The organism is Arenibacter palladensis (assembly GCF_900129275.1).
Classification (GTDB): Bacteria; Bacteroidota; Bacteroidia; order Flavobacteriales; family Flavobacteriaceae; genus Arenibacter; species Arenibacter palladensis.
On the sequence record NZ_FQUX01000003.1, the window covers coordinates 403,701 to 461,371 of the forward strand.

Consider the following 57,671-nt stretch of genomic DNA (forward strand, 5'->3'; position numbering starts at 1 on the left):
TATGATATACTCACTAAAGGAGGCCTAATATTGTACCCTACGGATACCGTTTGGGGAATTGGCTGTGATGCCACAAATGCAGCAGCCGTAGAAAAAATTTATAAACTAAAGCAAAGATCCAATTCCAAGACAATGATCTGTTTGGTGGCCAATGATTTCATGCTGGAACAGCATGTTGAGAAAGTACCGGAACTGGCTTATGACATTATAGATCTTGCCACCAAGCCCACCACCATTGTCTATGAATCCCCTAAAGGGGTGGCAGCAAATTTAATCGCCAATGACAATACTTTGGCCATTAGGGTAGCTAAAGATCAATTTTGCCAGTATCTAATTAAGAAATTTAAGAAACCTATCGTATCTACCTCTGCAAATATAGCAGGACAACCAACACCCACCGGATTTAAAGAAATAGCTGATGAGATTTTAAAAGGTGTGGACTATGTAGTAAATTTGGACCGCGATAAAATTAACAGCACCCCATCTTCCATTATTATGCTCGGTAATGATGGTACCGTAAAAGTGATCCGAGAATAAGAATGACGAATAGAAACCACGAAGAGGCCTTAAATAACCCAATATTTTCTACCATTTCAGATGCCGCCAAGGAACTTTCATTGGATTCATATGTCATTGGAGGATTTGTAAGGGATTATTTGCTGCAAAAGGGAACCCCAAAAGATATTGACATCGTTGCTATTGGCAGTGGAATAGAATTGGCCAAATTAGTCGCCAAGAAATTACCAGGAAGTTCGGAGGTAAGTATTTTTAAAAATTTTGGAACCGCAATGATCAAATTTCAGGATACTGAAATTGAATTTGTAGGGGCAAGAAAAGAAAGTTACCATAGGGACAGTAGAAAACCCGTTGTTGAAAACGGGAGTTTGGAAGATGATCAAAAAAGGCGAGATTTTACCATCAATGCCCTGGCCATTTCACTCAATGCCAAAGACTATGGGCAACTTTTAGACCCCTTTGACGGCATTGGGGATTTAAAAAGACAATTGATCAGAACTCCATTGGACCCTGATATTACTTATTCCGACGATCCTTTGCGCATGATGCGCGCCATAAGGTTTGCCACACAGTTAAACTTTATCATTCATCCTGAATCGTTACAGGCCATTGTAGACAACAAGGAAAGAATAAAAATCATTTCCAATGAACGCATCGTGGACGAATTGCATAAAATATTGGCCAGTAACAAACCTTCCATTGGATTCTCCTTGCTGCACGAAACTGGTCTTTTACCATTTATAATGCCGGAACTAGTGGCCTTGGAAGGCATTGAGGAAATAGAAGGGCAAAGACACAAGGACAATTTTTGGCATACCCTGGAAGTAGTTGATAATATTTCCGAAAATACGGATAATGTCTGGCTGCGCTGGGCTGCCCTTTTGCATGATATTGGCAAGGCCCCTACCAAAAAATTCGATAAAAAAATTGGGTGGACCTTCCATGCACACGAATTTGTAGGATCTAAAATGGTCTACAAACTTTTTAAGCGTCTTAGGTTGCCCTTGAACGAAAAAATGAAATTCGTTCAGAAAATGGTGCTTATGAGTTCCAGGCCCATAGTCCTTTCCGAAGATTTCGTAACCGACTCTGCCGTTCGAAGGCTCATTTTTGATGCTGGCGAGCATGTAGAAGATTTAATGACCCTATGTGAGGCCGATATAACCACCAAGAACCCTAAAAAACAAAAAAGGTATAGGAACAATTTTAAAATTGTCCGTCAAAAAATAGAGGAAGTCGAAGAACGGGACCATATAAGAAATTTTCAACCGCCCATTAGTGGGGAAGAAATTATGAAAACTTTCAACCTAAAACCATCCAAGGAAATAGGGATGATCAAGGAAGCCATTAAGGAAGCTATTCTGGAAGGTGATATTCCCAACGAATACCATGCCGCCTACACCCTAATGTTACAAAAAGGAAAGGAAATGGGGCTCAAATCGGAATAAACATACTCTGCTTTTGGTACGGGAACAAGAGTCCTATTCCCCTAAGTATACAGATATAAACGTCAGGACAAGTACTAGATTCCCCAACCAAGTGTCGGGGTATTCCACTAGAGATCCCGAAAATAATGGGGGTTCGTTCTAGCATTGTAAATTAATGACCCTACAGCTTTTGGAATACGGGTCCAACTAATAAATTACCCTTAACCTTAGCTCTTTTTTTAAGAAAAGAGTGGTAATTTTGCAGGACTCTTTTCAAACATCCAAATGCAAAAAAAATTTACAAAAATCGCCAAGATCAGTCTAGTTTTGGTTTACTTGGTAATTGTGGCCGGTGCAGTGGTAAGAATGACAGGTAGCGGCATGGGATGCCCGGATTGGCCCAAATGTTTCGGTTATTATATACCCCCTACAGATATTGCGGAATTGCAATGGCAGCCTGAAAGGGAATTCAAAAAGGGTCAGGTTATCATAGTAGATGAAGCCTTATGGGTAGCAAAAGAAAACTTTAGTACCACCTCTGCCTATGATGTCAACAATTGGGCTCCTTACACCAAACATGACTACGCTATTTTTAACCCTTTCCATACATGGACCGAATTCATCAATAGGCTATTCGGCGCATTGGCCGGACTGGGAACCCTTATAATGGCCATAGCCTCTTTTGCTTATTGGAAAAAACAAAAATCTATCACCATACTTTCATGGGTCGTAGTATTCGCTATGGGTTTCCAAGCATGGTTAGGCGCTACCGTTGTTTATTCTGTTTTGGCTCCGGCCAAAATAACTATCCACATGGTCATGGCCCTATTTATCGTAGCTCTTATCCTATATTTGATTGAAGCCACGAACAATACCAGCAAATCTTTAAAACCCGATAAAATAACTAGAAACCTTATCATCTTTGTTCTTTTTACCACCTTGGTTCAAGTGGTGTTGGGCACCCAAGTAAGACAATTTGTAGATGTACAAACCGACCTTTATGGTGAAGATGCCCCCAACCTATGGCTCAGTAATGCAACCTTATCATTTTACATCCACCGTTCTTTTTCTATAATCGTGGTCCTTTTGAACTTGGCCCTTGCCATAAGAATCTATAAATTAAACCTTGGTTACTCAAAAATTAATTGGGTATTGGCGATTTTACTTCTGGAGGTAATTTCCGGGATGGCCATGTACTATCTGGATTTTCCTTTTGCCTCCCAGCCATTACATCTTGTGTTTGCTTCGGTTTTATTTGGTTTTCAATTCTATTTGGTTTTGGAAGCTCTAAATGCTTTTAAAACCATGAAAACTTTGTAACTTTGCCACCACAAAAAAAGGACCCAATGATATATAAAATAAGGATAATTTTAGATGCAGAGGAAGATATTTTTAGGGATATAGAAATAGAGGACAGCAATTCTATGGAAGACCTTCACAATGCCATTACTCAAGCCTTTGGCTTCTTGGGTAATGAAATGGCCTCATTTTACACCTGTGATGAGGAGTGGAGACAAGATGAGGAAATTGCCTTATTTGACATGAGTGAAAATGGCTCTGATGTGCGTTTAATGAATGAGATTCAATTGCAGGATATTCTTACGGAGCATTCTCCCAAGCTTATTTACGTTTATGACTTTTTAAGTATGTGGACCTTCTTCGTTGAATTGGCGGACATCGTGGAAAAAGTAGATGCACAGACCTATCCCAATACCCTTTTCAGCTTTGGTGAAATACCGGACTCCCCACCTGAAAAAAAGTTTGAAGCGGATGAAAATGAATTCGATTTTGACAATACCCTTGACAATTACGAGGATTTGGATTTTGATGAAAACTGGAACTAAAAATTCCAATAGCGGCAAATTAAATGTAGTATCACATTAGTATTGGTCAAATTCAGAAATTGATCAAATTAAAGCTTCAGCAGAACTTTAATTACAAAATAACCCTTAAACATTTTTCATTATCCATGATCAACTTATACCCTACCCAAATTGAAACTATTTCCATACATCGTGTGGGAAATAAAAATAAAAGTGAAGGTATCTTTCTATCGGAAGAACCATTTTCACTTAACGATGAAACTACGGGGCTTTTAAAGGAATATTTCTTTAAACCGTTTAGGGAAAAGGAGGAGAATTACTATTATTTTTCACATGAATCCGATGTTGAATTTAACGAGGTATACAAAATCGTTTCCGATATTTTTAATGACCCCAGTAGCCTTCACGCCAATTCAAAAAAAATAGCGACCCAATTATTCGACCAATCCAACCATCCACACATCAAAAGCGGTGAAGTTTATGTTGCCTATCTTACGGATCTAATGTTGGATAATGTAAAGGTGAATGCCGTTGGTATATTCAAAAGCGAGCTTAAACACGATTTCCTGCAATTTCAGGAAAAGGGAAATAGCTTGGATATTTTGGTACAGCAGGGCATCAATATTAATAAATTGGACAAGGGCTGCCTTATTTTCAACACCGATAAGGAAGATGGGTACAAAGTTCTTTCTGTGGACAGCAATCGCTACGATACCAAATACTGGTTGGAAAATTTTTTAGGGGTAGATGCCTTATCCGATGATAACTTTAAGACAAAAAACTATTTAAAATTCTGCCAGAACTTTGCCAAGGATGTGGTTTTGCCTGCGGAGGACAAACAGCAAGAAGTGTTGTTTATGAACAGGGCCGTGAATCATTTTGCCAAAAACGACTCTTTTGAAGAGACAAATTTCTTGAACGAGGTTATGGAGAACCCGGAATTGATACCAGAATTTAAGCACTATAAAGTAGAAAAAGGGCCGAAGTACAGTATCGAGGATGTCTCAACTTTTGACATTGCCAACAAAGCGGTTTCCGATGCCAGAAAAAAAATTAAGAACGTCATTAACCTGGACACCAATATCCAGATAAAACTTGATTTTATCAATCCGGAATCGGCCCAAAAATTTGTGGAAAAAGGCTGGGACGAAGAACGCCAAATGTACTACTACCTAGTCTACTTCAATAAGGAACAGAAAAGTTAGAAATATCCATGAATTAAATGGATACCATGAATTATGAATAATCAAGGCCGAAGTTATATGCTTCGGCCTTGTCTTTTTTAGTATTGTTATTAGGATGATCCTAGAAAATCGAATTTGCCAACCTTATAAATTGATCTTGTTCTCTATAATCTGTTTCATACTAACATCCTCGTAATTTCTTTTCACAAAATCCAAAGCAAGCGCCAACACTTCCCCCATGGTCTTACATGTTCTAAAATTGATATCACCCGTAAGATCATATATATGCTGTGACAGGGCCGCTATATTGTCGTCATTGGATATATCGTCTGTCTTGACTATGGAAATGAGTCGCTTGATACGGTTCCCCGAACTTAAAATTCTTTTGGCTACAATAGAGCGTTCCTCTATTTTGTATTGATCTACCGAATTACGCTGCAACTTCTCCTTGACCAACATGACCATTTGATAATTTTCCTTAAAAAACTGGGGCCTGTACACTTTTAATTTTCCCTCATAACACTGCTGGTCAAAATCTATGGCCCTTATTTTATATACAACGTGGTCAAAATCATGGGTAGGCACAATAACGTAGTTATAAGATCTCATATCCCCCAAAAGGCGAATCATACAACGTTCATTAAACTTGACAAATTCTTTGGCCAACTGCGACTTTTCGGATTCGTTACATTTCGGCAAAAAATCCTTGATAAACACATCTCCCGGAATACCGGCAATATGTTCCTCTATCAACGTATCCCCGTAGACCAGGAAGTTAAGGTTATAAGGAGATAACATATGCTCCAGTTCCAATCCGTAGATCCTAGAGGCGTCGGTCCTTTTTACATAGAAATAAGTAAAATTGTCATTTAGGATATTCCTTACCTTTATCCTAAAAGGCTTGGAGTTACCAAAAGTACAATAGTCCACCGCATCTACATTTAAAAATGGAAATATACTGTCGCTACCATCGGAATGCAGAATGGAATATACTTTTTTTAGACTGATATCGATTTCGGTCCTATCAAATTCGCTATAATACACACGTACCCAAAGAGTGTCCTCCTCATTGGAATCATAGACCACAATAGACCCTGAAAAACGCAATAGATCCTCATAAAAAATAGGAATTTCAATTTTTCTGCTATAGTGCTCCAAATAGGCATCCAATTTTTTATTGACTGGAAATGCAGGCTTTTTCTTGGACATTAATCTTTCGGACATGGAAAAAACTTTAATTTGTAACAAAATAACGATTTCTTCGTCAAGTAAGTACAAACAATCGAAAAAACTATCCCATTTTGGAAACAATATTGACCGTAAACCACCTTACCAAGAAATATGGATATCTAACTGCGGTAAAGGACCTTTCGTTTAGCATTGAAAAAGGCAATGTTTACGGTATATTGGGACCCAATGGCAGCGGTAAATCGACCACATTGGGAATTGTATTGAATGTGGTCAATAGAACTGCCGGTGATTTTTCATGGTTCGGGGGTACCATTTCCACACATGATGCCCTAAAAAGAGTAGGCGCCATCATTGAACGTCCCAATTTCTATCCCTATATGACAGCCATACAAAATCTAAAATTGGTCTGTAAAATCAAGGAGGTCCCCCAAGACAAGATTGAAGAAAAATTGGAAATGGTTGGACTACTGGAACGCAAGAACAGTAAGTTCAGTACCTACTCCTTAGGCATGAAACAGCGATTGGCCATTGCCTCGGCACTATTGAACGATCCGGAAATATTAATTTTGGACGAACCCACCAATGGCTTGGATCCACAGGGAATACATCAAATAAGGGAAATCATAAAAAAAATTGCCTCAGAGGGTACTACTATTCTTTTGGCCTCACATTTATTGGACGAGGTAGAAAAAGTCTGTAGCCATGTGATTATCCTAAGAAAAGGCGAAAAGCTCTATTCTGGCCCGGTTGGTGAAATGTTGACCAGTTATGGTTTCTTTGAACTAAAAGCAGTTGATGGGCCGGCCTTGGTTACATACCTGGGCAACCACCCCAGTTTCGGTCCTATAAAACAGGAGAACGGTTTAATCACCGCTATTTTGAAGGAAGAAATGACGGCAAGCAGCCTAAACCAAGACTTGTTTAATAATGGCATAGTGCTATCCCATTTGGTAAAACGCAAAGAGAGCCTTGAAGAACAATTCCTTAGTTTGACCAATCACAAAGACTAAACGCATAAAAATATGTTACGTTTATTACAGATAGAATTTATAAAACTTTGGAACAATAATGCGAGTAAGGTCCTGATCGTTTCCTATTTTGTCCTTATCCTTTGTATGGCGCTGATAGCCGCCATAAAATTTGACATTGGCCCCATTCAGTTCCATGTGGCCGAACAGGGAATTTTCAATTTTCCATACATATGGCATTTGAATACCTGGATCGCAAGTGGCCTGAAGCTCTTTTTTGCTATAGTCATTGTGTCTATGATGGCTAACGAATACAGCAATAAGACCCTAAAACAAAATTTAATAGATGGGTTGAGCAAGAAGGAATTTATCGCCTCAAAATTTTTGACCGTTTTTGCATTTTCGGTCGTTTCTACCCTTTTTGTTTTTATTGTTTCATTGGTATTAGGACTTTTTTATTCCGATTTTACGGAGGTGTCTATCATATTTTCGGATTTGGAATATTTATTGGCCTATTTTATTAAATTATTGGGCTTTTTCTCCTTCTGTCTTTTCCTCGGAATATTGGTAAAACGCTCTGCCTTTGCCTTGGGCTTTTTAATTATTTGGTTTGCCATTGAAAATTTGGGTATCCGATTTTTGGTATGGTGGCTTGCCGGTAAGGAAGCTTCCGCCAGCGTTATGAAATTCCTCCCCTTAGAGTCTATGAGCAACCTTATCAAAGAGCCGGCCTCCAGATTCAAGGCAGTACAAAGTATGGTAGAACAAGTGGGGGAGCAATTCAATAAGGACTATGCTGTACATTTTTACGAAATTTTGATAGTGGCTTGTTGGACGGCAATTTTCATATATCTTTCCTACGCCCTGCTTAAAAGACGGGATTTGTAATGCCAATTTTCAAAAGCCAATGTCCCCGGCACCTACAACTTGCACAATATACTGTATAGTGCCAAAATGGTCATAAATAGTTGCCGTAGCACCTCAGTATTGCCCGCTATTTGTTAATTTTAGGACATAAAACAAATATGATTTTTGTTTATCATAGGACCTAAAGGAAAAGATCAAATAAAAATTATTGGAGTTCCTGAAAGCATTGCACATGAAATTTAAAGTTGTTTCCGAATTTAAACCTACTGGTGATCAGCCCCAAGCTATTAAGCAATTAAAAGAAGGTATTGAGGCCGATGAGCGCTATCAAACCCTTTTGGGGGTAACAGGATCCGGAAAAACCTTTACGGTAGCGAATGTCATAGAGCAGGTTCAGCGACCAACTTTGGTATTGGCACACAATAAAACCCTTGCTGCACAATTGTACTCGGAATTTAAGCAGTTTTTTCCAGAGAACGCGGTTGAATATTTTGTCTCCTACTATGACTACTATCAACCCGAGGCTTATATTCCATCAAGTGGCACCTATATAGAAAAGGACCTTTCCATTAATGAGGATATTGAAAAACTACGATTGAGCGCCACCTCTTCCCTATTATCGGGTAGACGTGACATTTTGGTAGTGGCCTCGGTGTCCTGTTTATACGGTATAGGTAATCCTGTAGAATTTCAGAAAAATGTTATTGGGATAGAAAAAGACCAAGTCATTCCAAGGACCAAATTCCTTCATCAACTGGTTCAGAGTTTGTATTCTAGAACGACAGCCGATTTTAGAAACGGAAATTTTAGGGTAAAGGGCGATGTAGTGGACGTTTTTCCGAGTTATGCCGATCATGCCTTTAGAATTCACTTTTTTGGGGACGAAATTGAGGAAATTGAGGCCTTTGATCCCTACAAGAATAAAATACTGGAAAAGTATCAACAGCTAAATATTTATCCGGCCAATATGTTTGTGACTTCCCCGGATGTTTTGCAGAATGCCATTCACCTTATTCAGGAGGATATGGTGCTGCAGGTGAATTATTTCAAGGAAATAGGGAAACACCTGGAAGCAAAACGTTTGGAAGAACGTACAAATTTTGATCTGGAGATGATACGGGAACTGGGATATTGCTCAGGAATTGAAAATTATTCCAGGTATTTGGATGGTAGGGAACCCGGAACGCGGCCGTTCTGTTTATTGGACTATTTCCCAAAAGATTATTTGATGGTTGTTGACGAAAGCCACGTTACCATTCCACAGGTACACGCCATGTATGGCGGTGATAGGTCTAGAAAGGAAAATTTGGTGGAATACGGTTTTCGTTTGCCTGCGGCGATGGACAACAGACCGTTAAAATTCGAGGAATTTGAAGCACTTCAAAATCAAGTTATTTATGTGAGCGCCACACCTGCCGACTATGAATTGGAATTGAGCCAAGGGGTTTATGTAGAGCAGGTAATTCGGCCAACGGGCCTTTTGGACCCCATAATTGAAGTCCGTCCCAGCTTGAACCAAATTGATGATCTCATCGAGGAAATCCAAGTGAGGGTTGAAAAGGATGAACGTACCTTGGTCACCACCTTAACCAAACGAATGGCGGAAGAACTGGCCAAATATTTGACTAGAATAAATGTCCGCTGTCGTTATATACATAGTGACGTGGACACCTTGGAAAGGGTCGAAATTATGCAGGACCTGCGCAAAGGTGTTTTTGATGTACTCATAGGGGTGAATTTATTGAGGGAAGGACTGGATCTACCGGAAGTCTCCCTAGTGGCCATTTTGGATGCCGACAAGGAAGGCTTTCTTAGAAGTGCAAGGTCCCTGACCCAGACCGTGGGCCGTGCGGCCAGGAATTTAAACGGAAAAGCCATCATGTATGCGGATAAAATAACCAACAGCATGCAAAAAACAATAGATGAGACCAATTACAGACGTGAAAAACAGAGCAGTTATAATCTTGAAAACAATATAACGCCCACCGCACTGAACAAAAGTTTGGACAGTGTATTGGCTAAAAATTCCGTTTCCACCTATCATTTTGAGAAAGAAGAAATGAAGGCTGCCGAGCCCGACCTATTGTACCTAACCAATGAACAAAGGGAAAAAATGATAAGGGAAAAAAGAAAGGCCATGGAAAAAGCGGCAAAGGATTTGGATTTTATGCAAGCCGCAAAGTTAAGGGACGAAATTAAATCGCTTCAAGAACAGGAATAAGATACCATCCCTGTAAATTTAATTAACAAAGGGTTTCATTGGGATACAACAAAACAAAAAAGCGCTTCGATTTCCCGAAGCGCTTTTACAATCAACCAACCAATCTATAATGCATCCTACAGGATACACAACTACTTTTAAGCTTACGCTATTTCAATCAATCTTTTTGGCTTAGGCAATGCCTCTTCTTTTTTAGGAAGAACAAATTTCAAGATTCCATCTTCGTAGGTAGCGTTGATTTTATCCAAGGAAATTGTTTCTGGCAAACTAAATACTCTTTTAAAGGAAGAAAAAGTAAATTCTTTTCTGGTATATCCATCATCCTCCTTGTTTTCCTCATTCTTTACTTCAGAAGAAATTGTTAGGATGTCATTATCGATTTCAACATTGAAATCTTCTTTTTTCCTACCGGGTATTGCCAATTCCAATACATACTCAGTTTCGGTTTCCTTAACATTGGCGGCGGGTACACTTTGCTTATAGTTATCTACACCACCAAACCAATCCGGTCTTAAAAATTCATTCATTAAAGATGGAAACATAACATTATTTCTTTTTACTAGACTCATGACTTTTATATTTTAAGTTATACTTTAAATTCTCATGAGCTAAAGGGCAAATGTTATACCGAACATATTTTCATGTCATTGTGTCACTTAATTTGATTAACAACAAGTCATTGTGTCGCTTTTATCAATTATTATAAGCTTTGAATATATTGATCAGCACGGCAGGAGGGACCACCTTGTCAGGATAATTATGCATAACGGTAAGCACCTGCTCTATGGCGGCCTGGGGAAGTCCAAATCCCAGTCCTATATTATGCAGCTGTTCAATTTCGACCAAGCGCTGTTCTTGGTCCACATTCATAAGAAGTACCAGACGATGAAACTGTAGGATACGCTCCGCCTCGGATTTAAGCAAGACCTTTTCTGCTTTCTTATGAAAAAGCGAATCGAACGTTTCCTTATCGACCTCTAATTGTTTTGCCACACCCAGCAAAAAATCATACTCCGAATCTTTAATTTCCTTGTCTGCCTTTGCAAAAGAAATCATTTGGGAAAGAATGCCCAACTTCTCCAAATACGTACTCATAAATTACAGTTTAACACGAAGTTACGTTAAATAGCATTGATTTCCAGACTTGGGATACAGGAAAGTAATCCCAAACTAGCTCCACATCCTATTTTTTGTAATATCTTGTGAAAAAATTTATTATTATGACCAATAATGATGTTCTTAAAAAATTAAGGGTAGCCTTAAAATTAAGGGATGATGAAATTGTAGAAATTTTAAAATTAGTCGATTTTAAAATTACCAAGAGTGAGTTGGGCGCTTTTTTTAGAAAGGAAGATCACCCCAACTATGTAGAATGTGGCGACCAAATTTTACGTAATTTTTTAAACGGTTTGGTAATACACTATCGCGGGACCAGGGAGAACCCAAAGGATCCAAAATTATCTTTGCCCAAACCAAAGAAGGAACCCATTTTTAAAGCACATCAAAAGCCGGGATTCAAGGAAAAGCAAAAAAAGAAAATAGACCACGACATTAGTCCCGTAAAATACAAAAACAAAAAAAAGTCCTGATTCTTCAGGACTTTTTAAGTTAACTTCTGATTTTTCCCCAAATTGCCCACCATTTCAACAATCCTTCTATGGGGCATATTTTTAAAATTTTGTTTTCAAGCTTATCAAATCTTGGTCTGTTGGGCACAATTGAAATCAAGCATTAATGGTCTTTCCACAACAAAAAAGGCAGCACTGTAACAGCACTGCCTTTTCAATTTTTATTTCTAATTGGTACTAAGCCAATACTTCCTTAACCTTATCTGCAGCCTCTTGAAACTGAACTGCGGAGTGTACGGCCAAACCTGAATTATCAATAATTTCTTTGGCCAATTCAGCATTGGTACCCTGTAATCTTACAATAATAGGCACTTTTATGGCATCTCCCATATTTTTATAGGCATCCACTACCCCTTGCGCTACACGATCGCAACGAACAATACCACCAAAAATATTTATCAGGATACATTTAACTGCAGGATCCTTCAATATAATCCTAAAGGCCTCTTCAACCCTTTTGGCATCAGCGGTTCCCCCTACATCCAAGAAGTTGGCTGGCTCACCACCGGCCATTTTAATAAGGTCCATAGTAGCCATTGCCAAACCTGCACCGTTTACCATACATCCAACATTTCCATCCAAATCAACGTAGTTAAGACCTACTGCCCTTGCTTCTACCTCAATTGGATTCTCCTCTAGCAAATCACGCATTTCGGCATATTGCTTTCTTCTATATAGTGCATTATCATCAATGGATACCTTGGCATCCACTGCCATAATCTTATCATCGGAGGTCTTTAGAACTGGGTTTATCTCAAATAAACTCGCATCACTCTCCACATAGGCCTTATATAAACTGGTAACAAACTTTGTCATTTCCTTAAAAGCCGTTCCGGACAAGCCCAAATTAAAAGCTATTTTCCTAGCTTGAAAAGGCAATAGCCCAGTGGCTGGGTTTATTTCTTCGGTAAAAATAAGATGAGGCGTTTTCTCTGCTACTTCCTCTATATCCATTCCACCTTCGGTAGAATACATGATCATATTTCTTCCAGCTGCCCTGTTCAGTAAAACGGACATATAAAATTCGCTGGTTTCACTGTCCCCTGGATAATAAACATCCTCGGCAACCAAAACTTTATGTACTTTTTTTCCTTCCGCTGAAGTTTGCGGAGTAACTAAGTTCATACCAATGATAGATCCAGCAATATCTTCTACCTCGCGCAAATTCTTCGCCAATTTAACTCCTCCTCCTTTTCCTCGTCCACCTGCGTGAACCTGGGCTTTAATTACATGCCAACCGGTCCCGGTTTCCTGAGTCAATTGTTTGGCAGCATCTACTGCTTCCTTGGCATTATAAGCCACTAAACCGCGTTGAATGCGTACTCCAAAGCTCGCTAAAATCTCTTTTCCTTGATATTCGTGAAGGTTCATAAATTGAAGGTTCTAATTGTTCAGTTGCAAAAATAGGAAACACAGCGGATTTACCCTAATTAAATAAAACAGAAAAATTCCTAGTGCCACGGACAAAGAAAATGTACCGCAAATAGATGAAAATCGACCAAACACTATATTCACATATCACCTAAACAAAAACGATCTAAAGAAGACATACTTACTGTGATATCCCCACTGAGACTTTTTTACTTAAAAACAATCCCACCTCCCGCTTCCATGCTAAATTTTAAAATCCTTAAAATCTATAGGGTCGAAATTTTTGAAATGTCCGTTCATCCCGATCATTTCCTTTGATTGGTTGACCTGTTTTAAAACTTGAATCGTATTTGTTAAATGGGCCTTTATAAACAACAGACGCTCACTTTCATAGTTCATTTTCAAGAGTTTATATTCTTGTGCAAGGGAAAGACCTATCTTGTGTACCAATTGATAGATATCAAAATTCTCCACCGTAAGACCCAAAATGGATACATCCATTAATCCATAGAGTTCTATAATAAGGCCGAGGACATTTTCTTTTAAGGTGGTAACGCTATCATCGTAATAGGGTAAAAATTCTACCATGCCCGCAGCATATAATTTGCCATCCATAACTTTATGGAAATTATTTATTTTGAAGGCACGCCGACCAATACAGATAATATCCATTTCCCCGGTATCGTAGGTTTTGATTATTTCTTTTAATTCCAACTCCGTTCCATACGCTATTTCCCCATCAATATAGGCTGGAACACCAAAATTCATAGCCTTTTCCTTCACATCCTGTATCAATTGCTTGTAGCGTTCTTCAAAAATATGAAGAGCCACTGTCTCACCAGGAAAAAAAACGGACGGTAAAGGAAACATGGGTAGCAGCATAAGTTTTTTTGTTTAAAATTATAGCGGTATCAACCAAAAAGTAGACTGAGTAAATCCAACAATTGTTATATTAATAACAATATGTTACATTTTTCAACCATTGCTATATATTTTTGCTCAAAAACAATAAGTAGACTAAATTTGCACAAAATATTGAACAATGCGAAATACTGATTTATTAAAGATAGCAAAAACTTATGGTGACCCTGTCTATGTATACGATTCTGAAAAAATAATTTCCCAGTTTCATAGATTGACCAATGCATTCAAAGACGTAAAAAATTTACAATTAAACTACGCCACAAAGGCGCTTTCAAATATTGCCATTTTAAAATTGATGAATAGTCTGGGAAGCGGCCTGGATACGGTTTCCATACAAGAAGTTCAATTGGGACTCATGGCCGGTTTTGAGCCGAGCTCTATTATATTCACCCCAAATGGGGTATCCTTGGAGGAGATCGAAGAAGCTGCAAAATTGGGAGTGCGTATCAACATAGACAACCTATCCATTTTGGAGCAGTTTGGTAGCAAGCATCCAGATATTCCCGTTTGTATCAGAATTAATCCGCACGTAATGGCAGGAGGAAATTCTAAAATATCGGTAGGCCATATTGACTCCAAATTTGGCATCAGCATACACCAAATACCTCATTTATTGCGTATCGTTAATCTTACGAACATGAAGGTAAATGGGATACACATGCATACTGGAAGTGACATTTTGGATATAGATGTATTCCTTTATGCCTCCGAAATTCTTTTTGAAACGGCCAAGAATTTCCAAGATCTTGAGTTTATAGACTTTGGAAGTGGATTCAAAGTGCCCTATAAAGAAGGGGATATTGAAACCAATATTGAGGAATTGGGTAAAAAATTAGGAAAGCGTTTCAACTCTTTTTGCAAGGAATATGGAAGGGAATTGACTTTAGCTTTTGAGCCAGGTAAATTTTTGGTCAGTGAGGCAGGATTCTTCTTGGCAAAAGTAAATGTGGTAAAACAAACCACTTCGACCGTTTTTGCCAGTGTAGACTCGGGATTCAACCATCTTATTCGCCCCATGTTCTATGGCGCCATCCACAGCATTGAGAATATCTCCAATCCCGAAGGACGTGAACGCTATTATTCCGTGGTAGGTTATATTTGTGAGACCGATACTTTTGCCAGCAATAAGCGTATTAGTGAGATTTCCGAAGGGGACATCCTGTGCTTTAAGAATGCAGGTGCCTATTGTTTCACAATGGCCAGCAATTACAACTCAAGATTTAGACCGCCTGAGGTTTTATGGCATGAAGGGAAAGCGATTCTGATCAGGGAAAGGGAAACTTTTGATGACTTAATCAAAAACCAGATCGATGTCCAGGACTTGTTCACGACTGTTAAAGAAAAGGCAATAGCAAAATAAAATTGCTGAATTTTCGTTAGTTTTGATGTTGTTGTCGGACTAATCCCTTAAAATATGGTCGTGAAATTAGTTTCCAAATCATTTTTCAAAATAGCTATTCTTCTTGGTCTGGCCATTTTACCCTTTGGTAGCATGGCACAGGAAGTTAAATGGCTAAGTTGGGATGAAGCCGCCAAATTGGCCGAAACGGAGAAAAATCCGAAGAAAATTTTTATTGATGTCTATACAGATTGGTGTGGATGGTGCAAAAAAATGGATAAGGATACTTTTCAGAATGCCGAAGTGGCCGAATACATGTCCAAGAATTATTATATGGTAAAATTGGATGGAGAAGGTAAGGAACCTATAGTTTTCAGAGGCAAGACCTTTAAATTTGTTCCTTCGGGCAGAAATGGATATCACGAATTTGCAGCAGCATTGATGCAGGGTAAAATGAGTTATCCTACGACAATATTCTTGGATGAAAAGATGAATATGCTATCGCCCGTTCCTGGTTATCAGAAGCCGGAACCTTTCCTAAAAATAGCCAAATATTTTGGTGAAGACATTCACAAGGAGAAAGACTGGAATACCTACGACAGCGAAAGCAAATAGAAAATTAGACATAATATAGTATAAAAAAAGCCGGTTATACCGGCTTTTTTTATTTGTCTAAGTACAACTTACCTACTATAGTTGGGTGATTCCTTGGTAATGGTTACGTCATGTGGATGGCTTTCGTTAATTCCACTTGCCGTAATCTTAACAAATCTTCCAGTCTCCTTTAGCGTTTCGATATCCTTGGCCCCGCAATATCCCATCCCGGCACGCAGACCTCCAATAAACTGATGGATACTTTCATAAAGATCTCCCTTATAAGGTACGCGACCCACGATTCCTTCCGGTACCAATTTTTTGATATCGTCTTCCACATCTTGGAAATACCTATCCTTACTACCTTGCTTCATGGCCTCGACAGAGCCCATCCCTCTATAGGATTTAAATTTACGCCCTTCGTAGATAATCGTCTCTCCCGGTGATTCTTTTGTTCCTGCCAACAAAGAGCCCAACATTACTGTATCAGCTCCAGCGGCAATAGCCTTGGGAATATCTCCAGTATAACGGATTCCGCCATCGGCGATAACTGGTACCCCACTGCCCTTAATGGCGGCAGCTACTTCCAATACAGCTGAAAATTGAGGAAAACCAACACCTGCAACCACACGGGTGGTACAGATTGAACCAGGACCAATTCCGACTTTCACGGCATCGGCTCCCGCTTCTACCAAATACTTCGCAGCTTCTGCAGTAGCTATATTCCCTACAATCACTTCCAAATCTGGAAATCTCTTTTTAACTTCCTTTAAAACGGCAACTACACCTTTGGTATGCCCATGAGCAGTATCTATCACAACGGCATCTACCCCTGCATTGACCAAAGCTTCCGCCCTATCCACAGCGTCACCGGTAACCCCTAAAGCTGCGGCAACCCGTAATCTTCCGTACTGATCTTTATTAGCAATTGGCTTTTGGGTTAGTTTTGTAATATCCCTAAAGGTGATTAAACCAACCAGCTTGTAGTCCTTGTCGACAACAGGTAATTTTTCAATTTTATTTACCTGCAATATATCCTCCGCCTGCTCTAAGGAAGTCCCTTCGCTTACAGTAACAAGATTTTTGGAGGTCATAACCTCGGATATGGGACGATCATTATTTTTCTCAAAACGAAGATCCCTATTGGTCACAATACCTATCAGCTTGCCTTCAGCATCCACAATGGGTATTCCACCAATGCTAAATTCCTTCATGTTCGCTTTTGCATCCCTTACCTTAGAATTTAATGGCAGGGTAACAGGATCTATGATCATACCACTTTCCGCCCGTTTTACCTTGCGGACCTTCAGCGCTTGCTGTTCTATGGTCATGTTCTTATGCAAAACACCTATTCCACCTTCCTGGGCAATGGCAATGGCCATACGTGATTCCGTTACGGTATCCATAGCCGCAGAAACAATGGGAACATTGATCGTAATGTTTCTAGTAAATTTTGTTTGAATATTAACTTCCCTAGGAAGTACTTCTGAAAAAGCTGGAACCAAAAGTACATCATCGTACGTAAGTCCTTCTCCAACAATTTTATTTAGGTGAGCTTGCATAGCAATTAAAGATTAATTGCGTGCAAATATACTACATTTAAAGGAACTGATGAACAGTTATTGTGTTAATTGACTGTTACCGTTTTCTTACACAATTGATAAACCACCAAGAGGGCAGCAATACTATAGGTCAAGGTCATTAAAATTCCGGAAAGAATAACCACATATTTCATCCATAGTAGCCCCGACCACATAAAATAAATACCCCCGAAAGTCAAAATCACGGATAAAAAAGGTTCAATAGTCAGGAACATTTTAAGCTTGTGAGGAAGTTTGGCAAGCCATACCAGACCGCCAAGTAGAAAAAATATGAGCGACATGGAAAGTATATGCGTATGTATTATGGTAAGCATCTCCCGTTCCCCTTTTTTAAACTTCATTACCTCGGCCTCTTCATCATCTTCATTTCCCAAATAATTTTCCACAATTCCTTGGGGCGATGAAGTACTGGTTTCAGAAACAAACAAAAGACCTGTATAAAAGCCAATACTTAGAACAAGAACAAAGATGGCGACAAACCATTTTATTCCCTTGGGCAGTGTCAGTAATAGACCATCATACCCCATTAAAGCATCTTTTTTTCTTGAAGGATTCCAACCGATTGCAATAGGTTATCCATGGAGTTGGTCATGGAACGTACAGAAATTGTTGCCCCGGAAATACCGTCTATGTTGGTTTCATGGCTAACCCTATCTTTTCCTGTTTTACCGGTAAATTGTTCCAACCACCTCTTACTTCCTATTTCCCCGCCATATTCCTCCCGATATATCAAAACCTTGGAGTGGATGATTTCCAAATTTGGATTGAAGACAACCAAATAATCGAACTGCGCAGTTTTACTGGGAGCCTGATCAACAAAGGCATAACCCAACAGGGTTTTGTCTTGTTTTATCTGAAAGAAATTATCAGCGGTAATTTTGGTTGGAAGAAGATCGCTTACTGCTTTAGAAACAGCAATTGGCACTAAGGAATAATTAGCGGTATCAAATACCTTTTCTACTTCCTTATCCATTTTCTTTTGAACATTTTTAGGGATTCCAAACCCAAAAAATACCATAGAAAATATAATTAATACAACCGATGTCCTCTTTCTAAAATTCATGCCCCAAATATACTAATTTAGAATCATTTTTAATAACAATTGAGATATTTAGGGCTATGAATTAGTAATTTTTATATTTCTGGATTAGAACCAAACGCCTATTCCAAAATTCAAAACATTGGGTAGGTCACTATTGTCAACTGCGTTCGACTTGAATTGATAATCCCCTTTCAACACTACTCCTGGAGCCAAATGATAGGTAAGTCCTGTTGTTACATCCGTTTTGTTGTATGCATCGTTTCGTACCAAGGATCCCGCTGTATCCGCGTGGGTATCATATTTTTCGTATCTGGCAAAGGCAAATAGTTTTTGCTCATTACCAGCGGGCAAAAGATTATAGGCACCTTCCACATACCATCCTTGTAGGGCACTACCTAAATTACTACCGGTCAAGGCGTTGTAATCCTCGGTATCCGAAAGGGAGGCATAAATAAATTGTCCTCTTGCCGTAAAATTCCCATAAGCGTATCTGGCATCCAAGCCAACCATTGAAATTCCAATGTTTGCCCCGGTAAGTTCCTCAACATCATCGGCCGCCTGTGTTTTACCGAAATATCCTGAAAGTCCCAAACGCAGGCCAGGTACTCCATAATAATCCAATTTGGCAGAAAGGGTTGGACTATCTATGGTAGATTTGATTCCTTTTTGTCTTCCGCCCCTTAAACCGCTGGAACCTTGTAAAAATCCACTGATTCCACCTTCGCCGTCGGCCTCGGTAGATTTAAATCCGTTGAATAAATACGCTTGATAGCCTAAGGAAAGGTCGTTTACCCTCCCGAAGACACCAACTCCAAGTTCCCTCCAAGTGGTAGGCACTATCACATTGTCCATGGCAGGACGCTCTGTTCCGTTAAAAGTTGTGGGTTCGTGGTATTCGTTAACGATGCCCATGGGCACCAACATTAATCCACCTCTTAGATTTACGCTATTTCCAAGATTATAGTTAACAAAAGCCTGTTCAACATATACTTCCTCAACATGCTCAAATTCTATTTCCGTAACAAATTGAGCCCTATCATTGAATCTATAACCCAAAAGTAGTACCAACCTTTGAACGTCTATCTCCCCATTGTCACCTTCCGGCTGATTGTAAAGCATTTCTCCATAAGCACCTACAGTAACCGCCGAGGCATAATTCCCGGATAGCAAACGCTGGGCCGCATTCAATTGTTTTTGTGGATCCAAGGTAATGGAATCATTGGCAGTCTGAGCAAATACTCCAGTTGTTAGGAGTAATCCGAATAGTAACGAAATCCTTTTCATTATTTAATTGTTCTTATTTAGATTGGATAAATTTAAATTTCGGGTGCAAATATAATGGCAAGAACCAAACTGACAAACTTAATTTAAACTAAATCTAAATAAACGTTAAAATTTAACAAAAAGCGAAGTAATCATGAGATATTCTGTCCAAAGTATTTTAGTGATATGAAGAGAATAAATCCGAAGCCTTATTGAATGCAGCTTCAAAAGCCATCCAATTAACATTGGTATCTGCCTTAACAGCGGTGAAGTAGGAAAGCATCTTCTCCGTAGGCATATTTCCTGTTAGCTCATCCTTGGCCATGGGACAGCCCCCAAATCCTTGTACCGCACCATCAAATCTGCGACAGCCGGCCTTGTAAGCGGCATCAACTTTTTCATGCCATTTGGAAGGGGTAGTATGCAAATGTGCGCCAAATTCAATTTCAGGGAATTGGGGAATCAGGTTGGAAAATAAATAGTCGATCACTTCCGGGGTCGAAGAACCCACTGTATCTGAAAGAGATAATATTTTTACTCCCATCCCGGCCAGTCTTGTTGTCCATTCACCCACTATCTCAACATTCCAAGGGTCCCCATATGGGTTCCCGAACCCCATAGAAATATAGGTAACCACTTCCTTGCCGGAGTCATTCGCAATCCTCAAAATCTCTTCCAAAGTAGCTACTGATTCGGCAATGGTCTTATGGGTGTTCCGCATTTGAAAATTCTCCGATATGGAAAAAGGATATCCCAAATAATCAATGGAATTATGTTCGGCAGCATCCTGGGCTCCCCTTACATTGGCCACAATAGCCAATAACTTACTTGTAGTCTTGGACAGGTCCAATTGGGCAAGGACCTCCGCCGTATCCACCATTTGAGGAATGGCTCTGGGCGAAACAAAACTCCCAAAATCAATAGTATCGAAACCACAATTCAAAAGGGATTGAATATACTTTACCTTTTTTTCTGTTGGAATAAACGTTTTGATACCTTGCATGGCATCTCTAGGACATTCTATTATTTTAATGGTATTGGACATTCCCCTGCTTAAGCTTTATCAAAATTAATATTATTTATCAGATATCATCAGATAAACGGCAATACCCACAAAAACGATAATCTGAAGCCATTTCAAAACCTTTCCCAATTGCCCGTGCTCCCTTATATATTTGGAAATGGTCCCTGAAAGGATGGCTATGGCACTAAAAATGGTAAAAGAGACCAATATAAATATCCCGGCAAGCACATAGAACTGTAATACAATGCTTAAATAATTACTGAACAAAAACCCGGGAAAGAAAGCCAAGAAAAAAATAGTAACCTTAGGATTAAGAACGTTCATTATAAATCCTTGTTTATATAGGGCTCCCAATGATTTTTTGCTTACCCCGCCACTGGATAATTCCAGTTGATCACTACTCCTAAAAACCTTATAGGCCAAATAGATAAGATAAATGGCGCCAAACAACTTTATGACAAAAAATAGATTTGGGTTCTGTTTAATAATAGCGGAAACCCCAAAGGCCAGCAAGGTTGCATGTACCAAACAGCCGGTCATTAATCCCGCTACGGTTGCTATGCCGTATTTCTTTCCATTGGTAATACTTTGGATCAGTACAAAAATATTGTCCGGTCCTGGAGAAATGGCCAATGCGGCCGTGGCCAATACAAATGTCAATAAAATATCGTAATTCAAATCCCGGTAATTTGCATAGTGAACAAAGGTCGGAAATTAGCGATTATTTGTCGCTTTTTCTATAAATAAAGGTACTAAACCAAAGTGGAAACCTTGCCCCTCCTTTTAGACACTGATACCAAGGGCGTGATTCATAGGACTAGCATATAGCAATTAATCTAAAGTATTTCAATATAAGTTTGTCTAATATAGTCTGATAAATATCCAACCAACGAACAACCCTTAACCATCTTTTTTATATCTTCCACAAAAATTTATATATGAAACCAGTTTTTTATACCGTGAGCCTATTGGCTGCAATACTATTGATGAGTTACAACATCCCCAACACTAATAATTTGAACAAGGATTTAACAATGAAAAACTCCGAAAAACAGGACAGCGTATTGCGCCATGTAGTACTTTTTAAGTTTAAAGCCAATACCTCCAAAGAGGATATTGCAAAAGTAGAGGCCGCTTTTAGTGCCTTACCCTCCAAAATACCACAGATAGTAGGTTACGAATGGGGAATTAACAACAGTCCTGAAGGATTGGACAAAGGCTTCACCCATTGTTTTTTCCTTACCTTCCACAGTGAGGAGGATCGTGCCATATATCTTCCACATCCGGACCATAAGGCTTTTGGAGCCGTATTGACCCCACATTTGGATGATGTTACCGTGGTGGATTATTGGACTAAATAATAAAAGCTGTTAAAGGATAATAATTATCGACCTTTTCCAAGAAAAAGCAGGCTTACCCAACATTGGGACAAGCCTGCTTTTTTTTACTAAATAAAACTGTTTATCCCTTTCAGTCCTTAATTCTACTAACAATAGCCTTGTTGATCTTCTTAATAAGTGATGGGCCTTCATAAATAAACCCCGTATACAATTGGACCAAATCGGCACCGGCGTCCAGTTTTTCAAGTGCGTCTTCTGCAGAATGAATTCCACCGACCCCTATAATAGGAAACGCCTTATTGCTTTTTTGTGCCAAAAAACGGATTACTTCCGTACTCCTTTTGGTAAGAGGTTTACCGCTTAAACCACCCGCTTCTTCTTTTAATAAAATATCGGATTTCAAATTATCACGGGTAATAGTGGTGTTGGTTGCAATTACCCCATCTATATTTGTATCCTTGACAATACCTATAATATCCAGCAACTGGTCATCCGTTAGATCTGGGGCAATTTTCAAAAGAATAGGTTTTTCCCTTCTATTCTTTTCTTTTGCCAATTTGCTATTTTCCTTTTTCAATTCCTTCAGCAAGGCCGTTAAAGGTTGCCTATCCTGAAGTTCCCTTAGACCGGGGGTATTAGGTGAGCTAACATTTACAACAAAATAATCCACATGATCGAATAGGGCGTCAAAACATATCAAATAATCCTTTGCTGCCAGTTCGTTGGGGGTCACCTTGTTCTTCCCTATATTACCCCCGATCAATACCCTGTGATTTTTCTTTAGATTTTCAACAGCATCGAATACGCCCTTATTATTGAAACCCATTCTGTTGACGATGGCTTGATCTTTCTTTAAGCGAAACAAGCGCTTTTTTGGATTTCCATCCTGAGGTTTGGGAGTCAAGGTTCCGATTTCAATAAATCCAAATCCAAAATCGGAAAGTTCGTTGTACAACTTGGCATCCTTGTCGAAACCTGCTGCCAATCCTACCGGATTTTTGAATTTTAAACCAAACAATTCACGTTCCAGACGTGGATCATTGACCGAATATATGGCCCTAAATAATCCAGCAAATCCTATACTGGAAAAAAAACGAATTGTTCTAAAAGTAAAATGGTGAACTCTTTCGGGATCAAATTGAAAAAGTATGGGTCGGATAAGCTGCTTATACATTTAAATTATTTTCCGCAAAAATACAAACTACCCGTGCTAAACTATCCTAAGCACACGCTTTTTATTAACATTTGCCCCAACTTATTCCCGTACCACCACCAAAGGTTGACGGGATACTTCCTGACAAAGTGTAACATACCTTTGGTACTGCTTTTCATTGAAAAGGGCCAAAAGTTTAAGGTCGTATTTTTTAAAAACCTGTTTCATTCGCTCCTCCAGAACCTTATACTTCGTACCCAAGGTCGTTAAATCCTCAGGAGTACTTTGCGGGTGATTTTCAAATAAATTTTTCCGCTCTTCATCCAGTAGGCGTGTTTCAATTTCCAATGCTGCCTTGAACTCCTCCAAGTTGGCTATCTGCTCTTCTTTGAGCTGAAATATTTGTATAATAGTATCTGATTCCGTTGCACCAATACCCAAACTACATTCTTGTTGAGCCTGTACGGATATCATAAAACCGACAATAAAGATCAAGGTGGAAAAAACTTTTTTACACATAGGCTTTTGTGCTAATTTGAAATACAAATATAGCGTAATAATATAACCGCTTGCTACTCTCCCGAGCTAATATTTACAAGTATATACTTCCAAGGTATATTAAAATCAACACTCAACCATAGGTTCATGGACTAGGCCACATTACCTCTAGAGACATGCCTGCCCCTACTATAAAATACAGTTGACGCAACAGGCCCAATTAAAAAATAATAAACTGTATTTTTGATTAAAATTTAGTTTTATGCAACACATTATAGACCGATTTATAAGTTATATTACCGTAGACACCCAAAGCGATCCTAATTCCAACACTACCCCCAGCACTGAAAAACAGTGGACACTTGCCCATAAATTAGTGGCAGAACTTAAACAAATAGGTATGCAGGATGTGGTTATAGATGACAAGGCATACATTATGGCCACATTACCCAGTAATTTGGAAAAGGAAGTGCCCACTATCGGATTTATTTCCCATTTTGATACTTCACCAGATTTCACGGCCACCGAGGTTAAGCCTCAAATAATCAAAAATTATGATGGAGGGGATATTGTCCTGAACAAAGTGGAAAATATTGTACTCTCTCCCAGTTATTTCGAGGACCTATTACAATATAAGGGCAATACCTTAATTACTACAGATGGAACCACTTTGTTAGGTGCCGATGACAAGGCCGGAATAACCGAGATTATTACGGCCATGGAATATTTAATACAACATCCAGAAATTAAACATGGCAAGATCAGGGTAGGTTTTACCCCAGATGAAGAAATTGGCCGTGGGGCACACCATTTTGATGTTGCCGCATTTGGGGCCGATTGGGCATATACAATGGACGGTAGCCAAATCGGGGAACTGGAATATGAAAACTTTAATGCTGCAGGTGCCAAAATAACCATTAAAGGAAAAAGTGTACATCCTGGTTATGCCAAAGGTAAAATGGTTAATGCCATTTTGATCGCCAACGATTTTATTTCGCAATTGCCTGGACATGAAGTCCCACAAAAAACTACCGGACGGGAAGGTTTTTTCCATATACACCATATTAAGGGAGAAATAGAACTGGCCGAAATTGAATTGATCATTCGGGATCACGAACTAAAAAAGTTTGAACAGCGTAAAGAACTTTTACATTATATTACGGAAAAATTGAATGCGGAATACGGGGATTTTGCAACCCTTGATATTAAAGATCAATATTTTAATATGCGGGAAAAAATTGAACCGGTAATGCATATTGTTCAAATTGCCAAAGAGGCCATGGAAAGCTTGAGCATTACCCCAATTATTAAACCCATACGGGGAGGTACCGACGGCTCACAATTGAGTTATATGGGCTTGCCCTGTCCCAATATTTTTGCAGGAGGACATAATTTTCATGGAAAATATGAATATGTCCCTGTAGAAAGCATGCAGAAAGCCGTTGATGTTATCGTAAAAATTTGCGAACTTACAGCTGAAAGCTAGCATTAGTAAGTAATTGCTTCAATAAACACAAGAAGAAACATTTCATTTGGCATAAAAATGAATACCCAAGAAAAGATAGAGGCCTATTTCGCAAAAGAACAACCCTTTAAAGAAGGTATTGGACTTTTGCGGGAATTGGCCCTAAAAACTGAGCTTATTGAAACTTACAAATGGGGTATCCCCGTATACACTATAGACAATAAGAATGTTCTTGGTATATTGGCCTTCAAGCACCATTTCGTTATCTGGTTCTACAATGGCGTCTTTTTAAAAGACCCGAAAAAAGTACTCGAAAATGCACAGGAGGGTAAAACAAAGGCCATGAGGCATTGGAAATTCAGTAATAAAGAGGACATTGATGAGGCTGTGGTTTTATCCTATTTTCATGAAGCTATTAGCAACCAAAAAAAGGGACTTACCCTAGCCCCCGAAAAAAACAAGCCAATTTTAATGCCTCCCTTGTTAGAAAAAGCACTTGGCAATAATCAGGCGTTAAAAAAAAATTATGAAAGCCTAAGCCCTTATAAACAAAGGGAATATTGTGAGTATATTTCTGAGGCCAAACAGGAAAAGACCAAACTGTCCCGACTGCAGAAATGTATTCCCCTATTGGAAAAAGGTATGGGACTGCACGATAAATATAGGAAAGGGTAGATAGCTAACAGTAGTCAGTAGTCAGTAGTCAGTAGTCAGTAGTCAGTAGTCAGTAGTCAGTAGTCAGTAGTCAGTAGTCAGTAGTCAGTAGTCAAAAAAATAAATGGAATTGGATAATCCAATTCTGACCTGATGTAATTGATTTATTTCGTGGTATTTTCCAGCACAATAATTGATGGTCCGTTGGACAGCCATTTTTGGCCCAAACCGGTCGTATCCCCTAATGGAAGAAAATACACAAAAGACCCGAGGGCCAAGTCAATATCTCCATCTGCATCCATATCCTCCGCATCCATTACGATCCATCGACCTTTGATCGACTCCGTAAAAGAGGAATCCTCAAATTTCAAATCACCCTTATTTTCCAGATATACAAAACTTTCCTCAGCAGAATTTATATAGTCAGGGAAAAATGAAATTGCCGCAATATCCAGATCTCCATCCAAATCGTAATCTCTGGGCATAGCTTTATAAGCTCCGTTTAAATGGTAGAAATAAGATTGCTTAAAATTTAAATCCCCATCATTCAGAAATATATAAATGCCATGATAGTCTTTTAAAATAGGTGTTTTGTCCGCGTTATCCCCACAGACATATAATATATCATCGTAGCCATCATTATTAAAATCTACCAACTCAATGTATTGGGAACCATTCAGAGGAAGAAAAGAAAGCAATCTTTTGGTGGAAAACGTACCATCGCCTTGGTTCTGATAGTACACAACCCCTTCATCCCCTTGGGCCATAAGCGCAAAAATATCTTGAAGACCATCCCCATTGGCATCCTTTATCACTGCAGTAATGGCACCTGATCTGTTGTCCAAAGTCTTCATAGTGTATTTGTCTCCCCCCTCGTTTTTGTACCAAACCAATTTACCGGTTTCATTGCCGTATTCACAGGCTACAACGTCTTCCAATCCATCGTTATCCAAGTCCCCATAAGCCATATTTACCGGCCTTTGTAAATTGGCTATAACCTCGTTGGAAGTGTAAGCACCTGCTGTTCCCTTAGAAAATATTTTTTGTAAAGCCCCATCCGACACATCATTGGGAAAGATATTTTTCCCTGCAGTTGCCAAATAAATGGTATCATATTTTTCGTAGTAATGAACGGGTGCCATCTTTAGGCCAAGAATAAAATCCTTTTCAAGATCTTTGGTCAAGAAAGTAAGGCTATTTATATTTCGTTTACTATCAGCAAATACCACTCCCCTATTTTCTGGAAGTATTTTAACCATAGATGTTAGGGCCGGAGTATGTGAAAAGCTAGACTCCCTGTATTTAAAATGCTTAAGGCCCATTTTAATTTTGTTGGCTCGTTTAGGAGGCAAAATGGTATCCGGTGCCCCATCAAGGTAGTAATCCACTATTTTATTCCAGTCTGCTCGGGCTATAAGGGGTCTTTCCGGAAAGATATTTGCCTTTTTAACAACCACCCCGCTCCTGCCATTGTCAAAGAGGCTATCTGGTCGTACATTTCCTTTATAAATTCCCAATCGATGGCCCATGGCTGGAAGCACATCTTGTTGCCAACTAGACTTCGGCAACATTTCCGGTTTAACAAAATGATGACAACTGGAGCAGTGAATTTCGGCCAAGCGATTTCCGGATAAATTGGTTGCCGTTGGTTCTTTATATTCCGAAATCGGCAATTCCTTTTTGTTTCCGGAACAGGAAAATAGCAATCCAATGAGGAGGGTCAGCGAAAAAAAATTCTTCATGCAATATTAGATAAATATAGGAATTCGATTAAAAATGTCCTCCTGAGTGCGACCCAATCTACGAAGATACTGCCGAATTTTCAAGCATGATATAAATATAGTGTCTACAATGATTGTTAAAAGCGCAAAATCTTAGAGCGTGAAACTTATCCAACCATAATAACAGCTACGCCACCCTTACTAAAAGAAAGGTTGCCAAAACCCATAGTATAAGACTTAAAATGCCTCCTATTATAAAAAAGTGTTTGAATTTATAGTTGCCTATTCCATAAATCAAGGTATTGGTCTGATAACCTACCGGTGTAAAAAAACTGAAATTTGCCGCGAACATTACGGCCAGGATAAATGGCTTATAATCCAAATTAAGTCCGCCTGCCAGAGCCATTGCAATTGGAGTCATAATAATGGCCGTAGCATTATTACTTACCACACCGCTCATGACCATGGTGATAAAAAAGAGGCTTCCAATAATTATGGTTTTGGATTGGCCTACCAACAGGCCCAATAATTTTTCAGAAATCCACATATCCGCACCTGTATTATGCATGGCTATACCCAAGGGGATCATTCCCGCCAACAAAAAGAAAATTTGCCAATTTACCTTTTTGTAAACACTGTCCAAATTAAGGTTATTGGTAAGCAGTAATATAGAAACCCCGGCCAAGGCACTTACCATTATGGATAGAACCCCTGTGGCCGCCAATGCGACCACTGAACCAAGAACTGCCAACGATAAAATTCTACCGAATCGGGAATGGGTTTTGAGCGAATCAAACTCCTGTAAAAGCACTATGTTTTCAATGGCTTCCAAAGATTTAATGTTTTCCCTGCTTACATCCACCAGTAGACGATCACCAGCTTTGAGCACCAATTTATCCGAACTGCTCCTCACCAATCTTTCCTTAACATTCGTCAAGGTCTTGCGCTTCTTTATGGCCACAGGTACAATATCCTGTTGCATATAACCTCTTAGATTTCCCAAGGTCTTGCCCAAGAGAGCAGCGCCGGGAAGCATTAACAGTTCAACAAACACCCGTTCCTCCAATTTGGGAACCATTTCTTCCCCAGTGGCCCCATGATCGACCCCCAACCAATTATTTTGTTCGTTAAGCCCCAAGTTTTGGGAATCACTTAGTTTTGAGAGGCTCATAATATTGCACATTAATAGCAATTGGTCATTTTCCTTTAGGGTGATATATTTACCAGGTGAATTGTGAATTCGATTGTCCCTTATCAATTTCAGTATTGATATCTCCGGATTGTTAAATAAAAATGTTTCCTCCAACCTTTTGTTTACCAATTGCGAGCCCGACTTTATACGGACACTGGTAATATAATCTGCAACACTATAATCGTTCCCCAATTCCCTTTTCCCGCTCCATGGCAACCATCCAAGCATTAAGGTAAGGTAGACAACGGACACGGCCAGAAAAATTAATCCTATAGAAGTAAATTCGAAAAAACGCAGTGCCGGTGCCCCTAGGTTTTGTGACACTGAATTTACTATCAGGTTTGTCGAAGTCCCCATTAAGGTACAAGATCCTCCCAATATACCTGCAAAAGAAATGGGCAACAATAATTTGGATTTGGAAATATTGAACCGATCGGAGAGCTGGTTTATAATTTTAATGAAAACTATGACGACGGCCGTAGTGCTAATAAAAGCTGAAATACTTGCGGTTACGATCATAAAAACGGGAGCTATTATAAATAATGGGAAGGCTTTAATTTTTCCCAAACCAGAAGTAAGCCAAGTAATAACACCATTTTCCTCCATGGCTATGGCCAGGATCATCAAGGCCAAAACCGCTATGGTGGCACTATTGGAAAACCCGCTTATGGCCTCTTCCGGTTTCACTAGCCCCAATAATGTTAATGAAACAATTATAAAAAAGGCTATCTTATCTACTGGAAAAACCTCCAGGGCAAACAAGATTATGGTAATAAACAAAACCAAGAACACCAATCCCATTTCGAACGTCATCCCATAACTATTAATTTATGACTCCCTAAAAACTAAAAATATCCTACATCTCTCTTTTGGCAAATACCCTTTATCTTATTACAAATTACATATATTATTGCATATGTTCCTTTAACGGAAGTCCCAAGCCATAGCAAAATTGTAATAACCATAATTGGATTAAGATTGATGAAATTTATATCTCATCAGAGAACATCATAACCACTTTTTGACATTCCTCCATACATTTGACACAAGAATTTGCACAATCCTCACAATGTTTATGATCGTGTTGTGCGCACTGTTCTGCGCACCATTGACATACTTTAGCGCAGACGCTGCAATACTCTTTGGCATATTGACTGTCTGCCATTAAAAATTGTAGTGCTGCCGAACAAGATTCAATACATAGGATACAACAAAGTGGACAGTCATTTTTACTTTCCCTACCGGACATTTGAAGTAGGCAATATTGACAATCGGCTATGCATTTACGACAGGCTTCAATACAATCCAAATAAGGTGATTCCATAGCATTAACATTTACGGTTACCCCTAAAATTAATTCAACCCTATTTAGCCCAAGAGCTCTATGCATTATTATTTGAACGTTATTGGCATTTCAGATTTTGGGGCATCACAAAATAAATCGCATTATCTTTTCTTATTATCAGGCGTATAAAAATTAACTTTAACCCAAATTAATTGAAGACGGATAATAAAAGTAGTTATTGCCTTCTTGTACCCTTTCAGGAACTTTAAACGGGAAAAGAACAATTAAGTTTATAAGAGCCAAGGATCAATATATAATAGTAGGATGAAAAATACCATTTCGCATAGAGTAGCCGATTTTCTGAAAAATTTTCCACCCTTCAATGTCCTAGGTCAGGCTGACCTTGAAACCCTTGCCGAAGAAATTACCATTGTCTACAAGGAAAAGGATAGTGTTATTTTTGAGGAAAACGACGAACCCCATCCCTATTTCTATGTAGTGAACAAGGGAGCTGTTGCCCTTAAAAAGGGATCGGACAAGAGTATCATGGACATGTGCGATGAGGGTGATATTTTTGGACTTAGACCCTTAATGGCCCAGGAAAATTATAAAATGAGTGCAAAAGCACATGAGGAAAGCATTCTATATGCCATTCCCATCAACATTTTTAAACCCTATGCCCAAAAAAATATAGCGGTTGGAAACTTCTTAATCGAAAGTTTTGCCTCCAATACCAGGAATCCATATTCAAAAAGTCATCGCGGTAAATTGTATGATGAAGTGCCAGATATAAATCCCGTGGCTCCCGATACCCACGTATTGGATTTGCAATCTGTACAGTATTCCAAAAAATTGGTGACCTGTACCGCAACCACCTCGGCCAAAACAATAGCCAAAAGAATGACCGAAAAAAAGGTAGGGGCCATGTTGGTGGTCAAGGATAAGATGCCCATCGGGATCATTACGGACAAAGATCTTCGGAACAATATTGTAACCGGAAAATATCCCATTACCACAAAGGCCAAGGAGATAATGGTTTCCCCTGTTATCACCTATAATAAACACCTCACCATAACCCAGGCACAGATGGCTATGATGAAAAGTAACATAAGCCATTTATGTATCACCAAGGATGGTACACCCAACTCCAAGGCTATTGGAATTTTATCCAAACATGATGTTATGGTGGCTTTGGGAAATAACCCGGCAGTTTTGATCAAGGCCATAAATAGGGCCAAGAAAATAAAATCGATAAAACAAATAAGAAAGAGTATTACACATCTTCTACAGGACTATTTGGATCAAAATATCCCCATTAAATTGACTACTAAAATAATATCCGAACTTAACGATGCCTGCGTTAAACAAATTATTAAGCTATCCTTGGAAGAAATGCCAACAAAGCCTCCCGTAAAATTTGCATGGCTGGCACTTGGTAGCCAAGGACGAAGTGAACAACTCCTCCAAACCGATCAGGACAACGCCATGGTCTTCGAGAATGTTCCAGAGGACAAACTAATTGAAACTACCGATTATATTTTGAAATTGTCCAAACTAATTAATAAAGGATTGTTTGATATTGGTTACGATTATTGCCCTGCAGAAATGATGGCTTCCAATCCCAATTGGTGCTTAAGCCTGGATGAATGGAAAAAAACCATTTCCCATTGGATCATAAATCCAGGGACCGATGAGGTGTTGCTTTCCTCCATATTTTTCGATTACAATATTACTTATGGGGATGTAAATTTGGTAAACGAATTATCGGAACACATTTTCGAAACCACTAAAAAATATCCTATCTTCTATTTACACTTGGCAAGTGGGGCACTACAAAACCCTTCCCCAACCGGCTTTTTTAGGCAACTGTTGGTTGAGGAAGACGGGGAACATAAAGATTCCTTCGATCTAAAAAGACGGGCATTAATGCCCTTGACCGATGCGGCAAGAGTACTTATTTTATCGCATTCGGTCAAGTCCATTAACAGTACCGCTGAGCGATTTGAAAAATTGGCGGAGCTGGAACCCAACAACGAGGAAATCTTTATGGCCTGTTCCTATGCCACCAGGGCCCTTTTAAAGTTCAGGACCAAACATGGCCTGCTCCACAATGATTCCGGAAGGTATATTGCCATAGACAAATTGACCAAGGAAGAAAAAATTAAACTAAAAAGAACTTTTAAGACGATAAAGGAAATACAGGAGTTGGTAAGTATTAGATTCAAAGTTTCAAACTTATTGCGATGATAGATTTATTTAGAAAAAAAGTAAACAACTATCCCGATTATTGGTTGGAATATGAGAATAGTTTCAAGAAAAAACCGATTGAGGACCTCAAATTGGCAAGATTCGTTGTTTTGGATACGGAAACCACAGGTTTCGATTATCTAAACGACAGGATACTTTGTATTGGCGCCCTAAGTTTGGTCGATAAAAACATTGCCCTGAACCAGAGCTTGGAACTTTTTTTAAAGCAGGAGCATTACAATGCGGAATCTGCAAAAATTCATGGCATCCTTAAAGACGGTGGGGCCTCCCGTATAAGTGAAAGTGCTGCCATGGAAGAGTTGTTAAGGTTCTTAAATAATTCCATAATCGTAGCACACCATGCTATTTTTGATATTACAATGATCAATAGGGCACTGGAAAGAAATGGCCTTCCAAGATTAAAAAACAAGTTCCTGGACACCTCAAATCTTTACAAAAAGACATTATTGAATTCCAATGTATTCAAAAAGAAAGAGCACTATTCCTTGGACGAACTGGCCGAAAAGTTCGATATCTCCAAAAAGGATAGGCACACCGCATTAGGAGATGCCTACATTACTGCCATTGCCTTCTTAAAAATTAGGAGTCGATTGAAGGGCAAAGGTCAGCTACGGATAAAAGACCTGTTGAAAATGGGTTAACTATTTTAAGGTTGACAGGTACCCCAAAACATTTTTCTCAATTCTAGATTGTATATCCGTTATGTCCGCCTTTACAAACTTTTCTCCAGTAATATTTTCGTAAAGTTCAATATACCTTTCGGAGACGGTTTGTATATAATCATCGGTCATTTCCGGTACAACCTGTCCCTTTAGGCCTTGAAAGTTATTGCTAATCAACCATTGGCGAACGAACTCCTTGGACAATTGCTTCTGGGCCTCTCCCCTGTTTTGTCGTTCCCCATAGCCTTCTGCATAAAAATAACGGGAAGAATCAGGTGTATGGATTTCATCGATAAGTACAATCTTTCCATCCTTGGTTTTCCCAAATTCGTATTTGGTATCCACAAGGATCAATCCCCTTTTAGCGGCGATTTCCGTACCCCTTTGGAAGAGTGCTTTGGTGTACTTTTCAAGAATTAGGTAGTCTTCCTCGCTTACTATTCCCCTTTCCAAAATAGCTTCCCTTGAAATATCCTCATCATGGTCTCCCATCTGGGCCTTGGTAGCAGGAGTTATAATGGGAGAAGGAAACTTATCGTTTTCCGACATCCCGTGGGGCATTGGAACCCCACATAGCATTCTTTTCCCTAGTTTATATTCTCTTGCTGCATGTCCGGACAAATAACCTCTTATCACCATTTCCACCTTAAATGGCTCGCAGGCAAAGCCTACGGCAACATTGGGATCTGGAGTGGCCATTAACCAATTGGGCACTATATCGGCGGTATCCGCCATCATCTTAGTAGCGATCTGGTTTAGTATTTGGCCTTTGTACGGGATTCCTTTTGGCATAACCACATCAAAAGCGGAAAGCCTATCCGTGGCCACCATTACCAAAATATTGTTTTCAAGATGATATACTTCCCTAACCTTTCCCTTGTAAAGGCTCTTTTGCCCTGGAAATTGAAAATTCGTATCAATTATCGTATTACCCATGCTGCAACTATCAATTATTATGCTCAATTCCTTTATAGGCCTCTATGACCTTTTTAACCAACTTATGCCTTATCACATCCTTATCGTCCAAATAAATAACCTCTATCCCCTCAATGTTCTGAAGCACCAACAAGGCCTCTTTTAATCCCGAAATCAAACGTCTTGGCAAATCAATTTGTCCAGGATCACCATTGATTAAAAATTTGGCATTCTTCCCCATTCTCGTCAAGAACATTTTCATTTGGGCATGGGTAGTATTCTGGGCTTCGTCCAAAATTACAAAGGCATTGTCCAAAGTCCTTCCCCGCATAAAGGCCATAGGAGCTATCTGTATGGTTCCGTTCTCTATATAATGTGCCAATTTTTCCGGCGCAATCATATCCCGTAGGGCATCGTATAAAGGCTGCATATAGGGATCCAACTTTTCCTTAAGATCACCTGGCAAAAAACCTAAATTTTCACCTGCCTCCACGGCTGGTCTGGTCAATATAATTCGTTTAACCTGTTTTTCCTTTAGCGCTTTTACGGCCAAGGCCACACCCGTATATGTTTTTCCGGTACCCGCGGGGCCTACGGCAAATACCATATCATTGTTCCTCGCGGCGTCTACCAGCCTTCGCTGATTTACCGTTTGTGCCTTAATAAGCCTACCACTTACGCCATGGACCAAAACTTCACCACTGATCTCTGAAGACTCCAAAACTTCCTGTCCGTTACTGGCCAAGAGTCGCTCAATGCTGTTTTCATCCAACTTATTGTACTTGGCATAATGGGCAGTAAGTAGGTCGAATTTTCTATCGAATTCGTCCAGTAAGTCTTCGTCGCCATAAACCTTAATTTTGTTTCCCCGGGCAACAATCTTAAGCTTGGGAAAATGCTTTTTCAGTAAATCAATGTTCTCATTATTCTGTCCAAAAAATTCCCTTGGGCTAATGTCTGTAAGTTCTATTATAAGTTCGTTCAAAGAAGAGAGGTGTTATAAAGGATTAGATATGAAATATATATTTTGGTTCGCTGATTTTTTGTGTAATTTTGTTTAACAAACTTAAGTAAAAAAACAACTTACCAAACCAAAAACATATCAACAGTCCTGTATGGCTATAATTACTTTAACTACTGATTTTGGACATAAAGACCATTTTGTAGGCGCCATAAAAGGGACAATTTACAAGGAATTGTCAGATGCAAAAATTGTTGATATTTCTCATTCCATTGCGCCTTTCAATATCCAGGAATGCGCCTACATACTAAAAAATTCATATAAAAATTTCCCTGATGGCAGTATCCATATCGTTGGTGTGGATTCAGAATTGACACTGGAAAACCAACATATTGCCGTTCTGGTGGACAACCACTATTTTATAATGGCCAACAATGGGGTAATAGGACTTATAATTTCGGAGATAGTCCCCGAAAAAGTAGTTGAAATTCAATTGCCCAATACCATTGATAGCTCGTTTCCGGAAATGGATGTTTTTGTTAAGGCAGCAAGCCATATTGCAAGAGGTGGAAAATTGGAAGTAATTGGCAGGCCCTTTAAAGACCTTAAGGACCTTAGGGAATTTAACCCAAGAATTTCCGATGATGGCAAGACCATATCCGGTAGTGTCATTTATATAGACAACTATGGTAATGTGGTAACCAATATTCAACATAATACATTTAAATCCATAGGCAAGGGCAGACCATTTGAACTACACGCCCGAAATAAAAAAATTAAGGAGATCCATAAGAAATACAGCGACATCATAAATTACAACCTGGACAAAAGTCAGCGCAAAGCCCCGGGGGAATTACTGGCGCTATTCAACTCCTCGGGCTATGTAGAAATCGCAATTTATAAGAGCGACTTAAATACGGTGGGTGGTGCCTCTACACTATTGGGCCTTGATTATAGGGATACTGTAATTATTAATTTTACTTAAACACAATGGACAAATGTTGGTAAGAATTGTAAAATTAACCTTCAAAAAGGAAAATATTGCTAGTTTTGAGGCCATCTTTGAAAAGAATAAAAAGAAAATCCGACAGGCGGATGGCTGTACCTTTTTGGAACTGTTGCAAAGCGAGGAAGAAAATAATATCTTTTTCACCTATAGTCATTGGAACAGCGCCACCGATCTGGAAAACTATAAAAATTCGGAATTTTTCAGGAACGTCTGGCTGAAGACCAAACAATTATTCGAGGACAAACCGGAAGCTTGGAGCCTCATAAAGAAGGAAACGATTAACTAACATACATGATTGCCATATTTAAAAGAGAAATACAATCATTTTTTACCTCACCCATAGGTTATCTGGTCATAGGATTATTTTTAGTACTCAACGGATTGTTTCTATGGGTATTTAAGGGACCCTTTAATATTTTTGAATACGGCTTTGCCGATCTAGGCAATTTCTTTCTTCTTGCACCTTGGGTATTTCTTTTTCTGATACCCGCCATTACTATGAAAAGTTTCTCGGAAGAAAAAAAACTAGGGACCTTGGAGCTTCTTTTTATAAAGCCCATCACTTTATGGGAAACGGTTATTGGAAAATTTTTAGGTACCTTTTGCTTGGCCTTGATCGCCATATTACCTACACTTCTTTATGTGTATACTATTTCCCAATTGGGTGTCACCATAGGTAATCTGGATATGGGCATGATACTTGGCTCTTATTTTGGGCTCTTATTCCTAATAGCAACCTATACCGCCATTGGACTATTTGCCTCTACCCTGTCTGAAAACCAAATCGTGGCCTTTATAATTGGCATGGTCCTATGTTTTATAATGTTGTACGGTTTTGAAAGTCTGGCTACGATTCTACCTACCGGCCCAATGATGCTTTTTGTGGAACAAATTGGAATGATGGCCCATTTTGAAAGTATAGCCAGAGGTGTTTTGGATACAAGGGACATTGTATACTTCACAAGTCTTACCCTATTCTTTCTCTACCTGAGCATTAATCAACTAAAAAACCAAAATAGGTAATGAAGAGAAGTTTATTATCTATAACCAAGGCTGTTGTTCTATTGCTGATCGTAAATATCCTGGCCAGTTTTTACTATGGGAGAATAGATCTCACCGAAGACAGTAGATATACCCTCTCCAAGGCGGCATTAAATTCTGTTGGAGAGTTTAGCGCTCCGGTAATAGTAGATATTTTGCTCGATGGAAATCTTCCTCCCGAATTTATAAAATTAAAGGTGGAAACAAGGCAGCTATTGGAAGAATTTGCTTCGGAAAACAAGAATATAAAGTTCAATTTTGTAAATCCGCTTGAAGGAGCCCCACAAATTGATGGCGTAATCACAGACCTACAGGCATTGGGCCTTACCCCCACCAACGTTACCGTTGAACAGAATGGAAAAGTCTCCCAAGAGATAATTTTTCCCTGGGCCATGGTCAATTACAACAACAGCACTGTAAAGGTACCCTTGTTAAAGAATAAACTTGGTGCTACCACCGAGGAGCGGGTAAACAATTCCGTTCAACATTTGGAATATGCCTTTGCGGATGCCTTTACAAAGTTGAACATCAAGGAAAAGAAGAAAATAGCCATTATTAAAGGTAATGGAGAGTTAGGTGATATTTATATGGCAGATTATCTGACCACCATAAAGGATTATTACAACATTGGCGCCATTACCTTGGACTCGGTATCAACCAATCCAGAAAAGGTCCTGGAACAACTAAAAGGCTTTGATCTTGCCCTCATTGCCAAACCTACAGAAGCCTTTACCGATGAAGAGAAATTTATTCTGGATCAATACATAAGCGGGGGAGGCAAATCGCTTTGGCTCATAGATCAGGTGGCAATGGAACTGGATAGCCTTTTCAACGAAGAAGGTACCGCCATGGCCCTACCACGTAACCTAAACCTAAACGATTTTTTCTTTAAATATGGAATTCGTTTAAATGCCGATCTTGTCAACGACCTTTATTTCACCCAAATAGTTTTGGCGACAGGAGAAGGAAACAGTTCCCAATACAACCCTGTTCCCTGGTATTACAACCCAATGGTCTTTTCCAAAAACGACCATCCCATAAACAACAATTTGGAAGCAATCAGGTTCCAGTTCACAGGTAGTTTGGATACCCTGGCCAATGGCTATAAAAAACATATCCTACTCAGTAGTTCTCCCTTATCCAAAACTGAAGGAGTTCCCAAGCCAATTCAGCTCGACATTATTAATACGCCACCGGATAAGGATTTATATAATGATGGAAATAAGATATTGGGGGTATTGGTAGAAGGTGCGTTCAAATCCACTTACGAGAACCGGGTAAAACCAATTAAGCTGAACACAATTGTAGATCAAGGTCCTGAAAACAAAATGATAGTACTATCGGACGGTGATCTTATTAGAAACCAGATCCGAAATGGCCGACCTTTGGAATTAGGTTATGATAAATGGACAAACAACTTCTTTGGCAACAAGGAATTTCTCATAAATTGCCTTAATTACCTGTTGGACGATACCGGACTTATAAACATTCGTAACAAGAAAGTAACTATTCCTTTTTTGGACGAAGAAAAAATTAATAATCAAAAAACCAAATGGCAGTTGATTAATATTGGCCTACCCTTGTGTTTGACCTTTATTTTTGGTTTCCTAATACACTCCATTCGCAAGAAAAAATATGGGGTATAAGTGTTGATAAGTTTGTTTCCTTAAAAAGGACATTTAAAATATCTTTGTTTTGACCGTGATCCAAGGAATATTACGGATTCAAACAGAAATTCGAACACTGTTTTAGGTTGTACAATAATGTAGATTCCTTAAAAAAAAATAAACCAATGAAATTTATAGTATCTAGTACTTATTTACTAAAACAACTCCAAGTTTTAGGTGGGGTTATCAATAACAGCAACACCCTACCAATTCTAGACAATTTTCTCTTCGATTTAAATCAAAAAGAACTCACTGTTTCGGCTTCCGATTTGGAAACCACAATGAGCTCTGTATTGGAGGTAGATTCGGACAATGAGGGAACCATTGCGGTTCCTGCAAAACTGTTGTTGGAAATCTTAAAAACCTTTCCAGAGCAGCCCTTAACCTTTGTTGTTGAAGATAACAATACCGTAGAAATCAGTTCTAACCATGGTAAATACGCCTTGGCCTACGCAGATGGTGCCGAATTTCCAAAATCGGTGGAACTGTCCAATCCATCCTCTACCACAGTACTTGGGGATATATTGGCAACTGCCATCAATAAAACTATTTTTGCTGCCGGAAATGATGATCTGAGACCTGTGATGAGCGGTGTGTTCTTTCAGTTTTCCCCAGAAAGTTTAACTTTCGTAGCAACAGATGCCCATAAATTGGTAAAATACCAACGTACCGATGTTACTGCTTCCAAAGTGGCCGAGTTTATAATGCCCAAAAAACCTCTTAACTTATTAAAGGGGATCTTATCAGGAAGCGAAACGGAAGTACTTATTGAATACAATGAAAGCAACGCCAAATTCAGTTTTGAGAACACCATCCTCATCTGTAGATTGATCGATGGTAAATACCCAAATTACGAAGCGGTTATACCAAAGGAAAATCCGAACAAGCTATCCATAGCCAGAAACCAACTTTTAAGTTCTGTTAGAAGGGTTTCCATATTCTCCAATAAGACCACCCACCAAATAAGATTAAAAATTGCAGGTGCGGAACTTAATATTTCTGCCGAGGATATTGATTACAGCAATAAGGCCGAAGAAAGATTGACCTGTTCCTATCAAGGTGACGACATGCAAATTGGGTTCAACTCAAGGTTTCTGGTGGAAATGTTGAACAACCTTACTTCAGATGACGTGCAATTGGAAATGAGCCTACCCAACAGGGCCGGTATCCTTACCCCAATTGACGGTTTGGACGAAGGAGAAAATGTGACCATGTTGGTAATGCCTGTAATGTTGAACAGTTAGAAATACAAATTCAACCCTTGGTTTGAATTCACAATACACCCCACTCTTTCACTATAAAAAAAGCCGTATCTCATTTGAAATACGGCTTTTTTGTCCTAAACAAAAATGTTTACTAACTACACAAACTTTATGCTCAGGGGATAATGGGGTTTTTCGCCATTGGACACCTTTATGGCATTGACAATAGGAAATACGAAACAGAGCACTGCTATCGCAATAATCCCTACTATTCCAATACCGAGAAGTAATATCAACGGAATACATATTAAGATATATAGGAACATGCTGATCTGGAAATTAATAATCGATTTTCCGTTTTCATCCATATTCATTACCGTATCTTTTTGTGTTAGCCACAAGATTAAAGGAACTATAAATCCCCCAAACCCTGTAACTATATCCAATAATTGACTTAAATGGGTCAATACCAATAATTGTCTGTTTTCTGCTTTCATCGGTTGCTATTGTTAAGCTATTATAAGTTGAAAAAGTATTGATCCTACACTTTATCTTCGTCCTATAAATTAGTTGTCGTGATAATAGGACGAATAAACTCCTCATTTGTTACATCTATAAGTTCACCTAATTTCCAAATCCTGCAGGACAGGCTATTGTTTACTTTCAAGTTTCCTTAACTTCTCCTTATCTTTCTCAATCCCTTTTTCCAGTTTGTCTATCTTCTTATTTAGTTTCTCTATTGCCAATGGCGACAGTTTTCCCTTTTTCTCGTCCTTGACCATTTTCTTCTGGAGCTTTTCAATTTTCTTTTGATCTTTGGCAATCGACCTTCTCTTGGAATCTATTTCCGAAGAAAGTTTTTCCCTCTTTTTTAATTCGCTTTCCGCCTTCTTTTGTGCTTTTTCTGCCCTCTTTTGTGCTTTTTCCAACTTCTTGGCTTCCTTTTCTTCCTTTGCTATCGCCTTTTCTATCTTTTTTTGAGCTTCCTCGGCCTCTTTAGCTTCCTGTAAAATTCTTGCCTGCTCCATTTGTTCCGTATTTTCAACAGGAGTAGTTGGGTCCGAAGTTTCTTGTGCCAAGCTAATTTGGCAGAATAAACCAACCGCCAACAAAGTAATAATTCTGATCATTTTCATATAGTGATTTTAAATTGAATGTCCCGATACACCTAAACTTTAAAGCCTTATAGGCTCTTTTATGCTGTATTGGATCACTATCAAAATTACGCAATATATCCTGCAATAATCATGACCAAAATCATTGTGCTAAACTTTACCAATTCCAAAATAGTAGTTTTAGAGTGTTATTGTAAAGTCGGTTACCGGCCATTCACAAAGGATTCAAAGTTAACTTGCTTCATTTCAAATAATTGGACAATAGCATTTGTGAATTGGAAAGTGGAACCGGTTTGAAAATTTTATATCGTATTTTTACGGTCAATTACAATACTATGATTACCAACGACAACATCATTGCCTTGGCCACACCCTCAGGGGCCGGTGCCATAGCCGTAATCCGAATTTCCGGGAAAGATGCCATTGCCTTGGCCAATCCTTTCTTTACATCGATCAGGGGCAAGGATTTACAAAAACAAAAAAGCCATACCATACACTTGGGTCATATTACGGAAAACGACAAGGTATTGGATGAAGTTTTGGTATCTATTTTTAAAGGCCCCAATTCCTATACTGGTGAAGACGTTGTTGAGATATCCTGTCACGGTTCGCCCTATATTCAACAACAAATAATTCAGTTGTTTTTACGTAATGGTTGCCGAATGGCAAATGCAGGTGAGTTTACATTGCGAGCCTTTCTAAATGGTAAAATGGACTTGAGTCAGGCCGAGGCCGTAGCAGATCTTATAGCCTCAGACAACGAAGCAAGCCACCAAATAGCCATACAGCAGATGCGGGGCGGGTTCAGTAACGAGATCAAAAAATTGAGGGACCAATTGTTAAACTTTGCCTCGTTAATGGAATTGGAGCTCGACTTTGCAGAGGAAGATGTGGAATTTGCGGACCGTACACAGTTTAAAAAACTTTTGACCAAAATACAGCGTATTTTAAAACGTCTGATCGATTCCTTTGCTGTGGGCAATGTAATCAAGAACGGGATTCCCATCGCTATTGTTGGCGAGCCCAATGTGGGCAAATCCACCCTGCTCAATGCCCTTTTAAATGAGGAGCGGGCCATTGTAAGTGATATTGCCGGAACCACCAGGGATACCATAGAGGATGAGATTGTCATAGGCGGTATAGGATTTCGTTTTATTGACACCGCCGGAATTAGGGACACCAAAGATGTGGTGGAAAGTATTGGCATAAAGAAGACCTTTGAAAAAATAGAACAGGCCCAGGTAGTAGTGTTATTGGTAGATGCTTGGCAAATGGCAACGCATGCAGATAAGTTAAAGACCAGCATAAAGGAACTGGAAAAAATAAGGACCAAATACCCACAAAAACCTTTGTTGGTAATTGCCAACAAGGTGGACAGATTGGATAAGGATCAAATTAAGTATCTACAATCCCAAATTTCAGAACTGCACTTGCTGTCCGCCAAATCTGGACAAGGGGTGGAAACGCTGAAGTCGCGCTTATTGGATTTTGTCAATACGGGAGCCCTACGCAATAGTGAGACCATTGTAACCAATACGAGGCATTACAGTTCCCTTTTAAAGGCCTTGGAGGAAATAGAAAAAGTACAAATGGGCATGGAGGAGGACACTCCCAGCGACCTTTTGGCCATAGATGTCAGGGAAGCCCTTTACCATCTTGGGGAAATTACCGGGCAAGTGACCAATGATGAGCTGTTGGGGAATATATTTGCCAATTTCTGTATCGGGAAGTAACAATACAAAATAACACAAATCAGAACACAATAAAACCCAGTAAATACTGGGTTTTTTAATTGGATTATATTTGATGTTTTTCATTTTTGGGTCAAATTTCGCGTTCCCTTAATCCTCCGAGATACCTTATATATTACACTAACCCTTTTTATATTAATGAGTTAGTTATATTATCATTTGAACAACCATCAATTCACTTATTTTGTAACTTTACTTCGCCGCGATTTGATTTTGAAAAATCTCATAACATCGGGGAGGTATCTAGTTAGAGAATTTATTTTAATAATATTCAATATGAAATGGAAAGGTAGGCGTCAAAGTTCAAATGTAGAAGATAAAAGAGGTTCATCTGGTTCAAGCAGAGGAATAGGTGGCTTTAATCCTATGTTACTAGGACCATTAATTAAACTTCTTTTTTCAAAAACCGGTTTAATTATAGTTGGAGTATTATTGGTATTTTCTTTTATTACAGGTAATAATCCTATAAGTTTCCTTGGTAATATCTTTCTAGGGGGCAACAATCAGCCGGGAACTACAGAATCCTATCAAGGTACTGAAGAAGAAAATCAGCAGGCGGAATTCAGTGCGACTATTTTGGCCAGTACCGAAGATGTGTGGAATAATATTTTAGATAATTACCAAGAACCGACCTTAGTGCTTTTTTCAGGTTACGTTACTTCTGCCTGCGGTTCTGCGTCAAGTGCTACTGGTCCTTTCTATTGCCCTGGTGATCAAAAATTATATCTGGATCTAAGTTTTTTTCAGGATATGGAACGCCAAATGAATGCTCCAGGTGACTTTGCACAAGCCTATGTCATAGCCCATGAGGTTGGTCATCATGTTCAAAAACTAATGGGCACCATGGACAAGGTAAATCGTCTGAGGGGTCAATTAAGCGAGACTGAATTCAATAAGGTTTCGGTGCGATTAGAATTACAAGCAGATTTTTTAGCAGGTGTTTGGGCAAATCGTTCCCAACGCATGACACAAATGATGGAGGAAGGTGATCTAGAGGAGGCCCTTAATGCCGCCAATTCAATCGGTGATGATAGGTTACAGCGTCAATCAACCGGAAAGGTGGTACCTGACTCATTTACCCACGGTACATCGGAACAGCGAATTAGATGGTTTAAAAAGGGGTTTGAAACAGGTGATATTTCGCAAGGAGACACTTTTAATGCCAAGTTTCTTTAATTATAGTAGTAATTTACCATGGAACTGAATAAATCTAGATTTGGAGAATAGTATATGGGTCTATTAAATAAAATATTAGGAAACGCGAGTGAGGTTTCATCAGAAAAACTTAATCAGAAGTACGCTAAATTACTTATAGACGATGAACAAATCGAACTCGGATTTACCTTGTTCAGGGATGTATTTATGTTCACCAATAAAAGGTTAATTTTAGTGGATATCCAAGGCCTTACGGGAAGCAAAATTGAGTACAAATCCTTGCCATTTAAAAACATTTCCCGCTTCTCCCTGGAAACATCAGGAACATTTGATTTGGACGCATAGCTAAAGATTTGGATTTCCAGTGAGGATACACCTAGTGTAAGTAAGAAATTCAATAAAAGCATAGATGTATACGAAGTCCAAAAATATTTAGCCAAAAAGGTAATATAACCTTTTGCTTTACAAGTTTAAATACAATATCTGGTAAGTGGTTTATCATCGATGATTTTAATCTGCCCATGATTAGAACTGTTTTTTTCTAGAATCTTCATTATAGTGACCTCCTCCCCCGGTAATGGCCGTGACCGAATTTTTTACTAACTTATGCAATAGTCACCCAAGTTGGGAATGATTAAACTAAGGCACTATGTACTTTTAGGAGATAAACCCACAAAGGCACAATCATTCTGATTCTTTCGGGCATAAAGGGAAAATGGATTCATAATGAAAATAAGCACGGACCTTATAGATAAAATAAATGTGATGCAAAACACATGAATTTCCAGAATCACTTTACGAAAATACTTATAAAGGCCATTTATCAGATACCGATATACCTTATACTTGTTCTAGGATTTGGTCAGGACATGGATAATGATGTCAAAGAAATAATTGGGTATTCACTTAATGGCATAGAGCTTCGTATGGATGGGATTGTGGATGAAGAATTTTGGACTACTATTCCGGGCAATGGCAATTTCTTAATGCAAGAACCAAAAGAAGGGGCTGAACCAACAGAGCAAACTGAAGTACGAATTGCCTTCGATAGCCAATATATCTATATCGCAGTGGTTTGTTATGATAGCAGTCCGTCAGATATAAAGACTTTTCAAAAGAAAAGGGACGCACCGCTAGAGACAGATGATCGCTTTAGATGGATTTTTGATACATTTATGGACAAGCGAAGTGCCTATTTTTTCGAAATAAATCCCTTGGGATTACGGGGGGATGGTCTCATTTCTTCTGGCCAGGGTCAAACGTTGAACAAAGACTGGGATGGTATTTGGAATGCATGGACCTATATAGGCGATTTTGGTTGGTCTGCCGAAATCAAAATCCCCTTTCGCAGTATAAACTTTAATCCAAAAAGCGATGTTTGGGGAATTAATTTTCAAAGGACCATACGCCGTAAAAACGAAGAACAATTATGGACAGGACATCGCCGCAATCAGGGGTTGTTACGACCGCAGAATGCCGGTATTCTTACGGGGCTTATTGGACATTCGCAGGGATTAGGCTTAGAAATTGTCCCTTATGGCATTACCCAGTACAGCAAAGAATATGATGACGAAAAGGACGAGTACAGCAGTACTTCTTCTGCCGACCTTGGGTTTGATATTAATTACAATATTACATCCCAATTGAAAGCTTCTATTACCTACAATACTGATTTTGCCCAGACCGAGGTGGACAATCGACAAATAAATCTTACTCGTTTTCCTTTGCGTTTCCCAGAGAAAAGAGATTTTTTCCTAGAGGGATCCTCAATTTTGCAATTTGCACCGTCAAGTAATGTAGACCCTTATTTTAGTCGCAGAATCGGTCTGGTGAAAGGGTTACCTATCCCTATTAAGTATGGAGGTCGTCTTATAGGAAATATAGGCAAGAGCAACATTGCACTATTACACGTACGTACAGGAAGCGAAGGAGAGCTGAATCCAGAAAATTTTTCAGTGGCCAGATATACAAGAAATTTCTGGAAGGAGAGTTCTATCGGCCTAATATATACCCATAGAAGCACCAAAGACGATATATTATTTGGTAACCCAATTCAAGATAGAAAAACGTGGGGTACCGATCTAAACATAAGTACTTCAGAATTTCTAGGAGATAGTACACTACAGTTCTCAGCTTTTTTTGTTGCACACAACCCCGCTTCACCCTTTGATAATTCTACCTCCATATCCGATAGATCAGTCCGCGGGTTTCGTTTTAATTTTCCCAACCAACCCTGGTCTGCTTGGGTTTCGTACAGGGAATTTGGAGATGAGTATGATCCAGCGATCGGGTTTAACCAACGTAACGGTTTTAAAAGGTTGCAACCGGCAATTAACTATGCTCCTCTATTTGAAAAGAGCTCCTTTATAAGAGAAATAGAATGGGGCATTTACTATGAATATCTCACTTCATTGGAAAATAAACTTCTTACCGAAAATCTCCGGTTTAACTTGGGAACCATCCGTTTTGAATCTGGTGATAATTTAGGTGTTGAAGTCTCTAGGAACTTTGAATTTCTTAATGAAGAATTTGATATACTTGGGGACAGTACAGTTATTGTAGCTCCAGGGGAATATGTGAATTGGGGTTACGAAATACAAGCATCTTCTGCCTCCTTTCGTAAGGTATCTGGATCAATTGGTTATGAAGCCGGAGGATTTTGGACCGGAAATATTACAAGTCTGGTTATGGGTCTAACCATTCGCCCAGCACTTGGTATTAATCTAAGCAGTGGGTACACGCATACCGAAGTAAGTGCTGAAAACAGTGGATTTAGTACCAATTTATTCCAGATAGATCTTGGCCTTGATTTTACGCCCGATATTTCACTTTCGTCTAACATCCAATTTGATGATATAAGCGATGTTCTGGGGACCAACACCCGTTTTAGATGGATAATTACCCCTGGTACCGACATTTTTTTTGTGTATAACCACAATTGGCTAAACGACCCAACATTGAACAGAAGACTTTTTACAACACAACAGGGAGCAGCGATGAAGGCAGTTTACACCTATCGTTTTTAGGTAGGTAATAGTCATAAAGACCGCGGGGAATCAAATAACCAAGACTTTCTTATTCTCAGGTAAAAACTTGGAAAAAATACAAAATGCTATTGTTATTATTTTTGGTTCTGAAACTAATGGTGGGGTTTAAAGACAATCCAATCGCAATTGCATTTTTATTACCAATTGCCAATTTCCTTATACTTTCGGCATCTATTTTTACCTCAATCTACACCTAAATGGAGTTTAATAATCTATATATAATTTTCCATTGGTCATTCTTTGGCTATCCTTGGGTTAATATAATAATGTAAACATGGTTAGCCTGTGGTGGACCTATGGTTAAAAATGGTGGGTGTGGGTGGTTATTTTACGATGTCCATGCAACCAAAACATCTTAAAAAACTGATTATAAAAATATTAGAATTTATTTAATTATGCTTCTAATGTGGATGCAATGTGGTTGGTCTGTAGTTGACATTTCAAAGTTATACTCCAACTTTCGAGAACAAAAAAAGGAACAATAGATTCCCATTGTTCCCATCCACTAATCAAATTCAAATTTTTTAATAGTGGGCATTTTTACTATTTCGTTTATTGGTTTGAAAGCTGGGCTTGATTCAGAAATTTTTGAGCCTGGTTTACAATAAATATGTTTTCGTTACTTAACAATTTTTCCACAATCAATACAGTCTGTTTATCTGTAACATTGTGCTTTTTAAGTAAATTAAGCATATCCACTAGTTCATTTCCATTCAATTTTTCTATATAATTTCTAGAGCTATTAATTACCTCTGTACATAGAAAAGGTGCTTGCCCGAGCTTATTGATAATTAAACTTTTTATACTTGGGTCATTTGATTTTCCGTAAGCATTGAAAAGCATATTCTGGATTCCATCAGATCTTAATTGAGATCCTTTAATGGCATGAGCTGCAGTATAGGCCATATGGAAATCAGCCTGAACAATCAACGTCTCAATAATATCCAGTAGCGAATCGGTCATTTCAATATTTTCTGGAAACCTTTCTAAAACCCACACTTTATCCTCTTGGTTGTTAGCCATTAAAATTTCCTCAATTAATTGGGGAGTTAAAATTGACCCGGTATGACCGGCAATGAAATCCTTAGTAGGGCCGTAAACAATATTCCAGAGCTTATAGGTAGTGTATACGGCACCTTTTACCACAATGTTAGACACCATTGCAGAAGTTGCTCCCGAAACTGCATCGACCGATTCTACGGCATCTGATGGTTGGTCCATCAATTCGTGGTATTCCATGTCGGCGAAAGGTAAGTCTGGATTGGCCAATAATGAATTGAGGAATTCATATTCCTCAGGTACGAAAGGTTCGTGATCGGTTTTGCTTAAAAACTCTTCCTTAGGCAACTCGAATCCTAAATATCGACCGGTAACACTCCAATAAATCGATATACTTAACGGCCTACATTTATTGTCAAAACAAACTCCCGTATTATATTGCTGAAAATAATGAACGGGTAGACCATCACTGGCTTTAACTAGAAACAAAGAATCTCCAAAAGACGTCAACCTATTCTCTTCTTTACTATAATTGGACGTGAACATTGGGTCAACAGAATATCCAATTGTTCTCTTAGATAGAAAACAGGAACTAATGCAAAGAAGTAGAACAAACGGAAGGCAACCTCTTAACACTCTACTTACTGCAGGGATATTTCTTATTTTAAAGGGCATTTATAATTTGTTGGTTTTATCGGATTCTTAAATAGCACCCGGTATGATGGCACCATGAACCTTAAGCAATTCTTTGATGTCACTTATCGGAACATTTGATGGAGTTATACCCCTTTTATGGGCTAGAACAGCTGTGGCCGCCGCCGCTTGTCCCATTCCCATGCAAGATGCCTGTACCCTTAAGCCTGAGTTGGCCAACCGATCACTACTTACACAACGTCCAGCAACCAAGAAATTACTGCTCGATTTTGGAATCAATGCCCTAAGTGGTATGGAAGCAACGATTTCAGGTTTTAGAAATTCTTGATAGATTGATTTACCATCCCGGTGCAGATCCACCGGATAAAAGGAATAAGAAAGCGAATCATCAAAAATTTTCCCAGAAACATAATCTTCATGAGTGATTTTATACACCCCATCAATTCGATAGGTTTCTCTCACTGCAGTTTCAGTTTTCATATTGGTGATTCGAATATTTTCGCATCCAGGAAGCTCTTTAAGATTACGGATCAATTTCAATAAATTTCGCCTACCTTGTTGATTGGCGAGGGTATGGGTTTCAGCTGTTGTGTTATCCGCTCCGTTCACGTACACATAACCATAGGGCACTGAGGTATTTTCACCTGTAGTACGGATTTGTGACTCCAGCTTATTCTGATGTAGGTATCCATGGTATTTTTTAGGAATTTTTGTCAAATCAAGCGATTTAATATCATATCCCTCCATACTAAAAACCAAAGAACCTGGCTGTGTATCCTCTTCCCTAAGCAGGTCGTAACCATCCATGGATGCAATAAGGGCATTTCCGGTACAATCTATAATCTGGCTACACGTAATTAGGTTCTTTACTCCCTTACCCACAGATTCTACCCACCACATTCCTTCTTTAAATTCAACCTTTATAGGTGTTTCGTAAAACCTTACATCTACTCCGGCCTCTATACATTTTTCTTCCGCCAGTAACGCATAAATAGCTGGATTTACGGCAACTTGATGTTTCCAGTGCCTATCTGGATTTTTCGAAAAATCGGGCAGTTTATCACCATTTAGCTCTACACTTTCGAGTACCAACTCCCAACCAATACCACCGATAATTTGCTTGCCCCAGGTGTGAAAAATGCCTGGAAAAGAAACGCCACCAGTAGTGGTGGTTCCTCCAAGTTGACTGCCACTTTCTATCAATATCGTTTTTGCTCCTGCCCTTCCCGCTTGAATTGCAGCAATAGTTCCGGCCGTACCACCTCCAACTATCAATACATCTGTTTTTACAGATTTTTCTATGATTTTATAAGGTTCTTTTAGCGTTTCTGATTTTAACAATGATGGGGTCATTATTCCAACCGAGGCAAGGCCTATAGTTTTAAGTAAAGATCTTCTTTTTATGTTGCTCATTTGTTTTTTATAATTCAATAAATTTTTTGGAATATGGATCATTAGATCTGATCTGCCACCCATTGTTCTTAATACCCTGAATTCTGGTCGGTCTGACTCATCTCATTATTAAAATTGATCTCCGATATAGGAATAGGCCATAAATAATGCTTTTCACAAACAAACTACAAGTAATGAAATAATTTTCATAAAGAAAGGTAAAACGATTTTTTAATCCCTTGATGAACAACTAAATCAAAGATTATATTGACAACAAAAAAAAAGGAACAACATTTTCCCATTGTTCCTTTTCAACTAATCTAACTCAACTCAAATTGTTTAATTATTTCTAATAGAATTCCGAGATTACAGGAAATTCATAAATGTTTTATTGCCTATTTTATCCAATCGAAGTAACATACTATAATCTAAAAATTAGGGATTAAGATAATCTAAATACCTATTACTAAATTTGGTCTTTCTTCCCTTTCCATGTATAGGGCTACATCATTTTTGGATATTAATGTTTCCGATACATAGACCCGTTTTAAACTAATCATTCTTGAAAAAGATGATAAACTTTTCTTGGTCACTTTTGTCTTATACAGATTTAATCCTTCAAGATTTGGGATATTTACTAATTCGGCAACACCTATATCCGAAATGGGATTATTGTCTATATCCAATTTATACAAATTCACCATTGTACCTATATCTTTTAAATATTGATCCCCTAGGTAGTTGTCTTTTAAGGACAACCACATAATGTTTTCTTTAATCGGAAGTAACTTTTTTAGCTTCCGATCTATTTCATTGGCGTTATCTTTGGTAATTGTTTGGGGAGGTAAGACGATCTCATACAAATTTGATTCAAAAACCAGTTCACGAACCCGGAACCCCTCTACCACAATACTTTCTAGAACCTCTTTATTTACTTTCGATACTATCGGAAGATCTCCATTTACCCGGCCAGAAGCGTCTTTCAAGCCCAATAATCTGGAGGCCAAACTAACAATGTATTCAGATGTTTCTAGCTCCCCCAGGTTTATATTAAAATCTGCATTGCCTTTATCTATCCAATAGTTCAGAATAGCCTTTTCTTCATCAGTTAAGGGGGTTTTGCCCTCAGGTGGCATAAAATCTTCATGGTGCGGATCCAGCATTACGCGACGCATCAATTCGGACTTATTTACATCACCTGCTGCAATCGCCGCTCCATTTTCACCTCCTTTTTTAATTGCAACACTATCTTGAAGTGACAGCCCACCCTTTTTTTTACTCTTATTGTGACATGAAATACATTTAGTCTCAAAAATAGGGTTCACCAGATAGTCATAAACCCCGGCCTCCTTAACATTGGTAACGGCAACCAAAGGAATTTTATCGTCATTTCCAAAAGGGGCATATTTTAAAAGGTAATCACTTCCATGAGTGAGATTTCCCCCATAATGTCCCGTTATCCCCAAAACTAATATCACTAGTAAAAGCGCTGAAATATTTGGTTTTAGGCCAGCTAGGCTCTGTATTCTGATTATTTCAGTTCTGATCAACCACGCCAAAAATGCCAATGCAGTTGTGGCTATTCCTAACCAAAAATGAGTATCCAATGTACTCTTTTCATAATCGCCGCTTTGGGAAAGCATATAACCCATGATACAAGCCACAAAGGCACTTATAGCCCCTGCAAGTAAAGCTAAGGGGATGGCATCGGAAATGTGAGAATACTTTTTTAGCCTACTAACTGCTTCCAAAATAAAAGCAAAAAATAAAAATCCAATAGGAAAATGTACGATAATTGGGTGAAACCTTCCTATAAACAGTACTAAATCCGATACACTATTGTCCATTGTAAAATATTATATCATAACCCCCTATTTTCCAAATTTTTTTATGGGTTGTAAAGGTGTCATTGTTCATTAACTATTTTAAATTCTTTCCAATTTAATCGGGGCCGTATGATGGGCGTTCCATTGGCATACATATAGATTTTTGTCCTCATCGACACAAACGTCATGTCCATGATTAAAAATGGGATTCTGAGAATTGTGCATAGTCTGTAACTTCCCGTCAATATAATTTGGCGCTTCCCCGCCCGGGTTGGAAACAACTTTATTTTGGGCATCCAAGATGGTTACAAACCCCGTATCCTTGACCCATTTTTTACCTTCCTTGGTCTCGGACCAACATACTCCGGCATAAATGTTATCACCATCCATTACTGGTCGACATACAAAAGCTCCAGGGAGATTTAAAGTTTTGATGTATTTTCCTGAAAGAGTAAAAAATTTGAAGGCATTTTCCGTCCTGGACGTTACCACTAAGACGGGATTATTTTTATCCCTATAATCAACCGCTACCCCATGAGCATTTACGAGATTATAGTTCTTGTCCGCATTGTTTTGGCCTCCCCATTTACGAATAAATTCGCCCTTATGGTTGAACTGCAGAATATAATCCGAACCGTATCCATCAGCTACATAAATATCACCATTGGGTCCAATAGCCGTTTCTGTTGGGCGATATGCCTCATCCGGCTTATAAACACCAATTGTTTGAGGATGGGGAAGGGGGAAAATAAGACGTCCATCGACGGTGGTTTTAAGTACTTGACCAGCTTGTGCTTGAGCTTTACCGGTTTTATCAACAAAATAACCGCAATCCACAATATACAGAATATCCTCACCTCCCTCATTGTGGAGAGTCAACCCATGGCCGCCCGGGTAACCTGTACCCCAAGCATCAAGTAGTTTTCCGGATTTATCGAAAACCAAAATATTATTTGCAGTATGATCTCCTATCATTAATAAACGACCTTTGCTATCCATTTGCATCTCATGACAATTAAGTATTGGATTGTGTCCAACACTCATTTTAGCCCAGTCTCTTACTACCCTATACTTAAAATCACCATGTCCCACAATATCATCAGTAGGAGCACTTTTTTTAAGAAAATGAAAGCCAAATGATGGCGTTGTTGCCAAGGCAGTTCCTAACAAGGCAGTATTACCTATAAATTTTCTTCTGGAATTCTTCATTCTAATAACTATTAATGTTTCGATTAAATTTTGGACGTATTTTAAAAACTTAGGTGAGAATATCCTTAACCACATCACCATGCACATCAGTAAGTCTGAACCTACGACCTTGATGTTTAAACGTAAGACGCTCATGATCTATTCCGAACAGGTGCAACAAAGTAGCTTGAAAGTCATGTGTATGAACCGGGTCTTTGGTTATATTGTAGCTAAAGTCATCAGTTTCTCCATAGGTAAATCCGGGTTTTACGCCTGCACCAGCCATAAACATTGTAAATGCTTTTGGATGGTGATCGCGACCGTAATTCGTAGCTGTCAACTGACCTTGAGAATAAACTGTCCTACCGAACTCTCCTCCCCAAACTACCAACGTATCCTCTAACATGCCTCGTTGTTTAAGATCTTTAATTAAAGCTGCAGTTCCCTGATCAGTGCTTTTACTTTGATTTTTCACTCCTGCAGGACAATCATTATGTTGATCCCATCCTTGATGAAAAAGCTGTACAAATTTAACGTCCTTCTCCAACAATTTTCTGGCCATAAGACAATTGGCCGCATAAGTTCCGGGATCTCGACTATCCGGCCCGTACATGTCAAATATGTAATCGGGTTCGTCCGAAGTATCGGTGACTTCCGGAACCGATGTCTGCATTTTATATGCCATTTCGTATTGTGCTATCCTTGCCTTTATTTCTGAATCCCCATAGGTATCATGGCTGATATTATTCAATTTGTTCAAATAATTAAGCATATTCCTTCGATCGTTACCATCGTAATTCTCTGGATCTCCTAAATAGAGTACGGGATCCTTACCTGAACGAAATTGAACCCCTTGATGTTCAGTCGGTAAAAACCCATTGCCCCATAAACGAGAATATAATGGCTGTCCTGATCCATTTTTGGATACAAGGGCAATAAAAGTTGGTAAGTTATCATTATCCGAACCTAGTCCATAACTAAGCCATGATCCTATGGAAGGTCTTCCTGGCTGTTGATTTCCTGTTTGAAAAAAAGTAATGGCCGGGTCGTGATTAATATGGTCAGTATGCATACTTTTTATAAAGCACAGATCATCTACTACTTCTGACAAGTAAGGCATGGCATCACTGACCCATGCACGGGATTCTCCATATTGCTTAAAATTCAAGGTTGATGCTGCAATAGGAAAGGCAGTCTGATCGGCGCTCATGCCAGTAAGACGCTGACCCGCCCTTATTGAGTCCGGTAAATCCTGACCATACATATCCTTGAGTTTGGGCTTATAATCGAACAGATCTATCTGTGATGGCCCACCGCTCTGAAAAAGATATACCACTCGTTTGGCCTTAGGCAGATGGTGAGGAAGCCCAAGTTTATTTTTTGTAAAAGAGCCTACCATGTCAGCGTTGCCAGTCATTGGCTCCACCGAACTCCACATTTTCTCCGTATTGAGCAAAGATCCTAATGCGAGTGCACCAAGACCCATAGAGGTCTTTTTAAAAAATGTTCTTCTATCCAATTGTTTTTCAATTTGCTGTAAATCCACATTATTGGATCTTAGCTTATCGTGATGATTACACATATCAGATTCGTTAAATTAAAATTTATTTATGCTCCCTGTAGCCGTTCTGTATTCTAGTCCTCCTAAGATTCTATCTTTTGGTGATAAAGGCATCCGTATTCATAATAGTACTCACCACAACTGCATTGGCGGCTATAAGTGCTTTATCATCTCCGTCTTTCAACTTAAATTCTCCTGTATTCAACCAGCCTCTTGCCTTATCGGCATTTTCAGAGAACTTGCTGTATTCACTACGCTGAAGTTCCAATAACACTGCCAGTTCACTATCGTTAACAGTCCTACCTGTGAGCTTTCTAAAAACCGTAGATATGCCAATTACAATGTCACCTGTTTCAGAAATTTCCTTGCCCAAGACCCTGGCAGCCTCCACATACGTAGGATCATTGAGCAGGACCAAGGCCTGCAAAGGTGTATTCGTTTCCTGTCTCCTCATAATAGAATAATCTCTTGCCGGCGAATCAAAAGTGGCGAGCGTAGGGTGTGGTACAGAACGTTTCCAAATTGTATAAAGACTTCGTCGGTACAACTTTTCCCCGGAATCGACCTGATAACGTGCTCCGTTCACCAGCCATAATCCTTCAGGCTGATATGGGCTAACACTTTCCCCTCCAATTTTCCTATTAAGTAGACCCGAACTGGCCAAGGCACTATTACGTAACATTTCGCCAGTTAACCTACCGGATGGACCCCTTGCCAGTAACCGATTATCCTTATCTATATTTAGCAAACTATCGTTTGCCAATGAAGATTGGCGATACGTTTTTGACATGACAATCAATTTCTGAAAAGCCTTTACATCCCACCCTGAGTCCTTAAAGTATATGGACAGCCAATCCAGTAGCTCTGGATGACTGGGCATTTCACCTTGATTTCCAAAATCTTCACTTGTTTTCACCAATCCATTACCAAAATAGTGTTGCCAAAAACGATTTACGGCAACCCTGGCCGTCAAAGGGTGATCATCATGCATTAGCCATTTGGCAAAGCCCAATCTATTTTTCGGGTAATCGTTAGGCATTGGCAATATTGCCGTTGGGGTATTTGGATAAACCTTTTCCCTTTTCTCGCTATACACTCCTCTGTCCAGAATATAGGCCTGTACCGGCTCGGCAGTTTCTTTCATCACCATTACCTCTTGCACTTTCTCAACACTATCTACATATTGCTTTCTCAATTTTGACAATTTTTTGTAGTGTTTGTCAGCCTTATCGGAAATTGATTTAGTATAATAGGCCAATAACAGGTCCCTATCCTCTTCCGACAAATCCTTAGTCTCTTTCATCAACACATCCTGAAGACTACTGTCCTTAGATAGCAATTTGACCTCAAGGGTTGACAACTCCCTGTCAAAAACCTTAATTTCATCTACAACGCCCCCTTTTATACCCTTACCTCTATACCTAGCCCCTAATTGTAATCCAGGTTCCTTGTCTATCCTAAAAAGGATATCCTTATATAGGTTATCGTTCTTGGTAATGGTCTCCACCTCTTTCCCGTTAAGATAAAGTTGTAATCCATCCGCCGTACTAGACCCATCATAGGTTAAGGTAAAGTTGACCCATTGATCTCTTGGGAACTCATCTTTGGATACTTCGACGATGGCATTATCAGGGGCCGTATGCGCCATCATAATTTCCAATTTATTCTCTAGTATACGTAGGTGGTAGCCCCGCCAATTCTGAAAAATGGCACCAATTCCTTTATGAAAAATATTGCCATTCTCAAGTTCTCTGGGGATATTGGCCCATACACTCACGCTAAAAGCATCATTACGTCCAAAAACTCCCGCCCCATTTAAATCCAGCCAGGCATCTCCATCGAATATCAGCCCTTTTCCTTGTTGTCCATCTACAAGGTTAACCTTTAGCACCTCTGTCCCTTCAACTTTAATAGTTCCTCTCTGTAAGGGGTTCAGGGTATTACGCAAACGTGAATCGTTTAAATCAAAATAGGCTTGTAGGCCCTCAACTTGTTTACGTTCCAGAATATCCTTGTATTTGCCCTCATGTAACCATTGTTCAAAATCTTTGGCAATCTGATTACTTTCTATATCCTTAATATCATTTTCCGTCTCGTATATCAGCCCCTCCATATAGGCCAGCAGGTCTTCCTCTTCCTCGGTAGTCAATAATAAAGTAGGAACCGGCATAGCGTTGTTAAAAGAAATTTGCCCCGATTCATTTACGTTGTTGAAATAACTTGTCAACTCATAAAACTCCTTATGGGATATAGGGTCGTATTTGTGATCATGGCAACGCGCACATGCTACAGTGAGCCCCATAAAGGCCTGACCAACGGTGCTTGCCCGATCGACTGCATACTCCACCAAAAACTCTTCATTTATAATTCCTCCCTCCATATTTTGAGGGTGTATGCGGTTAAATGCAGTTGCCAAAATCATTTCTTTGGTGGGATTCTCCATTAAATCCCCTGCAAGTTGCCAAGTAAGAAACTGATCGTAGGGCATATTATCATTAAATGATTTGATGACCCAATCCCTCCATGGTGACATATTTCTATATCTATCCACACTATAACCATGGGTATCGGCAAAACGGGATAGATCCATCCAACCTAATGCCATTTGCTCCCCGTAATGGGGTGAAGCCAACAAACGGTCTACCTGTTTTTCATAGGCATTTACCGATGAATCCTTTAGAAAGGAGTCTATTTCATCCAAGGTAGGTGGCAATCCGGTAAGATCAAGTGTTAATCTGCGTAACAACACTTCTTTATCCGCTTCAGGAGACGGTGCTATTTTTTCCTTCTCTAATCGGGATATCACGAAATTATCGATTGGATTGACCGTTTCATTATCTTCTTTAACATTTGGTACCTTGTAATTTACTGGCTTTATAAATGCCCAGTGGTCCTTATATTCAGCACCATCCTCAATCCATTTTATTAAAACCGCCTTCTCATAATCGGATAGGGTCAAATGGGAGT

At 39.0% G+C, this 57,671-nt stretch carries 49 protein-coding genes and 1 pseudogene (2 of these 50 cut by a window edge); 25 read left to right on the top strand and 25 right to left on the bottom strand.

Annotated elements, in window-relative coordinates; all coding sequences use genetic code 11:
- The 5 genes from BUA60_RS11850 to BUA60_RS11870 form a co-directional block, all read left to right on the top strand.
- On the top strand, nt 1-537 hold the 3' portion of the coding sequence (locus BUA60_RS11850) for an L-threonylcarbamoyladenylate synthase (RefSeq protein WP_072861984.1). Its footprint begins 33 nt before the window's first position; the window shows 537 of its 570 coding nt (coding positions 34-570); its start codon lies off the left edge, out of view; it ends in the stop codon at nt 535-537.
- 2 nt (nt 538-539) lie between these two features.
- Nucleotides 540-1,964: a CCA tRNA nucleotidyltransferase gene (locus BUA60_RS11855; RefSeq protein ID WP_072861985.1), complete on the top strand. Its 1,425-nt coding sequence runs from the start codon at nt 540-542 to the stop codon at nt 1,962-1,964.
- 264 nt (nt 1,965-2,228) lie between these two features.
- Complete coding sequence (locus BUA60_RS11860) at nt 2,229-3,263, top strand: COX15/CtaA family protein (RefSeq protein ID WP_072861986.1); 1,035 nt, start codon at nt 2,229-2,231, stop codon at nt 3,261-3,263.
- Nucleotides 3,264-3,289: 26 nt separating this feature from the next.
- Entirely contained in the window at nt 3,290-3,787 is a 498-nt protein-coding gene (locus BUA60_RS11865; RefSeq protein WP_072862080.1) for an IS1096 element passenger TnpR family protein, read from the top strand.
- A gap of 125 nt (nt 3,788-3,912) precedes the next feature.
- Nucleotides 3,913-4,971, top strand: coding sequence for a nucleoid-associated protein (locus tag BUA60_RS11870; RefSeq protein WP_072861987.1), 1,059 nt, complete (start codon nt 3,913-3,915; stop codon nt 4,969-4,971).
- 123 nt (nt 4,972-5,094) lie between these two features.
- Here BUA60_RS11870 and BUA60_RS11875 read toward each other — a convergent pair whose 3' ends face one another.
- Nucleotides 5,095-6,174, bottom strand: coding sequence for a hypothetical protein (locus BUA60_RS11875; protein ID WP_072861988.1), 1,080 nt, complete (start codon nt 6,172-6,174; stop codon nt 5,095-5,097).
- Between the two features lie 77 nt (nt 6,175-6,251).
- On the opposite strand from BUA60_RS11875, the gene BUA60_RS11880 reads away from it, so the two are divergent.
- The 3 genes from BUA60_RS11880 to uvrB all read left to right on the top strand — a co-directional run bounded on the left by BUA60_RS11880 (nt 6,252) and on the right by uvrB (nt 10,197).
- Complete coding sequence (locus BUA60_RS11880) at nt 6,252-7,151, top strand: ABC transporter ATP-binding protein (RefSeq protein WP_072861989.1); 900 nt, start codon at nt 6,252-6,254, stop codon at nt 7,149-7,151.
- A 12-nt stretch (nt 7,152-7,163) separates the two neighbouring features.
- Entirely contained in the window at nt 7,164-7,997 is an 834-nt protein-coding gene (locus BUA60_RS11885; RefSeq protein ID WP_072861990.1) for an ABC transporter permease, read from the top strand.
- A 211-nt stretch (nt 7,998-8,208) separates the two neighbouring features.
- Complete coding sequence (gene uvrB, locus BUA60_RS11890) at nt 8,209-10,197, top strand: excinuclease ABC subunit UvrB (protein WP_072861991.1); 1,989 nt, start codon at nt 8,209-8,211, stop codon at nt 10,195-10,197.
- A 143-nt stretch (nt 10,198-10,340) separates the two neighbouring features.
- On the opposite strand, the gene BUA60_RS11895 is transcribed toward uvrB, so the two are convergent.
- Nucleotides 10,341-10,766, bottom strand: a complete 426-nt coding sequence (locus BUA60_RS11895) for an Hsp20/alpha crystallin family protein (RefSeq protein WP_072861992.1) — start codon at nt 10,764-10,766, stop codon at nt 10,341-10,343.
- A gap of 124 nt (nt 10,767-10,890) precedes the next feature.
- A complete protein-coding gene (locus tag BUA60_RS11900; RefSeq protein ID WP_072861993.1) occupies nt 10,891-11,292 on the bottom strand; it encodes a hypothetical protein in 402 nt (133 codons plus the stop codon).
- 125 nt (nt 11,293-11,417) lie between these two features.
- Here BUA60_RS11900 and BUA60_RS11905 point away from each other — a divergent pair, with 125 nt between their 5' ends.
- Nucleotides 11,418-11,786 carry a DUF1456 family protein gene (locus tag BUA60_RS11905; RefSeq protein ID WP_072861994.1) on the top strand — a complete coding sequence of 123 codons (369 nt, stop codon included), beginning with the start codon at nt 11,418-11,420 and terminating at the stop codon, nt 11,784-11,786.
- Nucleotides 11,787-12,002: 216 nt separating this feature from the next.
- Here BUA60_RS11905 and sucC read toward each other — a convergent pair whose 3' ends face one another.
- On the bottom strand, nt 12,003-13,196 hold the full coding sequence (gene sucC / locus BUA60_RS11910) for an ADP-forming succinate--CoA ligase subunit beta (RefSeq protein ID WP_031443424.1): 1,194 nt from the start codon (nt 13,194-13,196) through the stop codon (nt 12,003-12,005).
- A gap of 243 nt (nt 13,197-13,439) precedes the next feature.
- Entirely contained in the window at nt 13,440-14,078 is a 639-nt protein-coding gene (locus BUA60_RS11915; RefSeq protein WP_072861995.1) for an LON peptidase substrate-binding domain-containing protein, read from the bottom strand.
- 160 nt (nt 14,079-14,238) lie between these two features.
- On the opposite strand from BUA60_RS11915, the gene lysA reads away from it, so the two are divergent.
- Nucleotides 14,239-15,480 carry a diaminopimelate decarboxylase gene (gene lysA / locus BUA60_RS11920; RefSeq protein ID WP_072861996.1) on the top strand — a complete coding sequence of 414 codons (1,242 nt, stop codon included), beginning with the start codon at nt 14,239-14,241 and terminating at the stop codon, nt 15,478-15,480.
- 60 nt (nt 15,481-15,540) lie between these two features.
- Nucleotides 15,541-16,074, top strand: coding sequence for a thioredoxin family protein (locus BUA60_RS11925; protein ID WP_072862081.1), 534 nt, complete (start codon nt 15,541-15,543; stop codon nt 16,072-16,074).
- Between the two features lie 68 nt (nt 16,075-16,142).
- Here the strand turns inward: BUA60_RS11925 and guaB are convergent, their stop codons facing one another.
- The 6 genes from guaB to BUA60_RS11955 all read right to left on the bottom strand — a co-directional run bounded on the left by guaB (nt 16,143) and on the right by BUA60_RS11955 (nt 21,661).
- Nucleotides 16,143-17,615 (bottom strand): IMP dehydrogenase, encoded by a 1,473-nt coding sequence (guaB, locus tag BUA60_RS11930; RefSeq protein WP_072861997.1) that lies wholly within the window; start codon nt 17,613-17,615, stop codon nt 16,143-16,145.
- Nucleotides 17,616-17,680: 65 nt separating this feature from the next.
- Nucleotides 17,681-18,181: a hypothetical protein gene (locus BUA60_RS11935; protein ID WP_072861998.1), complete on the bottom strand. Its 501-nt coding sequence runs from the start codon at nt 18,179-18,181 to the stop codon at nt 17,681-17,683.
- Entirely contained in the window at nt 18,181-18,627 is a 447-nt protein-coding gene (locus BUA60_RS11940) for an FMN-binding protein (protein ID WP_245802538.1), read from the bottom strand. Before BUA60_RS11940 ends, BUA60_RS11935 begins: the two co-directional genes overlap by 1 nt.
- Nucleotides 18,628-18,801: 174 nt before the next feature.
- Entirely contained in the window at nt 18,802-19,980 is a 1,179-nt protein-coding gene (locus BUA60_RS11945) for a hypothetical protein (protein WP_072862000.1), read from the bottom strand.
- Between the two features lie 157 nt (nt 19,981-20,137).
- Nucleotides 20,138-21,004, bottom strand: coding sequence for a hydroxymethylglutaryl-CoA lyase (locus BUA60_RS11950; RefSeq protein ID WP_072862001.1), 867 nt, complete (start codon nt 21,002-21,004; stop codon nt 20,138-20,140).
- Nucleotides 21,005-21,034: 30 nt separating this feature from the next.
- Entirely contained in the window at nt 21,035-21,661 is a 627-nt protein-coding gene (locus tag BUA60_RS11955; RefSeq protein WP_072862002.1) for a LysE family translocator, read from the bottom strand.
- Nucleotides 21,662-21,921: 260 nt separating this feature from the next.
- Between BUA60_RS11955 and BUA60_RS11960 the strand changes: the two genes are divergently transcribed.
- Nucleotides 21,922-22,344 carry a Dabb family protein gene (locus tag BUA60_RS11960; protein WP_072862003.1) on the top strand — a complete coding sequence of 141 codons (423 nt, stop codon included), beginning with the start codon at nt 21,922-21,924 and terminating at the stop codon, nt 22,342-22,344.
- Nucleotides 22,345-22,453: 109 nt separating this feature from the next.
- On the opposite strand, the gene BUA60_RS11965 is transcribed toward BUA60_RS11960, so the two are convergent.
- A complete protein-coding gene (locus tag BUA60_RS11965) occupies nt 22,454-23,497 on the bottom strand; it encodes a quinone-dependent dihydroorotate dehydrogenase (RefSeq protein WP_072862004.1) in 1,044 nt (347 codons plus the stop codon).
- An 81-nt stretch (nt 23,498-23,578) separates the two neighbouring features.
- Nucleotides 23,579-23,995: a hypothetical protein gene (locus BUA60_RS11970; protein ID WP_072862005.1), complete on the bottom strand. Its 417-nt coding sequence runs from the start codon at nt 23,993-23,995 to the stop codon at nt 23,579-23,581.
- 241 nt (nt 23,996-24,236) lie between these two features.
- Between BUA60_RS11970 and pepT the strand changes: the two genes are divergently transcribed.
- Both pepT and BUA60_RS11980 read left to right on the top strand, forming a co-directional pair.
- Nucleotides 24,237-25,460, top strand: a complete 1,224-nt coding sequence (pepT, locus tag BUA60_RS11975) for a peptidase T (RefSeq protein WP_072862006.1) — start codon at nt 24,237-24,239, stop codon at nt 25,458-25,460.
- Between the two features lie 57 nt (nt 25,461-25,517).
- A complete protein-coding gene (locus BUA60_RS11980; RefSeq protein ID WP_072862007.1) occupies nt 25,518-26,114 on the top strand; it encodes a YdeI/OmpD-associated family protein in 597 nt (198 codons plus the stop codon).
- A 143-nt stretch (nt 26,115-26,257) separates the two neighbouring features.
- Here the strand turns inward: BUA60_RS11980 and BUA60_RS11985 are convergent, their stop codons facing one another.
- Nucleotides 26,258-27,835: an FG-GAP repeat domain-containing protein gene (locus BUA60_RS11985; protein WP_072862008.1), complete on the bottom strand. Its 1,578-nt coding sequence runs from the start codon at nt 27,833-27,835 to the stop codon at nt 26,258-26,260.
- 166 nt (nt 27,836-28,001) lie between these two features.
- The gene (locus BUA60_RS11990; protein ID WP_072862009.1) at nt 28,002-29,819 is read right to left on the bottom strand and encodes an SLC13 family permease; all 1,818 of its coding nucleotides are present in this window, start codon (nt 29,817-29,819) and stop codon (nt 28,002-28,004) included.
- A gap of 796 nt (nt 29,820-30,615) precedes the next feature.
- Between BUA60_RS11990 and BUA60_RS12000 the strand changes: the two genes are divergently transcribed.
- On the top strand, nt 30,616-32,538 hold the full coding sequence (locus tag BUA60_RS12000) for a DUF294 nucleotidyltransferase-like domain-containing protein (protein WP_072862010.1): 1,923 nt from the start codon (nt 30,616-30,618) through the stop codon (nt 32,536-32,538).
- The gene (locus BUA60_RS12005) at nt 32,535-33,200 is read left to right on the top strand and encodes a 3'-5' exonuclease (protein ID WP_072862011.1); all 666 of its coding nucleotides are present in this window, start codon (nt 32,535-32,537) and stop codon (nt 33,198-33,200) included. Before BUA60_RS12000 ends, BUA60_RS12005 begins: the two co-directional genes overlap by 4 nt.
- Here BUA60_RS12005 and BUA60_RS12010 read toward each other — a convergent pair whose 3' ends face one another.
- A complete protein-coding gene (locus BUA60_RS12010; protein WP_072862012.1) occupies nt 33,201-34,157 on the bottom strand; it encodes a phosphoribosylaminoimidazolesuccinocarboxamide synthase in 957 nt (318 codons plus the stop codon). It abuts the gene before it with no gap.
- Nucleotides 34,158-34,167: 10 nt separating this feature from the next.
- Entirely contained in the window at nt 34,168-35,121 is a 954-nt protein-coding gene (locus BUA60_RS12015; RefSeq protein WP_072862013.1) for a PhoH family protein, read from the bottom strand.
- A gap of 130 nt (nt 35,122-35,251) precedes the next feature.
- On the opposite strand from BUA60_RS12015, the gene BUA60_RS12020 reads away from it, so the two are divergent.
- The 5 genes from BUA60_RS12020 (at nt 35,252) to dnaN (ending at nt 40,058) form a co-directional block, all read left to right on the top strand.
- Nucleotides 35,252-36,082 (top strand): SAM hydrolase/SAM-dependent halogenase family protein, encoded by an 831-nt coding sequence (locus tag BUA60_RS12020; protein WP_072862014.1) that lies wholly within the window; start codon nt 35,252-35,254, stop codon nt 36,080-36,082.
- A gap of 13 nt (nt 36,083-36,095) precedes the next feature.
- Nucleotides 36,096-36,392 carry a putative quinol monooxygenase gene (locus tag BUA60_RS12025; RefSeq protein WP_072862015.1) on the top strand — a complete coding sequence of 99 codons (297 nt, stop codon included), beginning with the start codon at nt 36,096-36,098 and terminating at the stop codon, nt 36,390-36,392.
- Nucleotides 36,393-36,397: 5 nt separating this feature from the next.
- Nucleotides 36,398-37,129: a gliding motility-associated ABC transporter permease subunit GldF gene (gldF, locus tag BUA60_RS12030; protein ID WP_072862016.1), complete on the top strand. Its 732-nt coding sequence runs from the start codon at nt 36,398-36,400 to the stop codon at nt 37,127-37,129.
- Complete coding sequence (gene gldG / locus BUA60_RS12035; protein WP_072862017.1) at nt 37,129-38,793, top strand: gliding motility-associated ABC transporter substrate-binding protein GldG; 1,665 nt, start codon at nt 37,129-37,131, stop codon at nt 38,791-38,793. Before gldF ends, gldG begins: the two co-directional genes overlap by 1 nt.
- A gap of 146 nt (nt 38,794-38,939) precedes the next feature.
- Complete coding sequence (gene dnaN, locus BUA60_RS12040) at nt 38,940-40,058, top strand: DNA polymerase III subunit beta (protein WP_031443398.1); 1,119 nt, start codon at nt 38,940-38,942, stop codon at nt 40,056-40,058.
- Between the two features lie 116 nt (nt 40,059-40,174).
- On the opposite strand, the gene BUA60_RS12045 is transcribed toward dnaN, so the two are convergent.
- Nucleotides 40,175-40,513: a DUF4870 domain-containing protein gene (locus tag BUA60_RS12045; protein WP_072862018.1), complete on the bottom strand. Its 339-nt coding sequence runs from the start codon at nt 40,511-40,513 to the stop codon at nt 40,175-40,177.
- A gap of 153 nt (nt 40,514-40,666) precedes the next feature.
- Nucleotides 40,667-41,152 carry a hypothetical protein gene (locus tag BUA60_RS12050; RefSeq protein ID WP_072862019.1) on the bottom strand — a complete coding sequence of 162 codons (486 nt, stop codon included), beginning with the start codon at nt 41,150-41,152 and terminating at the stop codon, nt 40,667-40,669.
- Between the two features lie 314 nt (nt 41,153-41,466).
- Between BUA60_RS12050 and mnmE the strand changes: the two genes are divergently transcribed.
- The 4 genes and pseudogenes from mnmE (at nt 41,467) to BUA60_RS12070 (ending at nt 47,063) form a co-directional block, all read left to right on the top strand.
- A complete protein-coding gene (gene mnmE / locus BUA60_RS12055) occupies nt 41,467-42,864 on the top strand; it encodes a tRNA uridine-5-carboxymethylaminomethyl(34) synthesis GTPase MnmE (protein ID WP_072862083.1) in 1,398 nt (465 codons plus the stop codon).
- Between the two features lie 294 nt (nt 42,865-43,158).
- Complete coding sequence (gene ypfJ, locus BUA60_RS12060) at nt 43,159-44,058, top strand: KPN_02809 family neutral zinc metallopeptidase (RefSeq protein WP_072862020.1); 900 nt, start codon at nt 43,159-43,161, stop codon at nt 44,056-44,058.
- Between the two features lie 54 nt (nt 44,059-44,112).
- Nucleotides 44,113-44,490 (top strand): annotated as a pseudogene (locus BUA60_RS12065) (PH domain-containing protein).
- 323 nt (nt 44,491-44,813) lie between these two features.
- Nucleotides 44,814-47,063, top strand: a complete 2,250-nt coding sequence (locus BUA60_RS12070; RefSeq protein ID WP_084532575.1) for a carbohydrate binding family 9 domain-containing protein — start codon at nt 44,814-44,816, stop codon at nt 47,061-47,063.
- 573 nt (nt 47,064-47,636) lie between these two features.
- Here BUA60_RS12070 and BUA60_RS12075 read toward each other — a convergent pair.
- From BUA60_RS12075 to BUA60_RS12100, 6 genes are all read right to left on the bottom strand, one after another.
- A complete protein-coding gene (locus BUA60_RS12075; protein WP_072862021.1) occupies nt 47,637-48,629 on the bottom strand; it encodes a hypothetical protein in 993 nt (330 codons plus the stop codon).
- A 156-nt stretch (nt 48,630-48,785) separates the two neighbouring features.
- Complete coding sequence (locus BUA60_RS12080; RefSeq protein ID WP_218587923.1) at nt 48,786-50,150, bottom strand: FAD-dependent oxidoreductase; 1,365 nt, start codon at nt 50,148-50,150, stop codon at nt 48,786-48,788.
- 431 nt (nt 50,151-50,581) lie between these two features.
- Entirely contained in the window at nt 50,582-51,976 is a 1,395-nt protein-coding gene (locus BUA60_RS12085; RefSeq protein ID WP_072862022.1) for a DUF2231 domain-containing protein, read from the bottom strand.
- 78 nt (nt 51,977-52,054) lie between these two features.
- The gene (locus BUA60_RS12090; RefSeq protein ID WP_072862023.1) at nt 52,055-53,164 is read right to left on the bottom strand and encodes an NHL repeat-containing protein; all 1,110 of its coding nucleotides are present in this window, start codon (nt 53,162-53,164) and stop codon (nt 52,055-52,057) included.
- 49 nt (nt 53,165-53,213) lie between these two features.
- Entirely contained in the window at nt 53,214-54,725 is a 1,512-nt protein-coding gene (locus tag BUA60_RS12095; RefSeq protein WP_072862024.1) for a DUF1501 domain-containing protein, read from the bottom strand.
- Nucleotides 54,726-54,795: 70 nt separating this feature from the next.
- A protein-coding gene (locus BUA60_RS12100) for a DUF1553 domain-containing protein (protein ID WP_245802539.1) crosses the window boundary here: on the bottom strand, nt 54,796-57,671 show its 3' portion. Its footprint extends 355 nt past the window's final position; only the last 2,876 of its 3,231 coding nucleotides appear in the window; the start codon falls outside the window, past its right edge; it ends in the stop codon at nt 54,796-54,798.

What these genes read in the sequence shown, in the direction of transcription:
- dnaN (WP_031443398.1), top strand. Translation starts at nt 38,940, where the DNA reads ATGAAATTTATAGTATCTAGTACTTATTTACTAAAACAACTCCAAGTT.
- BUA60_RS12050 (WP_072862019.1), bottom strand. Translation starts at nt 41,152, where the DNA reads ATGAAAATGATCAGAATTATTACTTTGTTGGCGGTTGGTTTATTCTGC.
- BUA60_RS11940 (WP_245802538.1), bottom strand. Translation starts at nt 18,627, where the DNA reads ATGGATAAGGAAGTAGAAAAGGTATTTGATACCGCTAATTATTCCTTA.
- BUA60_RS11860 (WP_072861986.1), top strand. Translation starts at nt 2,229, where the DNA reads ATGCAAAAAAAATTTACAAAAATCGCCAAGATCAGTCTAGTTTTGGTT.
- BUA60_RS12000 (WP_072862010.1), top strand. Translation starts at nt 30,616, where the DNA reads ATGAAAAATACCATTTCGCATAGAGTAGCCGATTTTCTGAAAAATTTT.
- BUA60_RS12085 (WP_072862022.1), bottom strand. Translation starts at nt 51,976, where the DNA reads ATGGACAATAGTGTATCGGATTTAGTACTGTTTATAGGAAGGTTTCAC.
- BUA60_RS11945 (WP_072862000.1), bottom strand. Translation starts at nt 19,980, where the DNA reads ATGAAAAGGATTTCGTTACTATTCGGATTACTCCTAACAACTGGAGTA.
- BUA60_RS11965 (WP_072862004.1), bottom strand. Translation starts at nt 23,497, where the DNA reads ATGTATAAGCAGCTTATCCGACCCATACTTTTTCAATTTGATCCCGAA.
- uvrB (WP_072861991.1), top strand. Translation starts at nt 8,209, where the DNA reads ATGAAATTTAAAGTTGTTTCCGAATTTAAACCTACTGGTGATCAGCCC.
- sucC (WP_031443424.1), bottom strand. Translation starts at nt 13,196, where the DNA reads ATGAACCTTCACGAATATCAAGGAAAAGAGATTTTAGCGAGCTTTGGA.
- BUA60_RS11875 (WP_072861988.1), bottom strand. Translation starts at nt 6,174, where the DNA reads ATGTCCGAAAGATTAATGTCCAAGAAAAAGCCTGCATTTCCAGTCAAT.
- BUA60_RS12090 (WP_072862023.1), bottom strand. Translation starts at nt 53,164, where the DNA reads ATGAAGAATTCCAGAAGAAAATTTATAGGTAATACTGCCTTGTTAGGA.
- BUA60_RS12020 (WP_072862014.1), top strand. Translation starts at nt 35,252, where the DNA reads ATGGCTATAATTACTTTAACTACTGATTTTGGACATAAAGACCATTTT.
- BUA60_RS11935 (WP_072861998.1), bottom strand. Translation starts at nt 18,181, where the DNA reads ATGGGGTATGATGGTCTATTACTGACACTGCCCAAGGGAATAAAATGG.
- BUA60_RS11870 (WP_072861987.1), top strand. Translation starts at nt 3,913, where the DNA reads ATGATCAACTTATACCCTACCCAAATTGAAACTATTTCCATACATCGT.
- BUA60_RS12095 (WP_072862024.1), bottom strand. Translation starts at nt 54,725, where the DNA reads ATGTGTAATCATCACGATAAGCTAAGATCCAATAATGTGGATTTACAG.
- BUA60_RS11950 (WP_072862001.1), bottom strand. Translation starts at nt 21,004, where the DNA reads ATGTCCAATACCATTAAAATAATAGAATGTCCTAGAGATGCCATGCAA.
- BUA60_RS11885 (WP_072861990.1), top strand. Translation starts at nt 7,164, where the DNA reads ATGTTACGTTTATTACAGATAGAATTTATAAAACTTTGGAACAATAAT.
- mnmE (WP_072862083.1), top strand. Translation starts at nt 41,467, where the DNA reads ATGATTACCAACGACAACATCATTGCCTTGGCCACACCCTCAGGGGCC.
- lysA (WP_072861996.1), top strand. Translation starts at nt 14,239, where the DNA reads ATGCGAAATACTGATTTATTAAAGATAGCAAAAACTTATGGTGACCCT.
- BUA60_RS11900 (WP_072861993.1), bottom strand. Translation starts at nt 11,292, where the DNA reads ATGAGTACGTATTTGGAGAAGTTGGGCATTCTTTCCCAAATGATTTCT.
- BUA60_RS12025 (WP_072862015.1), top strand. Translation starts at nt 36,096, where the DNA reads ATGTTGGTAAGAATTGTAAAATTAACCTTCAAAAAGGAAAATATTGCT.
- BUA60_RS11865 (WP_072862080.1), top strand. Translation starts at nt 3,290, where the DNA reads ATGATATATAAAATAAGGATAATTTTAGATGCAGAGGAAGATATTTTT.
- BUA60_RS11895 (WP_072861992.1), bottom strand. Translation starts at nt 10,766, where the DNA reads ATGAGTCTAGTAAAAAGAAATAATGTTATGTTTCCATCTTTAATGAAT.
- BUA60_RS11905 (WP_072861994.1), top strand. Translation starts at nt 11,418, where the DNA reads ATGACCAATAATGATGTTCTTAAAAAATTAAGGGTAGCCTTAAAATTA.
- ypfJ (WP_072862020.1), top strand. Translation starts at nt 43,159, where the DNA reads ATGAAATGGAAAGGTAGGCGTCAAAGTTCAAATGTAGAAGATAAAAGA.
- guaB (WP_072861997.1), bottom strand. Translation starts at nt 17,615, where the DNA reads ATGCAAGCTCACCTAAATAAAATTGTTGGAGAAGGACTTACGTACGAT.
- BUA60_RS12080 (WP_218587923.1), bottom strand. Translation starts at nt 50,150, where the DNA reads ATGAGCAACATAAAAAGAAGATCTTTACTTAAAACTATAGGCCTTGCC.
- BUA60_RS12005 (WP_072862011.1), top strand. Translation starts at nt 32,535, where the DNA reads ATGATAGATTTATTTAGAAAAAAAGTAAACAACTATCCCGATTATTGG.
- BUA60_RS11985 (WP_072862008.1), bottom strand. Translation starts at nt 27,835, where the DNA reads ATGAAGAATTTTTTTTCGCTGACCCTCCTCATTGGATTGCTATTTTCC.
- BUA60_RS11980 (WP_072862007.1), top strand. Translation starts at nt 25,518, where the DNA reads ATGAATACCCAAGAAAAGATAGAGGCCTATTTCGCAAAAGAACAACCC.
- BUA60_RS11855 (WP_072861985.1), top strand. Translation starts at nt 540, where the DNA reads ATGACGAATAGAAACCACGAAGAGGCCTTAAATAACCCAATATTTTCT.
- gldG (WP_072862017.1), top strand. Translation starts at nt 37,129, where the DNA reads ATGAAGAGAAGTTTATTATCTATAACCAAGGCTGTTGTTCTATTGCTG.
- BUA60_RS11990 (WP_072862009.1), bottom strand. Translation starts at nt 29,819, where the DNA reads ATGACGTTCGAAATGGGATTGGTGTTCTTGGTTTTGTTTATTACCATA.
- BUA60_RS12075 (WP_072862021.1), bottom strand. Translation starts at nt 48,629, where the DNA reads ATGTTCACGTCCAATTATAGTAAAGAAGAGAATAGGTTGACGTCTTTT.
- BUA60_RS12045 (WP_072862018.1), bottom strand. Translation starts at nt 40,513, where the DNA reads ATGAAAGCAGAAAACAGACAATTATTGGTATTGACCCATTTAAGTCAA.
- BUA60_RS11915 (WP_072861995.1), bottom strand. Translation starts at nt 14,078, where the DNA reads ATGCTGCTACCCATGTTTCCTTTACCGTCCGTTTTTTTTCCTGGTGAG.
- BUA60_RS11960 (WP_072862003.1), top strand. Translation starts at nt 21,922, where the DNA reads ATGAAACCAGTTTTTTATACCGTGAGCCTATTGGCTGCAATACTATTG.
- BUA60_RS11970 (WP_072862005.1), bottom strand. Translation starts at nt 23,995, where the DNA reads ATGTGTAAAAAAGTTTTTTCCACCTTGATCTTTATTGTCGGTTTTATG.
- BUA60_RS12070 (WP_084532575.1), top strand. Translation starts at nt 44,814, where the DNA reads ATGAATTTCCAGAATCACTTTACGAAAATACTTATAAAGGCCATTTAT.
- BUA60_RS12010 (WP_072862012.1), bottom strand. Translation starts at nt 34,157, where the DNA reads ATGGGTAATACGATAATTGATACGAATTTTCAATTTCCAGGGCAAAAG.
- pepT (WP_072862006.1), top strand. Translation starts at nt 24,237, where the DNA reads ATGCAACACATTATAGACCGATTTATAAGTTATATTACCGTAGACACC.
- gldF (WP_072862016.1), top strand. Translation starts at nt 36,398, where the DNA reads ATGATTGCCATATTTAAAAGAGAAATACAATCATTTTTTACCTCACCC.